General features: G+C 58.9%; 57 protein-coding genes and 1 pseudogene (1 of these 58 only partly in view). 30 read left to right on the forward strand and 28 right to left on the reverse strand.

The features are described 5' to 3' along the window. Together ACTG3T_RS09245 and ACTG3T_RS09250 are read left to right on the forward strand one after the other, a co-directional pair. Positions 1-472, forward strand: a pseudogene (locus ACTG3T_RS09245) (sodium-dependent transporter); the annotation flags it as partial. Positions 473-487: 15 nt separating this feature from the next. Beyond that, positions 488-1876: an alanine/glycine:cation symporter family protein gene (locus ACTG3T_RS09250; protein ID WP_439101979.1), complete on the forward strand. Its 1389-nt coding sequence runs from the start codon at positions 488-490 to the stop codon at positions 1874-1876. A 6-nt stretch (positions 1877-1882) separates the two neighbouring features. Here ACTG3T_RS09250 and cls read toward each other — a convergent pair whose 3' ends face one another. Next, positions 1883-3319 carry a cardiolipin synthase gene (gene cls, locus ACTG3T_RS09255; protein WP_439101980.1) on the reverse strand — a complete coding sequence of 479 codons (1437 nt, stop codon included), beginning with the start codon at positions 3317-3319 and terminating at the stop codon, positions 1883-1885. A gap of 476 nt (positions 3320-3795) precedes the next feature. Between cls and ACTG3T_RS09260 the strand changes: the two genes are divergently transcribed. Further along, positions 3796-4980, forward strand: a complete 1185-nt coding sequence (locus ACTG3T_RS09260; RefSeq protein ID WP_439101981.1) for a pyridoxal phosphate-dependent aminotransferase — start codon at positions 3796-3798, stop codon at positions 4978-4980. 33 nt (positions 4981-5013) lie between these two features. On the opposite strand, the gene ACTG3T_RS09265 is transcribed toward ACTG3T_RS09260, so the two are convergent. From ACTG3T_RS09265 to ACTG3T_RS09290, 6 genes are all read right to left on the reverse strand, one after another. Continuing rightward, positions 5014-6111, reverse strand: coding sequence for a S1C family serine protease (locus ACTG3T_RS09265; protein WP_439101982.1), 1098 nt, complete (start codon positions 6109-6111; stop codon positions 5014-5016). A 5-nt stretch (positions 6112-6116) separates the two neighbouring features. After that, complete coding sequence (locus tag ACTG3T_RS09270) at positions 6117-6863, reverse strand: DUF1499 domain-containing protein (protein ID WP_439101983.1); 747 nt, start codon at positions 6861-6863, stop codon at positions 6117-6119. A 35-nt stretch (positions 6864-6898) separates the two neighbouring features. Further along, entirely contained in the window at positions 6899-7783 is an 885-nt protein-coding gene (gene htpX, locus ACTG3T_RS09275) for a protease HtpX (protein ID WP_439101984.1), read from the reverse strand. Positions 7784-7947: 164 nt separating this feature from the next. Then, a complete protein-coding gene (locus ACTG3T_RS09280) occupies positions 7948-8352 on the reverse strand; it encodes a hypothetical protein (protein WP_439101985.1) in 405 nt (134 codons plus the stop codon). Between the two features lie 119 nt (positions 8353-8471). Beyond that, positions 8472-9179 carry a molecular chaperone DnaJ gene (locus ACTG3T_RS09285; RefSeq protein WP_439101986.1) on the reverse strand — a complete coding sequence of 236 codons (708 nt, stop codon included), beginning with the start codon at positions 9177-9179 and terminating at the stop codon, positions 8472-8474. A gap of 22 nt (positions 9180-9201) precedes the next feature. Further along, positions 9202-9888, reverse strand: a complete 687-nt coding sequence (locus ACTG3T_RS09290) for a hypothetical protein (protein ID WP_439101987.1) — start codon at positions 9886-9888, stop codon at positions 9202-9204. A gap of 125 nt (positions 9889-10013) precedes the next feature. On the opposite strand from ACTG3T_RS09290, the gene msrA reads away from it, so the two are divergent. Further along, positions 10014-10670, forward strand: a complete 657-nt coding sequence (gene msrA, locus ACTG3T_RS09295) for a peptide-methionine (S)-S-oxide reductase MsrA (protein ID WP_439101988.1) — start codon at positions 10014-10016, stop codon at positions 10668-10670. A 9-nt stretch (positions 10671-10679) separates the two neighbouring features. Here the strand turns inward: msrA and ACTG3T_RS09300 are convergent, their stop codons facing one another. From ACTG3T_RS09300 to rimO, 3 genes are all read right to left on the reverse strand, one after another. Continuing rightward, positions 10680-11123 carry a CBS domain-containing protein gene (locus ACTG3T_RS09300; protein ID WP_439101989.1) on the reverse strand — a complete coding sequence of 148 codons (444 nt, stop codon included), beginning with the start codon at positions 11121-11123 and terminating at the stop codon, positions 10680-10682. A 184-nt stretch (positions 11124-11307) separates the two neighbouring features. Next, on the reverse strand, positions 11308-12042 hold the full coding sequence (locus ACTG3T_RS09305) for a 16S rRNA (uracil(1498)-N(3))-methyltransferase (RefSeq protein WP_439101990.1): 735 nt from the start codon (positions 12040-12042) through the stop codon (positions 11308-11310). Between the two features lie 5 nt (positions 12043-12047). After that, complete coding sequence (gene rimO, locus ACTG3T_RS09310) at positions 12048-13439, reverse strand: 30S ribosomal protein S12 methylthiotransferase RimO (RefSeq protein WP_439101991.1); 1392 nt, start codon at positions 13437-13439, stop codon at positions 12048-12050. 92 nt (positions 13440-13531) lie between these two features. On the opposite strand from rimO, the gene ACTG3T_RS09315 reads away from it, so the two are divergent. Further along, the gene (locus ACTG3T_RS09315; RefSeq protein WP_439101992.1) at positions 13532-14305 is read left to right on the forward strand and encodes a crotonase/enoyl-CoA hydratase family protein; all 774 of its coding nucleotides are present in this window, start codon (positions 13532-13534) and stop codon (positions 14303-14305) included. Between the two features lie 65 nt (positions 14306-14370). Here ACTG3T_RS09315 and ACTG3T_RS09320 read toward each other — a convergent pair whose 3' ends face one another. Then, positions 14371-14874 (reverse strand): DUF2244 domain-containing protein, encoded by a 504-nt coding sequence (locus ACTG3T_RS09320; protein WP_439101993.1) that lies wholly within the window; start codon positions 14872-14874, stop codon positions 14371-14373. Between the two features lie 129 nt (positions 14875-15003). On the opposite strand from ACTG3T_RS09320, the gene ACTG3T_RS09325 reads away from it, so the two are divergent. After that, positions 15004-15801 (forward strand): sulfurtransferase, encoded by a 798-nt coding sequence (locus ACTG3T_RS09325; RefSeq protein WP_439101994.1) that lies wholly within the window; start codon positions 15004-15006, stop codon positions 15799-15801. A 30-nt stretch (positions 15802-15831) separates the two neighbouring features. On the opposite strand, the gene ACTG3T_RS09330 is transcribed toward ACTG3T_RS09325, so the two are convergent. The 6 genes from ACTG3T_RS09330 to ACTG3T_RS09355 are packed head-to-tail and all read right to left on the reverse strand — an operon-like array spanning position 15832 to position 19661. Then, a complete protein-coding gene (locus tag ACTG3T_RS09330; RefSeq protein ID WP_439101995.1) occupies positions 15832-16530 on the reverse strand; it encodes an RluA family pseudouridine synthase in 699 nt (232 codons plus the stop codon). A gap of 12 nt (positions 16531-16542) precedes the next feature. Then, on the reverse strand, positions 16543-17307 hold the full coding sequence (locus tag ACTG3T_RS09335) for a pyridoxine 5'-phosphate synthase (RefSeq protein ID WP_439101996.1): 765 nt from the start codon (positions 17305-17307) through the stop codon (positions 16543-16545). Continuing rightward, positions 17304-17906, reverse strand: coding sequence for a peptidylprolyl isomerase (locus ACTG3T_RS09340; protein ID WP_439101997.1), 603 nt, complete (start codon positions 17904-17906; stop codon positions 17304-17306). The genes ACTG3T_RS09335 and ACTG3T_RS09340 overlap by 4 nt, the downstream gene beginning before the upstream one ends. Positions 17907-17941: 35 nt before the next feature. After that, entirely contained in the window at positions 17942-18607 is a 666-nt protein-coding gene (locus tag ACTG3T_RS09345) for a TIGR04211 family SH3 domain-containing protein (RefSeq protein WP_439101998.1), read from the reverse strand. A gap of 40 nt (positions 18608-18647) precedes the next feature. Beyond that, positions 18648-18947 (reverse strand): YciI family protein, encoded by a 300-nt coding sequence (locus tag ACTG3T_RS09350; RefSeq protein ID WP_439101999.1) that lies wholly within the window; start codon positions 18945-18947, stop codon positions 18648-18650. 15 nt (positions 18948-18962) lie between these two features. After that, positions 18963-19661, reverse strand: coding sequence for an inner membrane-spanning protein YciB (locus tag ACTG3T_RS09355; RefSeq protein ID WP_439102000.1), 699 nt, complete (start codon positions 19659-19661; stop codon positions 18963-18965). Here ACTG3T_RS09355 and ACTG3T_RS09360 point away from each other — a divergent pair. From ACTG3T_RS09360 to rluB, 4 genes are read left to right on the forward strand one after another with little or no spacing between them, the layout of a single operon-like run. Continuing rightward, a complete protein-coding gene (locus tag ACTG3T_RS09360; protein WP_439102001.1) occupies positions 19660-20286 on the forward strand; it encodes an L-threonylcarbamoyladenylate synthase in 627 nt (208 codons plus the stop codon). The genes ACTG3T_RS09355 and ACTG3T_RS09360 overlap by 2 nt on opposite strands. Positions 20287-20329: 43 nt before the next feature. After that, positions 20330-21211 (forward strand): segregation and condensation protein A, encoded by an 882-nt coding sequence (locus ACTG3T_RS09365; RefSeq protein ID WP_439102002.1) that lies wholly within the window; start codon positions 20330-20332, stop codon positions 21209-21211. After that, positions 21208-22059, forward strand: a complete 852-nt coding sequence (gene scpB, locus ACTG3T_RS09370; protein ID WP_439102003.1) for an SMC-Scp complex subunit ScpB — start codon at positions 21208-21210, stop codon at positions 22057-22059. The genes ACTG3T_RS09365 and scpB overlap by 4 nt, the downstream gene beginning before the upstream one ends. Then, entirely contained in the window at positions 22046-23044 is a 999-nt protein-coding gene (gene rluB / locus ACTG3T_RS09375; protein ID WP_439102004.1) for a 23S rRNA pseudouridine(2605) synthase RluB, read from the forward strand. Before scpB ends, rluB begins: the two co-directional genes overlap by 14 nt. 12 nt (positions 23045-23056) lie before the next feature. On the opposite strand, the gene ACTG3T_RS09380 is transcribed toward rluB, so the two are convergent. Genes ACTG3T_RS09380 through ACTG3T_RS09395 form a run of 4 tightly spaced genes read right to left on the reverse strand, consistent with a single transcriptional unit; the run spans position 23057 to position 26603 of the window. Beyond that, positions 23057-23860, reverse strand: coding sequence for a YciK family oxidoreductase (locus ACTG3T_RS09380; RefSeq protein WP_439102005.1), 804 nt, complete (start codon positions 23858-23860; stop codon positions 23057-23059). Next, on the reverse strand, positions 23853-24539 hold the full coding sequence (locus ACTG3T_RS09385; RefSeq protein WP_439102006.1) for an HAD family hydrolase: 687 nt from the start codon (positions 24537-24539) through the stop codon (positions 23853-23855). The genes ACTG3T_RS09380 and ACTG3T_RS09385 overlap by 8 nt, the downstream gene beginning before the upstream one ends. Further along, positions 24536-25252 carry a bifunctional 2-polyprenyl-6-hydroxyphenol methylase/3-demethylubiquinol 3-O-methyltransferase UbiG gene (gene ubiG, locus ACTG3T_RS09390; protein ID WP_439102007.1) on the reverse strand — a complete coding sequence of 239 codons (717 nt, stop codon included), beginning with the start codon at positions 25250-25252 and terminating at the stop codon, positions 24536-24538. Before ubiG ends, ACTG3T_RS09385 begins: the two co-directional genes overlap by 4 nt. Positions 25253-25277: 25 nt before the next feature. After that, the gene (locus tag ACTG3T_RS09395; protein ID WP_439102008.1) at positions 25278-26603 is read right to left on the reverse strand and encodes a TRZ/ATZ family hydrolase; all 1326 of its coding nucleotides are present in this window, start codon (positions 26601-26603) and stop codon (positions 25278-25280) included. 250 nt (positions 26604-26853) lie between these two features. Between ACTG3T_RS09395 and gyrA the strand changes: the two genes are divergently transcribed. From gyrA to ACTG3T_RS09485, 18 genes are all read left to right on the forward strand, one after another. Beyond that, a complete protein-coding gene (gene gyrA, locus ACTG3T_RS09400) occupies positions 26854-29442 on the forward strand; it encodes a DNA gyrase subunit A (RefSeq protein WP_439102009.1) in 2589 nt (862 codons plus the stop codon). Next, positions 29442-30521: a 3-phosphoserine/phosphohydroxythreonine transaminase gene (gene serC, locus ACTG3T_RS09405; protein WP_439102010.1), complete on the forward strand. Its 1080-nt coding sequence runs from the start codon at positions 29442-29444 to the stop codon at positions 30519-30521. The genes gyrA and serC overlap by 1 nt, the downstream gene beginning before the upstream one ends. Positions 30522-30598: 77 nt before the next feature. Then, on the forward strand, positions 30599-31756 hold the full coding sequence (gene pheA / locus ACTG3T_RS09410; RefSeq protein WP_439102011.1) for a prephenate dehydratase: 1158 nt from the start codon (positions 30599-30601) through the stop codon (positions 31754-31756). Positions 31757-31765: 9 nt separating this feature from the next. Continuing rightward, complete coding sequence (locus tag ACTG3T_RS09415; protein ID WP_439102012.1) at positions 31766-32662, forward strand: prephenate dehydrogenase; 897 nt, start codon at positions 31766-31768, stop codon at positions 32660-32662. Positions 32663-32713: 51 nt separating this feature from the next. After that, positions 32714-34024: a 3-phosphoshikimate 1-carboxyvinyltransferase gene (gene aroA / locus ACTG3T_RS09420; protein WP_439102013.1), complete on the forward strand. Its 1311-nt coding sequence runs from the start codon at positions 32714-32716 to the stop codon at positions 34022-34024. Beyond that, complete coding sequence (cmk, locus tag ACTG3T_RS09425; RefSeq protein ID WP_439102014.1) at positions 34021-34701, forward strand: (d)CMP kinase; 681 nt, start codon at positions 34021-34023, stop codon at positions 34699-34701. The genes aroA and cmk overlap by 4 nt, the downstream gene beginning before the upstream one ends. 195 nt (positions 34702-34896) lie before the next feature. Next, positions 34897-36570, forward strand: coding sequence for a 30S ribosomal protein S1 (gene rpsA / locus ACTG3T_RS09430; RefSeq protein ID WP_439102015.1), 1674 nt, complete (start codon positions 34897-34899; stop codon positions 36568-36570). A 281-nt stretch (positions 36571-36851) separates the two neighbouring features. Continuing rightward, the gene (gene ihfB, locus ACTG3T_RS09435) at positions 36852-37148 is read left to right on the forward strand and encodes an integration host factor subunit beta (RefSeq protein WP_439102016.1); all 297 of its coding nucleotides are present in this window, start codon (positions 36852-36854) and stop codon (positions 37146-37148) included. An 11-nt stretch (positions 37149-37159) separates the two neighbouring features. Then, the gene (locus ACTG3T_RS09440) at positions 37160-37465 is read left to right on the forward strand and encodes a lipopolysaccharide assembly protein LapA domain-containing protein (RefSeq protein ID WP_439102054.1); all 306 of its coding nucleotides are present in this window, start codon (positions 37160-37162) and stop codon (positions 37463-37465) included. After that, positions 37458-38666 carry a lipopolysaccharide assembly protein LapB gene (gene lapB / locus ACTG3T_RS09445; protein ID WP_439102017.1) on the forward strand — a complete coding sequence of 403 codons (1209 nt, stop codon included), beginning with the start codon at positions 37458-37460 and terminating at the stop codon, positions 38664-38666. The genes ACTG3T_RS09440 and lapB overlap by 8 nt, the downstream gene beginning before the upstream one ends. 4 nt (positions 38667-38670) lie before the next feature. Then, positions 38671-39366, forward strand: coding sequence for an orotidine-5'-phosphate decarboxylase (pyrF, locus tag ACTG3T_RS09450; RefSeq protein ID WP_439102018.1), 696 nt, complete (start codon positions 38671-38673; stop codon positions 39364-39366). 289 nt (positions 39367-39655) lie between these two features. Continuing rightward, the gene (locus tag ACTG3T_RS09455; RefSeq protein ID WP_439102019.1) at positions 39656-40123 is read left to right on the forward strand and encodes a ComEA family DNA-binding protein; all 468 of its coding nucleotides are present in this window, start codon (positions 39656-39658) and stop codon (positions 40121-40123) included. A gap of 97 nt (positions 40124-40220) precedes the next feature. Next, positions 40221-41159: an NAD-dependent epimerase/dehydratase family protein gene (locus ACTG3T_RS09460; RefSeq protein ID WP_439102020.1), complete on the forward strand. Its 939-nt coding sequence runs from the start codon at positions 40221-40223 to the stop codon at positions 41157-41159. Beyond that, positions 41149-42129, forward strand: a complete 981-nt coding sequence (locus tag ACTG3T_RS09465) for an MraY family glycosyltransferase (RefSeq protein ID WP_439102021.1) — start codon at positions 41149-41151, stop codon at positions 42127-42129. Before ACTG3T_RS09460 ends, ACTG3T_RS09465 begins: the two co-directional genes overlap by 11 nt. A 100-nt stretch (positions 42130-42229) precedes the next feature. Continuing rightward, positions 42230-44266 (forward strand): polysaccharide biosynthesis protein, encoded by a 2037-nt coding sequence (locus tag ACTG3T_RS09470; RefSeq protein ID WP_439102022.1) that lies wholly within the window; start codon positions 42230-42232, stop codon positions 44264-44266. 102 nt (positions 44267-44368) lie between these two features. After that, positions 44369-45328: a DHH family phosphoesterase gene (locus tag ACTG3T_RS09475; protein ID WP_439102023.1), complete on the forward strand. Its 960-nt coding sequence runs from the start codon at positions 44369-44371 to the stop codon at positions 45326-45328. Beyond that, positions 45300-46253 carry a LysR family transcriptional regulator gene (locus tag ACTG3T_RS09480; protein ID WP_439102024.1) on the forward strand — a complete coding sequence of 318 codons (954 nt, stop codon included), beginning with the start codon at positions 45300-45302 and terminating at the stop codon, positions 46251-46253. The genes ACTG3T_RS09475 and ACTG3T_RS09480 overlap by 29 nt, the downstream gene beginning before the upstream one ends. A 72-nt stretch (positions 46254-46325) precedes the next feature. Continuing rightward, positions 46326-46652: a hypothetical protein gene (locus ACTG3T_RS09485; protein ID WP_439102025.1), complete on the forward strand. Its 327-nt coding sequence runs from the start codon at positions 46326-46328 to the stop codon at positions 46650-46652. A 121-nt stretch (positions 46653-46773) separates the two neighbouring features. On the opposite strand, the gene ACTG3T_RS09490 is transcribed toward ACTG3T_RS09485, so the two are convergent. The 3 genes from ACTG3T_RS09490 to ACTG3T_RS09500 all read right to left on the reverse strand — a co-directional run bounded on the left by ACTG3T_RS09490 (position 46774) and on the right by ACTG3T_RS09500 (position 49373). Then, the gene (locus ACTG3T_RS09490) at positions 46774-47190 is read right to left on the reverse strand and encodes a DUF6524 family protein (RefSeq protein ID WP_439102026.1); all 417 of its coding nucleotides are present in this window, start codon (positions 47188-47190) and stop codon (positions 46774-46776) included. Between the two features lie 160 nt (positions 47191-47350). Continuing rightward, positions 47351-48394, reverse strand: coding sequence for an NADP(H)-dependent aldo-keto reductase (locus tag ACTG3T_RS09495; protein WP_439102027.1), 1044 nt, complete (start codon positions 48392-48394; stop codon positions 47351-47353). Between the two features lie 61 nt (positions 48395-48455). After that, positions 48456-49373 carry a cation diffusion facilitator family transporter gene (locus ACTG3T_RS09500; RefSeq protein WP_439102028.1) on the reverse strand — a complete coding sequence of 306 codons (918 nt, stop codon included), beginning with the start codon at positions 49371-49373 and terminating at the stop codon, positions 48456-48458. An 89-nt stretch (positions 49374-49462) separates the two neighbouring features. Here ACTG3T_RS09500 and ACTG3T_RS09505 point away from each other — a divergent pair, with 89 nt between their 5' ends. After that, complete coding sequence (locus tag ACTG3T_RS09505) at positions 49463-51373, forward strand: TonB-dependent receptor plug domain-containing protein (protein ID WP_439102029.1); 1911 nt, start codon at positions 49463-49465, stop codon at positions 51371-51373. Between the two features lie 17 nt (positions 51374-51390). Here the strand turns inward: ACTG3T_RS09505 and ACTG3T_RS09510 are convergent, their stop codons facing one another. From ACTG3T_RS09510 to ACTG3T_RS09520, 3 genes are read right to left on the reverse strand one after another with little or no spacing between them, the layout of a single operon-like run. Then, entirely contained in the window at positions 51391-52041 is a 651-nt protein-coding gene (locus tag ACTG3T_RS09510; protein ID WP_439102030.1) for a glutathione S-transferase, read from the reverse strand. Positions 52042-52072: 31 nt separating this feature from the next. Further along, the gene (locus ACTG3T_RS09515) at positions 52073-52837 is read right to left on the reverse strand and encodes an SDR family NAD(P)-dependent oxidoreductase (RefSeq protein WP_439102031.1); all 765 of its coding nucleotides are present in this window, start codon (positions 52835-52837) and stop codon (positions 52073-52075) included. Positions 52838-52866: 29 nt separating this feature from the next. After that, positions 52867-53943, reverse strand: coding sequence for a dipeptidase (locus tag ACTG3T_RS09520; protein ID WP_439102032.1), 1077 nt, complete (start codon positions 53941-53943; stop codon positions 52867-52869). Positions 53944-54089: 146 nt separating this feature from the next. Between ACTG3T_RS09520 and ltaE the strand changes: the two genes are divergently transcribed. Beyond that, on the forward strand, positions 54090-55079 hold the full coding sequence (gene ltaE, locus ACTG3T_RS09525; RefSeq protein ID WP_439102033.1) for a low-specificity L-threonine aldolase: 990 nt from the start codon (positions 54090-54092) through the stop codon (positions 55077-55079). A gap of 3 nt (positions 55080-55082) precedes the next feature. Here ltaE and recQ read toward each other — a convergent pair whose 3' ends face one another. Next, positions 55083-55746, reverse strand: partial view of a DNA helicase RecQ gene (recQ, locus tag ACTG3T_RS09530; protein ID WP_439102055.1) — the final stretch only. It continues 1145 nt past the right edge of the window; the window shows 664 of its 1809 coding nt (coding positions 1146-1809); its start codon lies beyond the right edge, outside the window — the gene reads right to left on this strand; the stop codon is at positions 55083-55085.

Genomic DNA, 55746 nt, shown 5'->3' on the forward strand with positions numbered 1-55746 from the left:
CCAGACGCTGCCCGTGGCTTTTGCCCAGATGCCCGGTGGCTACGTCTTCGCGGTGCTGTTCTTTTTGATGCTCTCCGTGGCGGGTATTACGTCCATGGTGGGGCTGGTGGAATCGGTAAACTCCTGGATTGAAGAGCACTATGGCATTTCCCGGCACAAGAGCGCCATGATCGTTGTGGGCTCTGTAGCGGTGCTGAGCATCCTCAGCATTCTGTCCTATAACGTCATGGATGAGCTCCGTTTAGGTGATCGAAACTTCAATGACGTGATGGATTATTTCTCCAACCAGATTCTGCTGCCCCTTGGCGGCCTGTTCATCGCAATTTTTTCGGGCTGGTTTATGCATCGGGAATATTCGAGAGATGAGTTCACATCCCTGGGCTCGACGGGTTACGCAATCTGGTATTTCCTGATTCGCTACATCGTTCCGCCGGCGCTGCTGATTATCTTTGTTTTAGGCGTTGCTGAGTAGACGCGGGGAACCACTATGTTAGCAATGCTGAGTGATCTTCTCTGGAGCAAGGTGCTGGTTGTGATGCTGGTGGGCATCGGTCTGTACTTCACCATTGCTTCCCGCTTTGTGCAGTTCCGTTACTTTGGCCGGATGTTCGCGGTGCTCGGCTCAGCCCTGCACCATGAAAAGGGCCATGTCAGCTCCTTTCAGGCGTTGGTAGTCAGCGTGGCCGGTCGCGTTGGCGGCGGCAATATCGCCGGCGTCGCGGTAGCCATTACCCTGGGGGGACCCGGTGCCGTTTTCTGGATGTGGGTTATCGGCCTCATGGGTATGGCCACCAGTTTCTTTGAATGCTCTCTGGCACAGTTGTACAAGCGTTATGAACCCGACGGCACTTTTCGGGGTGGGCCCGCTTATTACCTCACCCGGGGCATCAATCAGCGGGGACTGGCGGTCATCTACTCGCTATTGCTGTTGATAACCTTCGGCTTCGGCTTCAACGCCGTGCAGTCCTATGTGGTAGCCACGTCCCTGGATGTGTCCTTTGGCGTACCCACCTGGGCCAGCGGGCTGGCCCTCGTGGTGTTTCTTGGCTTTGTGATTTTTGGGGGAATACAGCGTATTGCCGCCGTATCCGAGATTGTCGTACCGGTGATGGCCGTGAGCTACTTTGCCTGTGCCCTGCTTGTTATCGGTATCAATATTCAGGAGGTTCCGGCGGCTTTTGCCACGATTGTCAGCAGCGCTTTTGGCCTTGATTCTGCACTGGGCGGCGGTATCGGCGTGGCTATCATGCAGGGGGTAAAGCGCGGTCTGTTCAGCAATGAAGCGGGTTTGGGCAGTGCGCCCAACGTGGCGGCGGTTGCCTTTGTCCCCCACCCTGCGAATCAGGGCATTGTCCAGGCTTTCAGCGTGTTCATCGACACCATCATCATGTGTAGCTGTACGGCGCTGATCATTCTCCTGTCGGATGTCTACCAACCGGGTGACGCCGGCGTATCGGGAGTGGCACTTACGCAAAGTGCCCTGGCGGAGCACCTTGGTGCCTGGGGGGGAAGCTTTGTGAGTATCGCGCTGGTGATGTTTGCCTTCAGTTCCATCATGTACAACTACTATCTCGGCGAGAATGCCCTGAACTATTTCAGTGAATCCAATCGCAAGGTGTTTGCCGTGTTCCGGGTTACAGTGCTCGGGTTGGTGTTCTGGGGGGCCGCTCAGGATCTGGGGACGGTGTTTGGCTTTGCTGACCTGACCATGGGCCTTCTCGGGGTGGTAAACCTTATCGGTCTGCTCTGGATGTCCAAATTAGCCCTGCGACTCTTAAAGGATTACGACGATCAACTTGCCGATGGTAAGACTCCCCGACTCAATGCCGATGATTTTGCGGATCTGGATATTGATCGGCGGGCCTGGCCCGACTGAGTGCTGCTACAAAACCGGGGACATAAGTCGCGCGGCGGCTATAGCCAGGGGAAACCAAAACGGTTTACCCGCCAGTTCTTCCGCAGTCACGTGCCGTGATTGATCGAAGTCATTCAAGAGCATGGCCTCCACCTCATCGCAAAAGGTCGAGTCGTGCACCAGTGCGGTGATTTCAAAGTTCAGGCGAAAGGACCGGTTGTCAAAGTTAGCGGTGCCGACGCCCGCGAGTTCTCTGTCCAGTAACAAGACTTTTTGGTGCATAAATGCAGGCTCGTAGCGATAAACCGCGACGCCTGCCGGCAATAGTTCCCGGGTGAAGGACCAGTTTGCCAGGCCAACCACAGGACCGTCAGCTTTATCGGGGATCATCACCCGAACGTCGACGCCCCGCAGTGCCGCCAGCTGTAGCGCAGCAATAATGCCGCGGTCCGGAACAAAGTAAGGACTGGCGATCCAGATGCGATCCTGGGCCTGGGTAATGACCTGATGAAACATCAGGCCGGCTTCATCAAACTCGCTGGCCGGATCTGAGGGAAACAGCAGCACCGAGCATTTACCGCCTGCGTCCCGCGGCATCTCCCAATTGAGGTCCAGCTGTTCCCGCCGTGCCCACAACCAGTCCGTTGCGAAGGTAAGCTCTGCACCAATCACTGCAGGCCCCCGGAGTTTTATGTGGGTGTCGCGCCAGGGGCCGCGCTTTTGGTCTTCCCCCAGATACTCCACGCCCACGTTGTGTCCGCCTATCCATGCGGCGACGCCATCGACCACGACGACTTTACGGTGGTTGCGGAAGTTGAGCTGGAAGCGGTTTCGTCGTCCGCGAGTGGTGTTGAAAGCGGCGAGCTCGACGCCGGCTTCTTCGAGCTGCCGGTGAAGCGTGGTTTTATCAAAGCCGCGGGACCCCACCTCGTCATAGAGGAGGTGAATATGGACGCCGGCCTGCGCCTTGGCAGCCAGTAGCTCGCCCAGGCGCCTTCCCAGGGCGTCATCACGCAAAATGTAAAACTGAAAGAGCACGTAACGCTCCGCATCGCGAATGCCGGCCTCTATGCTGTCAAAAGTGTTAATGCCATCAACGAGGAGTTCAACGGTGTTTCCCCGCACCGTAGGGAGTCTCGCAAGACGATGGAGGCTGCGGTAAAAGGCTGCGGATGCGTCCCTCGCCTGAAAATCGAAGAGTTCGCTCCGGGGGATCCGTAGTCGCGATTCAGCCTGGGCTTCTATCTGTTCCCGCTCCTGAATATAGCCCTCGAATTTGTTGCGTCCGAAGACCAGGTACAGCGGCACGCTGACGTAAGGCAATGTCAGCAATGAAACCACCCAGGCGATGGAACCCTGGGCAGTGCGTGCCTGGAGGATGGCATCGATGGCACTGGCAATAGCGCCCAGGTAGACCACCGTCAAAACGACGCCGATAATCTCGGGGCTGTAGTTGATTTCCATTATGGGAGTCTAGCAGCGCCCGGGAACCCGGTCGCTCATAGAAGTTTGCAAAAAAAAGGGTTTTTTGAAGGGCTGAATTTGAAAGGCTGAGCAAGACGACTGGAAGCTAAGGCTTTGAGTCGGCGTTTTTGCCGTCCGATTGCGATGCCGAAGGCGTAGTTCCCGATTTAGACTCTCCCGATTTAGACTCTCCCGATACAGCCTCTCTCGATACAGCCTCTCTCGATACAGCCTCTCCCGGTACAGTCTCCCCGGGGATAAACTGGATAATTGCCATTGTCAGCAAAAACAGGCTCAGCAGCAGCCACCTCATCGTCCGTTTTCTGTCTTTCACACCACCCATCCTTCCCTGAGCTTTTTCCTGTCATTGTCTCGCCGACTGTCACAGTCGCTGAAGAAGATTAGCATGCAGGGGGCACAAGTTCAGAACCTTGCTGCGGTATAATTCGCGGCCAAATTTTTCAGGTTGTATAGGTATGTTTACCCCCAGCTACGCTCGCATCACTGAGCGACTTTCCGCCGACGGCAGCGACGTCTGGGCTGTTCATGACAGAGCGCTTGAGATGCAGCGCAATGGCGATGACGTCATCCTCCTGTCCGTGGGCGACCCGGATTTTAGAACCCCGGAGCCGATCATCGATAATGCGGTGAGCCACCTCCGGGTAGGTCGCACCCACTACTCGCCATCCCTCGGAGAGATCAAACTTCGCCGTGCGGTGGCCGACCTGGAGACAAGAACCTCTCCCTATCCCTGTAGCGCGGACGAGGTTGCTATCTTCCCCGGGGCAACCTCGGCTATTTATGCTGTCATGTCCTGCCTGCTCGATCCCGGTGACGAGATCGTGGTGCCGGAGCCCATGTACGTGGGATATGTGCCAATTTTTCAGGGACTGGATCTTGATGTTCGCACGGTTCCCCTGGAGGTGCAGGATGATTTTGCCCTCGATGTCGGCGCCCTGAAAGCGTCGATCAGTGACAAAACGCGAGTGCTGTTTATCAATACGCCGGGGAATCCGACGGGGGCAATTATCCCCGCCGCTGATATACGGGAACTTGCCAACTATTGTCGCGAACGGGATATCTGGTTCGTCTGTGACGAGGTTTACTCCATGTTCTGCTACGAGGGTAAACACGTGTCCGCCCGGGCCAGCGCGGAGTCTCTCGAAAACATTGTGATGATTGACGGCCTGTCCAAGTCCCACGCCATGAGCGGTTGGCGGATCGGCTGGGTAGTGGCTCCGCCCACGCTGATTCAGCGACTTGGGGATTATGCGGGTGCCACGCTGTTTGGGAGCCCCCAGTTTATCCAGGACGCCAGCGCCTTTGCCCTGGAGAACGACCAGCAATATGTCCGGGAGATGCGGGACGAGTATCGCAAGCGTCGGGACTACGTGCTGCATAAACTCGCAAAAGTAGAGAACATCCGATGCAGTCGTCCTCATGCCGGTATGTTTGTTATGTGTGACGTTAGCGCCACGGGACTTGATGGCAGGACCTTTGCGGAGCAGTTGCTGACGGAGCAGGCGGTGTCAGTGATTCCCGGTGATGCTTTCGGTCCTTCCGCTGGGAACTTTGTTCGCCTGGGGCTGGCGCAAAATCATGCGGTTCTCAAACGTGCCTGCAAGCGTATCAGGGAATTCTGCGCGGCGATCCAGAGATGATGGAATGGGGCGTGCTCGGGGGCACCTGCCTGCTTACTGCGACTCGGTGAGCACCACTTCGAAATCAAACTCCCGGTCGCCGCGGCGGGCCCGAACAGAGACTGCATCGCCGGCTTTGTGGCGCTCCATTAGGGAGAGGTAGTCATCGTGGCTATTGATGGTCTCCCCATCGATGGCAACGATGATGTCACCCAGCAGTAAATCACCGCGGCTGCCGCGGGAAATCCCCCGAATACCGGCCTCCGCTGCAGGAAGCCCGGGAAACACCCTGACCACGGGGATGCCCTTGATACCGTAGCGGCGGCGCCAGCGGTCGCTGGCAAGCTCAATGCCCATGATGGGACGGAGAATGCGACCGTAGCTGATGAGCTGTGGCACCACCTCCCGCACCGTGTTGACCGGAATGGCGAAACCAATACCTGCACTGGCACCACTGGGACTGAAAATCGCGGTGTTTACACCGATAAGCTGCCCCAGGGAGTTGAGCAGGGGGCCGCCGGAGTTCCCGGGATTGATCGCGGCGTCTGTCTGTACCACGCCCCGTATTTGCCGTCCGCTGGGGGCGCGAATTTCTCTCCCCAGGGCACTGACAACGCCGGTGGTAAGCGTTGTATCCAGCCCAAAGGGGTTGCCGATGGCCAGGACTTTTCTGCCCACGGACAGCTCCGTGGAGTCACCCAGGGGGAGGGTGGTGAGATCCGGTGGCGGATCCAGCAGACGGAGCACCGCGAGATCTTTTTCCGGGGCGCTGCCTATGAGTTCCGCCGCGTAGCTGTTGCCGTTCTGCAAGGTCACCTGCATCCGACTGGCGTCAGCCACCACATGATAATTGGTCACTATGAGACCGCTGTCGTGCCAGACAAAGCCCGACCCCGAGCCTTTGGGTATTTCCATCACATCCATGGAGAAACGGCTGCGACGGCGGAGCGTCGTGGTTGTGACATACACCACCGCAGGACTCGCTTTGCTGAATATTTCTGTGCTGTTCGCCTCGTCTTCCGTGGCAAAGCTCAGGTAGTCGACGGCTTCGTCAGCCTGGACGGGGCCCGTTGCCTGGACGAAGATAGCCAGCAGACCGCCGAGGAGCGCAGGGTGCAGCACTGATGACATTTGCTGGAGACGGCGAAGCATGGCGATCAACTGCCGGCTGCGGCCTGAAAGGCGGATACAAAATCCCGGATGCGCTGGGCATTCGCTCCGAGATCACTCACGCCCACTCTCGACACGGAGCGGAGGTCGATGAGGCTTCCTTCCGCATTGGTCCGCACGCGAATCACCACATCATCCTTGAATTGCATGATGGGGGTGGTGTCCACAGCTTCCACAAAGCCCCCGTTGGGGTCTTCATGCACGATCTCCCATCCCAGCTCCCGAGCAGTGGTCAGCGCCAGGTTGTAGCTACTTGCATAGGAACGGGGGCTCTCGATGGTGCCAAGATCAGGATAAGCCTGCCGCTGCTGCTCAATAACCTCCTCCGTTAACGCCAGCGGGTTACTGCTGTCGCCGCGGAGTTCGACGATTCTTGTAAAGGCGGGAGGGTCCTGAAGATCCGTGCTGATATTGTGGATCGGCGGAGCTGCTCCGCCCTGCATGGCCAGAAGGAGAAACGCGGCGCCCGGGAGCGCCGGAAGTGCCCCTTTGAATATGCGTCTGCGCTCGTCCCGCCAGCGCGGCAAAAGGCTTTGTACCGCCATGAACGCCAGCACAAGCGCACTGAGCAATCCTGCGATGGCGCACATGAGTAGTCCCTGCTGCCAGTTTCCGCTGCGCACAATAAGAACCGACAGCGCCAGCATCAGCAGAAAAAACCAGGCAAAGTAGCCGGGCCAATGAATCCAGGCGCTGGGACCGGGGCTGGAACCGGGGCTCGAAGTGTCTCTCATGGTCGTCTGCCTCTATGGGTGTAAAAACGCTTCTGTCAGACGCCGCTGCGCAGTGCGGCGATGCGTTGCTCCAGGGGGGGGTGGGAGCTGAACAGAGCTTTGAACCCCTGCTTCGCTGATTCACTGATACCAAACGCCGTGAGTTCACCGGGGAGGTCCTGGGAGACCTCCTGATTGCCCCGCAGTCGTTCCAGGGCAGCGATCATGTCGCCCCGCCCGGCGAGGGTAGCGCCGGCCTTGTCAGCGCGGAACTCACGCCACCGGGAAAACTTGAAAACGATGATGCTCGCGAAAATGCCCAGGACAATCTCGGCGACAATGGATACCACAAAATAGCCGATGCCATATCCCCGCTCTGTTTTGAAGACTACCCGGTCAACGGTGTGCCCGATGATTCGAGCCAGGAACATCACGAAAGTATTCACCACGCCCTGAATGAGCGTGAGGGTCACCATGTCTCCATTTGCTACGTGGCCGATCTCGTGGCCAATGACCGCCCGGATTTCGTTTGCCGGAAATCGTTTAAGCATGCCGGCACTGATCGCCACGAGGGCCGCGTTTCGGTTCCAGCCGGTGGCAAAGGCGTTGGGCGACTCTGAGGGAAAAACACCGACCTCGGGCATGCCGATACCTGCCTCGCTCGCCAGCTCTCCCACGGTATCCACGAGCCACTGTTCGTCGCGATTGCGCGGCTTTTCGATGATGTAGGTGCCGGTGCCGCGCTTGGCCATCCATTTGGACAGAAACAGGGAGATCAGCGAGCCGCCCATGCCGAAAAGACCGCAAAACACCAGAAGCGCCTTGAGGTTCAGGTCGACGCCGTTCTCCGCGAGGATGCCCTCGAAACCCAGGAGCGTAAAAATCGTCCCGACAAGAATCAGAACGGCAAAGTTTGTGGCGAGGAACAGCAGTATGCGCATCTCTTTATACCTGTGATATCCGTTCGCTTTTCTTAGATGGGGGATGAGTCCCCGATTTCAAGCTGGAAGTGCAATCTACCTTGCACGCCCCGCGTGCCGTGAACCAGATCCTTGCGCTCTTGATGGGACTGAGAAACACGCAGCCGAGGTTAAGGTCATAAACGTCAGACCGCTGCACTCAGGGGAGGTTCCTCATCGCGGTCCTCGGATTCTGAAGATGGCGCTTCGGATGCTTCCTCCGGCACAGCTTCCTGCTGTCCCTGTGCCGCTTTATCTGCAGCCTTTGCTGCCGCTTTCTCCGCTGCCTTTTCCGCTGCTTTGTCGGCCAGGGTCGGCGTCTGGTGTGGGCTTGCTTCGATGACAGGCTCCTGGCGTTCATCCAGCTCGCAGAGTAGAACTTCGCCCCGCAGGTCGATGTCCTTGGCGCTCAACTCCACCAGTTGATTCACAGCCTCATCGCGGTGCTTGGTCTTCAAAACGCGTTGGGGCTCCCGGCCATCAACCCATTCCCCGGCGCGGGTCCAGAACTGGCCTAACTGATTTTGGATGATAAATACTTCATCGCTCATGCTGCTGAGGTTCCTCTTTTTAATGTTACTGACTGTTGTAAACACCTCTGCCCGAGCGAAGGCAAAACCGCCCGACAGTGATTCTTTGCCCAGGTACTGGAGGCGGCCTCCAGTGTCTTCTAATTGTGTACCAGAAAATCCTTGGCCTGATTAATTTTTGCGGCGAGATAGTCTGAGCCACCACGGTCAGGATGGAGTTTTTGCATCAGTTTCCGATGGGCGTCGACGATGGCATCTTCGCCGGCATCATCATCAAGTCCGAGGATCTCCAGCGCCTCTTTACGGTTCATGGCACCGCTGGTGGGGGGGGGGCGGGGCGTGTCCTCCCGGGCTTCATCCTGAAAGCGTTGCTCCAAATAGCCATCAAGCAGCTGCAAGGATTCCGCATCCTCATTTTCGCAATACTGGCGCAGGGAATCGAGCTGCTGCCGATCCATTTCTTCAAGGCGCCAATTCTTGTGGGGACCCTCAAGGACTTCGCCGGACAAAGCGCCAGTCTCGTGATCGAGGTGCATGCGCAGTATGCGCGTGGAGACTGTTGATTGCTGGTTTGCGCTGGAGCCCTGCGACTTCAGCGACGACAGTATGGGGAACAGGCGAAGGAGTAGCGGCAGGGATTGGCGTGCAAACACCAGAAAGCCAGTGATGGCAGCACCAACCCAGTGCATCTTGCCGGCGAGGGTCAGCAGTATGACCACCACCACCGCTGCGCCCAAGCCCAGCTTGAAATATTCGCCGCGCCGGAGATGGGGCGGCATGGAAGCAACCCGTCGCAGCAGAATGTATGCAACGGCGCCTACGGCGAGCAGTAAAATCAATCTGGGCATGACACTCTCATTGTTTGGGTTACTAGCTTTTTAGCTGCTCGAGGAGGCGCCGTGCCTCCGCGCTTGGATTGTTCTCAAGAGCCTTTCGACCCCCGGCCGCATAGCGGGCCACGGCGCCCAGCAGCTCGCGCAATCGCCTGGCACTGCTATGATCGAAGTGCTCATAGGCGCCGCCGCTTAGACGCGCCATGGTCTCAAAGCAGCGCTTCACCGCCGCATCGTAGCCCTCCTGAAAGATAAACAGGGGCAGGGACTGGAGACGACAGCGGCCTGCCAGATCCTGCAGGGTCGTGACATTCTCTTCCACCGCGTCGCCTATGAATACCAGCGCCTTCGCATTGCCTGCAGCCTGCTGTTTCAAGGCTGCGCGCAAAAGCGGTCCTATCTGGGTACGCCCCGCGGCGCATTGTACGCGGCTCATGCGCTGCGCCAAGGCGGCGGCATCACTCTGCCAGGGTTCCATCTGCAGTTCGCCGATGCCGCGATAATAGGCCAGTTGGATAGACAGCGATGCGTGGTCGTTGGCCACCGCAAACATGTCCGCCTGTAAATCACAGGCCAGATCCCAGGTGGCCTGACGGCTTGCGGTGGCATCGATGGCGAATATGAGCCTCGATTGCCCCGCGCTGAACTGCTGGACGGTTCGCGCCCGCGCAAGAAACGCCTTTACGTCGCCGGTCTTAGCCGGTTTAGCGGGGGTGCGGGGCATCGTGGAAGTGAACCGACATGATGCGAGAATGGTATACCCTTGGGGACAGGGCTCCAAGCGACGTGAACGCCACTTTCGAGCCTTTTGAGAGACGGGCCTTTTGAGAACAAGCAGGGAGACGAGTCGTGAAGTTGTTTGAATTGCGTAAGAAGCATGCCCTTCCCACAGCAGACAAGGCGCTGCCGGGACGGGATACACCCATGCCCGTGGCGGAGCGGCATCACGTGCTGGACGCGCCCCTCCGCGGTCCCTTTCCCGAGCACCTGCATCAGGTAGTGTTTGGCATGGGCTGTTTTTGGGGGGTAGAGCGGATTTTCTGGCAGTTGGACGGCGTCTACACCACGGCCGCAGGGTATGCCGGTGGTCACACAGCCAACCCCAGCTATGAGGAGGTGTGCTCCGGCCGAACGGGGCATACCGAGGCCGTGTTAGTGGTGTTTGACCCCGCGCTAGTGAGCCTTGATGAGCTGCTGCGACATTTTTGGGAAGGACATGATCCGACCCAGGGTATGCGGCAGGGTAACGATCTGGGTACGCAGTACCGGTCCGCTATTTATGCGTCGGATAAAGAGCAACTTCAGGCTGCGCAAGAAAGCATGATAACTTTTCAGCAGGAGCTGGAGGCGGCGGGTTACGGGAGTATCACCACGGAAGTGGATATGGCCGGGGCTTTCTATTATGCCGAGGACTACCACCAGCAGTATCTGAGCAAAAACCCCGGTGGCTACTGTGGTCTGGGTGGTACCGGAGTGAGTTGTCCCAGTGGCTTGGATGTTGCCTGACTTCCCGCGTTAAAAATCATCCTCGGGTTCCGCCATCTCCAGTTGCTCCATGAGCGCGATGGCGACTTCGAGGAAGTCTGAATCGCTAATGATGCCCACCAGCTCGCCGTCGCGGGTTACGGGCAGGCAGCCCAGGCGTTGCTTGCGTAGATATCCCGCGACCGCCCGGAGTTCTGCGTCTTCTGTGACGCTCTGCACCGGCGATGTCATGACCGCTGACAGGGCAACGTAATTCTCTTTGCCCCCGCTTTGTAGATCTTCGTGTACCAGTCGGGAGTCGCTTGCGGCGAGCACATCCCGATGGGAAACGACACCAATGACGTTGCCATCGTTGGCCACGATGGGCACATGCCTGATGTGATGCTCGCGCATAAGCGATGCCGCATCCTGGAGACTGTCATCGGGACCCAGCGTGTAGGGCTGAGCGGTCATTATTTCAGCAACACTTAACATATCCCATCCTCGCTTGCTCAAAGCTACAGTCACTCCATGAATACATCACCAGCGGTAATCCGCGCATGGACGACTAACGCACCGCACCGTGAACAGGCGCGGACTCCTGACACTCAATGTAGGGAATACCGCCGTATGAGACATTGATCCCCGTCAAGAATCGGCGGGATGTTTGCTCCACGGTTTATTCGGCAGACGGGGCGCCGTGTCCTGCGAGGTGCCGTCCCACGGCACAGTGAAGCGCGGTCTCTACGCGCAGCATGCGGGGACCCAGAGATACGGGGCGCGCCCCGGCTTTTACGATCAGTTCCCGTTCAAAAGGTATGAACCCTCCTTCGGGGCCGAGGGTGAGCAGGCTGGGTGATGATGGCGAGACCGGGTACTGTTCCGCCGCGCCGATGTCTCCCAGCAGCGCATCGCAGCCGTCACAAAGCGAAGGAAGGCTATCTTCGGCAAAGGGGCGAAACCGTCGGTGCAGGTGAACCTGCGGCATGCGGGTATCCATGGCCTGCTCCAGCCCTGAAAGGAGCGCCTCTTGCAGCGCCGGCTGCAGCAGCAGGGGGCTTTGCCAGTAGCTTTTCTCCACCCGAAAGCTGTTGATGAGGTGAATGTGTTTGATACCGGTTTCCGCCATCCCACGGAGAATACGTCGGAGCATCTTGGGACGGGGGAGGGCCATAACCACGGTGAGGGGCAGCGGTCGCGGGGGCGGCTGATCCAGCGAAACCTCGATGACGGCAAGATCATCATCGATGGAACGCACAGTGCCTTTGCCTACTTTCCCGTTGAGCTGACCTACACGAACATTGTCGCCCGGTTGGAGCTTGAGCACCCTATTGAGGTGCCGCAGGCGACGCCCGCAGAGCTTCAACTCATTGTTGGCGCCCAGCTCCTCTGCTTCAAAAATCAGCAGGTTCACGGTGGCTAGTCAATCCAGAGGTCATATTCGTCGGCGCGGGATACCGTGCCTCGCACCCAGTCGCCGGGTGTCAGGTCCGAGGCGCCGGGGATATGCACACGTCCATCAATTTCCGGTGCATCAGCACTGGAGCGGCCCATGGCCCCCTCTGAGTCTACGCTGTCGATGAGGACTTCGATTTCCCGGCCGACCTTCTCCTGGAGGCGTCGCGCACTGATGGCCTGCTGGCGGAGCATAAAGCGCTCGTAACGCTCCTGCTTGATCTTTTCGGGGACATGGTCAGCGAGCTCGTTCGCAGCCGCGCCGGTGACCGGGGAGTATTGAAAACATCCGACACGATCGAGTTGCGCTTCGTCGAGAAAATCGAGCAACTCCTCAAATTCTGCGTCCGTCTCCCCGGGAAAGCCCACGATAAACGTGCTGCGCAACGTGATGTCGGGACATTGGGTACGCCAGTTGTGAATACGGTTCAACACCTTTTCCGTGGCTGCCGGACGACGCATGCGCTTGAGCACCGCGTGGCTGGCGTGCTGAAAGGGAATGTCCAGGTAGGGCAGGATCTTGCCTTCTGCCATGAGGGGAATGATTTTGTCGACGTGGGGGTAGGGGTACACATAGTGCAGTCGCACCCAGACACCCAGTTCACCCAGTGCGCTGCACAGGCTCTCCATGCGGGTCGACAGCGGACGGCCCTGCCAGAATCCCGTGCGGTATTTCAGATCCACGCCATAGGCGCTGGTGTCCTGGGAAATAACCAGCAGTTCGCGGACACCAGAGCGCACCAGAGCTTCTGCCTCATCCATCACATCACCAATGGGACGGCTAACGAGGTCGCCGCGCATGGAGGGAATAATGCAAAAGCTGCAGCGATGGTTGCAGCCCTCGGAAATTTTGAGGTAAGCGTAGTGGCGGGGTGTAAGCCGCACGGTAGATGCGGGAATCAGGTCCGTAAAAACATCTTTGGGCGGTGGCGCCGGGACATACTCGTGCACCGCTGACACCACCTCTTCATAGGCAGCGGGTCCCGTGACTGAGAGGACCTTGGGATGCTCGGCGCGAATGCGTTCGGCGTCTGCGCCTTTGCCCATGCAGCCAGTCACAATAACCCGCCCATTTTCGGCGATGGCTTCGCCGATGGCCGCCAGGGACTCTTCCTTCGCGCTGTCGATAAAGCCGCAGGTATTGACGACCACCAGCTCGGCATCGGTGTAGCTGCCGACAATGTTGTAGCCATCCAGCTTGAGTTGCGACAGGATCCGCTCTGAATCCACCAGCGCCTTCGGGCAGCCGAGGCTCACAAAGCCGACATTGCTGTCCTTCAGGTCTTTATGGTCTTGCACATGAGGGTTAGCGGTGCCCGCGGGGGACCCCGGGATGTTGCCAGATTCAGAAGACATAGATTGGGTCGATTGGTAAAAGCGCGAAGGGTAGCATGGTCCACCCTGCGCAAAAGAGTATCAACGGCGCGCCCTCAACAGGAGAAAAAACGATGACCGTATTGGTGGAGCGCCGGGGGCGAGTTCTGAAGGTCGCTATCAACCGCCCGGATAGCCGAAATGCCGTTGATCGACCGACGGCGGCACTGCTGGCGCGGGCTTTCAAAGATTTTGATGGCGATGACTCGCTGGACGTTGCGGTGCTCTGCGGTGAGGGCGGTACTTTTTGCGCGGGTGCGGACCTCAAGGCGGTGGCCAGCGGCGAAAATATGAACCGTATGGAGGCCGCGGGTGATGGTCCCATGGGGCCGTCACGGCTGCAGCTGAGTAAGCCGGTGATTGCCGCGGTGGACGGACACGCTGTGGCCGGTGGTCTGGAGCTTGCGCTGTGGTGCGATTTGCGGGTGGCTGACCCCGATGCGGTGCTGGGGGTCTTCTGCCGTCGCTGGGGCGTCCCCCTCATTGATGGCGGCACGGTGCGTCTGCCGCGGCTTATCGGTGAGTCCCGGGCCATGGATATGATCCTTACGGGCCGGCCGGTTGGCGCTCAGGAGGCGTTGGATATGGGCTTGGTTAATCGCCTGTCCGCACCGGGCGAGGCCCTGGCATCGGCTCTGGCCCTCGCGGAGGAGCTCACCGCGTTTCCTCAGGCCTGCATGCGCGCTGACCGTGCCAGCGCAGTGACTCAGTGGTCGCTCAGCGAGGAGGCCGCGCTGTCCCGGGAGTTTGCCGGGGGTGAAGCGGTGGTCAACAGCGGTGAAACCCTAAAGGGCGCGGCGCGTTTCAGCGGTGGCCTTGGACGCCACGGTGATTTTGATGCGATCTGAACAAGGGGTTGGCCGCGCGTTAGCAGCTGCTGGTTTTCCGGCGCTCGTTTTCGGGCAATGGTCTGCTAGAGCTTGATGCGGCTCACGGGACTATGGGTCCTCACAAGAAGCTCCTTGCGCAGCAGGGCCATGAGCGACAGGCAGTCATCGCGGTTTAGAAACTCACCTACTCTCACCGTTTCCTCATTGCCATGCACCGATAGCCCGGGCCCCTCCCAGGGGTGCTTCTCCGGGGTAATCGCCAGCGCGACCTGATCCCGGCTGAAACGCCATCGTCGCTTCGGTGCGTAGTGGCCCTTGTCAATGGACACGACGCTGTCGTCCAGGGTGATGACGTGGCGGTATTCGAGCTTCCAGTTGACGTAGTAGAGCGCCGCTGCGAGGGCAAAAAGCTCTGCGCCGGCAAAGGGCAGAATCGGCCAGGCACCCAGGGCGGTAAATCCGATTGCCGCGCCGAGAGACGGCACGGAGACAGCCAGGAGCGCGAACTTATTGTTGCGCCAGCTCGAGGAGTGATTGGGTTTCGCGATGATTACCAGCGAAGCATCGCTGCGGCTGCTGCTGACCACTGATGGCTATCCTTCTATGATGCGGCCTAACTGTAATGGCCAGAGTATAGTGCACCTTGAATGGCGCACACAGCGACCGCGTCCGTGACGGGCGCTCTGCGCAACAGCTGTTTGGGAGGACCAAAACCAATGACAGGATTTCTTAAGGCTGCCGAGATCGAAGGTTTTAAGGGCGTGGTTCTGGACTGCCGGTTTGCGCTTAACGATCCTGCCGCCGGTCGCGGGAGTTACGAGTCCGGGCATATCCCCGGCGCCCGGTATCTTGATCTCGCAAAGGACATGTCTGCACCGGTACAGGAGCATGGCGGCCGGCATCCGCTGCCAGATCCCCGGGTGTTTGCCCAGACCCTGGCAGCGCTGGGGATTGATCACAGCACCGATGTGTTGCTTTACGACGATTCGCGCTTTGTTTTTGCGGCGCGCTGCTGGTGGATGATGCGGGCTCTCGGATATCGTGAACCGCTAGTCCTCAGCGGTGGCTATAGCGCCTGGCTGGCCCGGGGAGAAGAGCCGTCCACGGCCGCTGCCCCAGGAAAAACAGCAGTCGCCCCACCGGTGCCCGCAGCCTGGCCCGGCTGCTGCGACAAAGAACAGTTAGCTGAGCTGCAGGCGCGTTCGGCGGTGCTCGTGGATGCCCGCGAGGGGCAGCGCTACCGCGGCGAGCATGAGCCCATTGATCCCGTTGCCGGGCATATTCCCGGGGCCATCAATCTGCCGTGGCAGAGTTTTAGCAACGAGCAAGGTGATTTTCTGGATGCCGAGGCTTTGCGGGCGCTCTGGGGTGAGACCCTGGGTGCCTCACCCCTGGTGGTGTATTGCGGCTCCGGGGTGTCAGCCTGTGTCAACGTGCTTTCCCTGGCGCTTCTGGGTCGTGATGATGTGTGGCTGTATGGCGGTAGCTGGAGTGACTGGTGTAGCTATCTGTAGCGTTGCGGTAAAACCTTGGCCGTACAGCGCTTAAAACGGCGCGGGGCAGTGCCCCACCAATTTTTGCCCGCTGACGGGGTGAGGGAAGGCGATGCGAGTGGCGTGGAGCATGAGTCGGGGGGCGGCTCCCAGAATAGCGGGAGGTGCGTACATGTCGCACCCTAAAATGGGGTGGCCCATTTCCCGGCAGTGAATGCGCAGCTGATGGGTGCGCCCGGTGGCCGGCTGTAGCTCCAGAAGGCTGTTGCCGTTTTCCCGGGCAAGCACCTTGAAGTAGGTCAGGGACTTCTTGCCGGTCTCGGCACAGATTTTCTGCAGAGGCCTGTTTTCCCAATCCCTCGCGATGGGCAGCTCAATTTTTCCTGCATCATCGGCGACGGTGCCGGCAACCCAGGCCCGGTAGTGTTTATCGACCCTGCGTTCCTGAAACAGCCGTGATAGCGCCCCCTGTGCGGCTTTGCCCCGGGCGACCATCATGATGCCCGAGGTATCCAGATCCAGCCGATGAACCACCAGGGCGTCCGGATAGCGATCCTGAAGCCGCGTAATCATGCAATCGTGATTCAGTGGGTGTCGACCGGGCACCGATAGGAGCAGGTCCGGCTTGTGGATCAGAAGCAGGGACTCGTCAACGTAGATGACTTTGACGGGCTCGGGGCTGTGGGGAACCAGGTAGGGAGGCAGTTCCTGTGAATCCTCGGTGGTCTGCGAGGCTGCGGGCGCTTTCACTAAGCTGCCTCGTCACGAACCCGCGAGGGCTGCCCGGTAAGCTTTCACGGCGGCGGGCATGCCCATGCGCAGCGCGTCCACGGTGAGTGCGTGACCGATGGATACTTCCAACAGGCCCGGCAGATCCCTGAACAGAGGCAGGTTCTGCAGGTTGAGATCATGCCCTGCATTGATGCCTAGACCCGCTTCCAGAGCCGCTTCCGCCGTCTGTTGAAAGCGCTCATAGCATTCTCGAACACCCTGTCCACGGCTCACGGCCTCCGCAAAGGACTCGGTGTAAAGCTCTATACGGTCTGCGCCTATGGCGGCGGCAACCGCCATTTGCTCGGGCTCCGGGTCCATAAACAGGCTGCTGCGGACACCCAGGGAGCGCAGCTCAGCGAGCACCGGCTCCAGCTCCTCCGCCTTTGCTCGCAGGTCAAAACCGTGGTCCGAGGTCAGCTGTGCATCGCCGTCCGGTACCAGGGTGCACTGGGCGGGACGTAACTCCCGGATCAGGTCCATAAACCCTGGGTAGTCGCTGACACCTTGCCGATCACTGCTTCGTGGTCCCGCAAAGGGGTTGCCCTCAATGTTGAATTCCACCGTCAACATAGCGGCAAGATCCCGGCAGTCGTCGGCGCGGATATGGCGTTGATCGGGGCGCGGGTGCACGGTGATGCCATGGGCGCCGGCGTCGATGCACAGCGCGGCGTGCTCAGGGACGCTGGGTATAGTGGTGTCCCGGGAGTTCCTGATGAGCGCGATCTTGTTGAGGTTAACCGATAGGGCGATCACAGCAGGCTCCTGCGCTCGATCTTGGTGATGATCACGGGGTCGATGGGGACATTGCCATGGGGGCCAATGGCCTGCACGGGCGACGTGCTGATGTAATCCACGGTACTCATGCCATCGACGACCTCGCCGAACACCGTGTATCCGGGAGCACCCGGCTGCCAGTCCAGGCGGAGGTTGGTGCGCTGGTTGATAAAAAACTGGGCGGTGGCGGAGTCTGGATCGGAGGTGCGCGCCATAGCCAGCGTGCCCCGAACATTGTGCAGACGATTCTTGGATTCATTAACCACGGGTTCCCCTACAGGCTTTTCTGCCATATCCGGCGTTAGCCCACCGCCCTGAATCATGAAGTTGGGGATGACGCGATGGAAAATCGTGCCATCGTAGAATCCGTCCTCAACATAGCTGAGAAAGTTCTCTACCGTCAGGGGAGCTTTGTCACGAAACAGGCGCACGGTAATCGCGCCAACATTGGTAGTGATGACCACCTGGGGATTGGGCAAGGGCGTCTCCGAGGACGATTGCGCGAGGGTGGCAGGTGCGGTCATGCCCAGCAGCAGTGCCGCACAAGCAAGCTTGATAAAACGGGAAAATGCGATCATGGGTTCTCCTTGGTGAACGGTGGGCAAAGACAGTACTACGCCCAGCTGGAGCTGCTTTTGCGTTTGGGCCAGAGACGGGGCACAACGAGAGTGATGATGACTCCCAGGAGCACGGCAAAAGCACCATCCATAAATGCACTGCTGCGCACGCGATCCTGAAGACGCTGGTTATCGGCCTGCAGCGTGTCCAGCGTCGTGCGCATGGTCGCTGATTCTTCCACGAGACGGCGATTGTTTTCTGCGGTTTCCACGGCGCTACCGGAAATCTGCCGAAGCTGCGCCAGCTCCTCACTGACCTGCTGCAGATTGGCATTACTTTTTGCCAGCTGGACGCTCACTTCCTTTTGTTCTGACTGGAGCTCGGCAAGACTGCTGCGAAGCTCTGCGGATTCCTGCTGCGCTTCTTCAAGCTGTCGCACCACGGAGGGCAGGCGGACCTGCGCGGGGGGCTCGGCAGACAGGTACTCAGCCTGTACCCAGCCTTCGGTGCCCCGGGTAGTGGCGACCTCGGCCCAGTTGCCATCGGTGGATCGGCGTTTCTCGATAAGCTCTGTGCCCGGTATGAGCTTGCCCAGCCAGCGGTAATTGGAGCCCGGTCCTGCATGCAGGACCACGAAAACTTCATCACTGATGTAGCGGGATTCCTGAGCCTGGACGAATGCGCTTGCGCTCAGCAGCAAGATCAGAATAGCGCGGATCACAGTTACTCCTTGTTTGTGGTGTAGGTGCATATTGCTGTGCCTAGGGGATTACGATTTTGAAAGGTTTCACGTCAACGCTGGCGAATACGCCGGAGGTGCTGTAAGGGTCTTCGCTGGCCCAGCGCTGCGCGTCCTCGAGGGACGGAAACTCGGCAATGATGAGGCTGCCGGTAAAGCCGGCTTCGCCGGGGTCCTCGCTGTCGATGGCGGGGTGAGGCCCGCCCACAAGGACCCGGCCCTGATCCGCCAGTGCCTGAACGCGTGCCAGATGCTCCTCGCGAACCTGCATGCGCAAGGGTAGACTGTTCGGGACGTCGGTACCGAAAATGGCGTAGTACATTATTTTTAGCTCCAGTCAGTCGCCGTCGGTGTTTGCCGCCGACTCTTCAGCCTGCAGGTGGGGACTCACCAGCACGGCGGTCAACACCGTCAGCAGCAGCGTAAACCCGATAGCGGAGTACAGTTTATAGCTGACCCAGGTCGCCTCGCTGTAACCGTAGGCCACATAGAGGTTGAGGGCGCCAACGATGAGAAAGTTACTCACCCATAACACATTGAGTTTTGCCCACACGGCTTTGGGAAGTTCCAGCTGGGCACCAAGGGTGCGCTCGAGCAGGTTGCGATCTCCGATAAAATGAAAAACCCCAAAGGCAATGGCCAGGGCCCAATTGAAGATCGTGGGTTTCCACTGGATAAATGTCTGGTCACGCAGTATCAATGTGGCGCCACCGAATACGCTCACCGCCACGAAGGTCCACAGGCTGCGCTTGTCCCAGAATCCGCTGGCAACGCGTGCTATGAGTATCTGCAACGCGGTGGCACCGATAAGTACTGCGGTCGCGCTGAAAATGCCGTCAAACTCGTGCTGCCATCCGCCCAGCACAAGGATTTCTCCATCGAGCTGGTAGACGATAAAGAACAGAGCTATAGGGATAAATTCGAGGAGTTGTTTCATGCCAATCGCCAGACCGGTCTGCAGTGCTAGAATGCCGCGCAGTCCCAAAGGGGGCGCATTGTAAAACAAATCCCGAGGTCGCGCGGAGCAGACTTCCATGAGTCAGTTCTTCCAGATACATCCCGATAACCCCCAGGCCCGCCTTGTTCGTCAGGCGGCGGACATTGTCCGTGGTGGAGGGGTCATCGTGTATCCCACCGATTCGGCCTATGCCCTGGGCTGTCACATCGGGGACAAGGCGGCCCTGGATCGTATCCGCCGCATTCGAAAGCTAGATGACCGGCATAATTTCACCCTGGTCTGCCGGGATCTCTCAGAAATCGCGACCTACGCCCGGGTGGACAACTCTGTATATCGCCTGTTGAAGCAACACACGCCGGGCCCCTATACCTTTATTCTCCGCGCAACGACCGAGGTGCCTCGTCGCCTCATGCAGGCAAAGCGCAAAACTGTCGGTCTCCGCGTTCCCGAAAATGCCATTACCCAGGCGCTGCTGGGAGATCTCGGGGAGCCGCTGATGAGCGTGTCGCTGATTATGCCGGGGGATGAGCTGCCGCTGATCGATCCCTATGAGATCCGCGAGTTACTGGAGCATGAGGTGGATCTGGTCATCGACGGCGGTTACTGCGGTATGGAAGCGACCACGGTTGTGGATCTAGCTGATGAGGAGCCCATGGTGCTCCGCGCCGGCAAGGGTGACCCAACGCCGTTTGAGGCTCTTTGAGGCCCGCTGAGGTATACTGGCGTGATCTTTTGAAGGTATTTCTGTGACTAACGAGACTCAAGAATTAGCGCCTCTTAACCCCCCTGTAAGCCCTTCCGGAAGTCCCTCTGGAAGCGCCGCCGCAGTGGGGCCGGAATTACCGACCCAGTCCGAAATGCCCTTTGCCGTGGTCATGGGGAAGGCGGTCACCGAGCTGCCCAAGGATCTTTACATTCCGCCCCAGGCTCTGGAAGTGTTTTTGGAGGCCTTTGAGGGTCCTTTGGATCTTCTGCTCTATCTCATCCGGCGCCAGAATCTCGACATTCTCGAGATCGATGTCTCGCGCATCACCGAGCAATACATGCATTACGTTGACCTGATGGATGCCATGCAGTTTGAGCTGGCGGCGGAATACCTGCTCATGGCGGCGATGCTGGCGGAGATCAAGTCGCGCATGTTGTTGCCCCGCGCGACCACTGACGAAGAGGATGAGGAAGACCCTCGGGCGCAGCTGATTCGCCGGCTGCAGGAATACGAACGCTTTAAAAAAGCCGCGGAAGAAATCGAAGAGCTGCCCCGCATGGAGCGCGACACCTGGGTGGCAAGCGCTGCGCCACCCCCGGTGGAGCAGGAACGCCCCGCGCCGGATGTGGATATGCGCGAGCTGCTGCTGGTGCTTTCGGATGTGCTCAAGCGGGCGCAGATGTACGAAAGTCATCAGGTGCAGCGCGAGGCGCTGTCTACCCGGGAGCGCATGTCCCAGGTGCTCGACAAACTTCAGGGCAGGCAGTTTGTTCCTTTTGTTTCCCTGTTTTCTGCAGAGGAGGGCAAGCTGGGTGTTGTCGTGACCTTCCTGGCAATTATGGAGCTGATAAAAGAATCCTTGGTTGAGATTGTTCAGACAGACAGTTTTGGCCCGATACATGTGAAGGGGCGCGCCGAATGAGTGAAAGCACGACACTGGTGCAGATAATTGAGGCAGCACTGCTGGCGGCGGGCAAACCCCTGACCGTTGCTCAGCTCGGGGCTCTGTTTGAGGAGCACGAGCGGCCGGCAAACGACGATATTCGCGGGGCATTGGAAGAGGTGCGCGAGCGCTGCGAAGGTCGGGGTTTCGAATTGGTAGATGTCGCCAGCGGCTTTCGCCTTCAGGTGCGGGAGCAAATGAGTCCCTGGGTGAGCCGGCTGTGGCAGGAGCGCCCCCAGAAATATTCCCGGGCGCTGCTGGAAACGCTGGCCCTTGTGGCCTATCGCCAGCCCATCACCCGGGGCGAGATCGAGGAAATCCGCGGGGTGGCGGTAAGTACCAATATTATCCGCACCCTCCACGAGCGCGACTGGATCCGCGTGGTGGGGCACCGCGATGTGCCCGGGCGTCCCGCCATGTACGCCACGACCCGGGACTTTCTCGATTACTTTAATTTGAAAAGTCTAGACCAGTTGCCTGCACTGGCGGACATTCGCGACCTGGAAACCCTGAACGCGGAGCTGGGATTCAGTGAACCTCTGCCCGAGGCTGCAAATGCCGAATCCTCACAGGAAGAAGAATTATCATCAGATGAAGACTCTGCCACCGAGACCTCGTCGGAGCCCGGAGAAAGCGGCGGCGCTGCGGGAGCTATAGAGAGTGCAGAGAGCATAGAAAATACAGATAGCGAAGAGCACGCAGACATCATTGCCGCTCCAGCTGATAGCGAGAGGGTGTCCTCCGACGAGAAGCTTGTAGGGTCACAAGAGTCTAAAGCGCTGTCCGGGTCCGATGAGCAAGTGCAGGCGAAGCATGGCCAAGGCTGATAAGAACGAGGAACAAACCGGGGACAGCGTGCCAAAGGACGGCGAAAAGCTGCAAAAAGTCCTGGCCCGCTCGGGGCTGGGTTCCCGCCGGGAGATGGAGCGCTGGATCGAGCAGGATCGCGTCACTATTGACGGCAAAGCAGCGCGCCTGGGCGATCGTGTGGTCGCCGCGCAGCGCATCGAAGTCGATGGTCGGCCCCTCGTTGCCAGTGACGGAGAAAAGACCCGCTGCCTGCTCTATCACAAGCCCACCGGCGAAGTGTGTTCGCGAAAGGACCCCGAAGGCCGGCGCACGGTGTTCGAGCGGCTTCCAAAGGTTAAGTCGGGACGTTGGATTTCCATCGGGCGTCTGGATTACAACACCTCGGGCTTGCTCCTGTTTACCACCGACGGTGAGCTTGCCAACGCGCTCATGCATCCCAGCGCAAACATCGAGCGGGAGTACATGGTCCGCGTCATGGGTGACGTCACGGAAGACCACATCAAGGCAATGCTCGAGGGCGTGATGCTGGAAGACGGTGTTGCGCGCTTTACGGATATTCAGTCCGGAGGCGGCGACGGCATCAATAGCTGGTACTACGTTGTGCTGATGGAAGGCCGCAATCGCGAGGTGCGCCGCCTTTGGGAGTCTCAGGGCCTCACCGTGTCGCGTCTCAAGCGGGTGCGCTACGGCGATCTTTTTGTACCCTCTAAAGTGAAGAAAGGGCAGTGGCAGGAGCTGGCTCCCAACGAAATCAATGGTCTCTATCGCATGGCAGGGATGCAGGCCAAGGACGTGGAGCCCCCTTCGAGGGAAGATCGCAGCAAGCACAAGCGTATGGAAGGAAAGCGCGGACGTGTCCGCGGCCAGAAGCATTCAAAACCCGCAAGAAGTGCTGGGGATGGTCGCGACAAGCGTAGCGACAAATCGTCAAAGGTCCGCAAACCTCGCGCAACGAAAGGGGATGGCTCGCCCGCAAAAAACAAGCGTCGCACCCGCGACTAGCTAACGCTCTAACTACTGGGCGTTAAAACTGCAGCCGCTGCGCCCGGCACTGACGTCATCCATCAGGTACAGGTAGCTGCGCATGATCTCCTCAGGCGAAGGATTGCTGCCCGGCTCTTCTGCGGGGTAGGCAGCACGGCGCATGGCCGTGTTGGTGGCCCCCGGGTTAATGCAGTTCACCCGAATATCGCTGGTGTTTTCCATTTCACTGGCCAGTACCTGCATCATGCCCTCGGTGGCAAACTTGGAGACGGCGTAAGCTCCCCAGTAGGCCCTGCCCGTGCGTCCCACCCCCGACGAGGTAAACACCACTGACGCCTTCGGTGCCTCGCGCAGCAGGGGCATGAGGCTTTTCACCAACAGGAACTGACTGTGGACATTCAGATGAATGACGTCCCGCCAGTCATTCCAGGCGGACTGTTCCAGGGGGCGGCGCTGACCGAGCACGCCGGCGTTCAAGAGCAGGCCATCGAGCCGCCCCAGCTGCTCTTCAATAACGCCTGCCAGAGCGATAAAGGCTTCTTCTGTGTCCTGAGCCAGATCAAAGGGAATGGCAGCAGGTTGAGGGCCGCCGGCCGCTTCAATGGCATCATAAACAGATTCCAGTCTCTCGACGTTCCTCGCCAGTAACACCACCGTTGCCCCGTGCGCGGCATAGCTCACAGCGGCGCTACGGCCAATCCCGTCGCTGGCTCCGGTGACCAGGATGGTCTTGCCCGCCAGGGCCGCAGGATCGGCCTGGTAACCGCCGGGAACCGCTATCCCCACGGTCTGTTGATCCGGCGACTGGTGCTCAGGCGTCTGTTGCTCAGGCATAAGCGCGCTCCGCTTCAGGAAAAAGAAGTTCCTGGAGATCTTCGCTGCGTGGGGCAACCACATCCGCCCCCCAGCGCGCGGCGCTGTCTCCCGGTTCGATATAACCGTAGGCGGCAGCGATGGTATACATCCCCGCCCGCTGTCCAGCCTGGATGTCGCGCAGATGATCGCCCAGGTAAACGGTTTCATCGGCAGCGCAGTTAAGCTCTCTGCATCCCCGCTCAAGGCTTTCCGGGTGGGGCTTGGGATGGATGACATCATCCGGGCAAACCACACTGCCGGGATTAAGGCCCAGTCTGGCCAGCAATGGCTCCGTGTACTCTCGTGGCTTATTGGTGGCGATGCCCCAGGCGATGGTCTGAGTGTCGAGTTGCGTGAGCAGCGCTTCAATCCCGGGGTACAGGCGGGCGTGGCTGCCGAGGATTCCCGCATAGAGCGTCAGCAGTCGCTGGCGCCAGGGCTCAAAGTCCCCATCGCCTTCGCTCAGATCCAGTGCCAGTGCGACCAATGCCCGGGATCCGTTGGAGACACTGGAGCGGATCCGCTCGGCGTCCATGGGGGAGCGCCCGAACTCCTCGCGCAGCTGTTGCACCACAGGAATAAAGTCATCTGCGGTATCGACCAGAGTGCCGTCTAGATCAAAGATCACTGCACGTAAGCGCGCGCCCGGGTGCTTCATGCCGCCTTGCTCGCATGGACCATGAAGTTCACCGAGACGTCATTGGCGTTGAGTCGATAACGCTTGTTCACTGGGTTGTAGGTCAGTCCGGTCATGCTCTCCAGCTGCAAACCCGCGTCCCGCAGCCACTGGGCCAGCTCCGACGGGCGGATAAACTTCTCGTATTCATGAGTGCCCGCCGGCAGCATCCGCAGGATATGCTCAGCCCCTACGATGGCAAACAGAAAGGCCTTGGGGTTACGGTTGATGGTGGAGAAATACAGGTTGCCCCCGGGGCGGGTGAGATTGGCACAGGCCTGGATTACAGCGCCGGGGTCGGGTACATGCTCGAGCATCTCCAGGCAGCAGACCACATCAAAGTGCTCCGGGTTTTCGCTGGCGAAGGCTTCCGCGGTGCTGCGCTCGTAGTGAACGTCTACACCGGATTCCAATTGATGCAGCCGCGCAACCGACAGGGGGCCCTCGCCCATATCGATACCGGTAACGTTTGCACCTCGCTGGGCCATGGATTCCGCCAGGATGCCTCCGCCGCAACCCACGTCCAGCAGACGCTGGCCGGCGACCGGTGAACGTCCATCGATCCAGTTGGCGCGCAGCGGGTTGATTTCGTGGAGCGGACGGAATTCACCATCCATATCCCACCAGCGTGCGGCCAGGGCCTCAAATTTGGCAATTTCCGCGTCATCTACATTCAGGCTTTGGGTGATGGTCATGGTCTATGGGAGTCCGGTTTCTGATTCATTGAGAGCTGATTTTCTGTCGCCAGTATTTCGCCCGCGCCAGCGTGTCATCCATATCGATGGTAAGAAGTCTGCGGTCCCGCAGGAGCGCCTCGCCCGCCACCCAGCTATGGGTGATTTCTCCGCCCGTACAGGCGTAAACAATCTGAGAGAGGGGATTATAAAGCGGCTGCGTTGACGGTGCAGACAGATCGATGGCAATGAGGTCAGCCTGCTTGCCTGGCTTGATACTGCCTATCTCCTGATCGAGACCAAGGGCCTTGGCGCCGCCCAGGGTGGCCATGTGCAGCGCGTCCTGCGCCGGCATCACCGTGGGGTCCCCCGCCGTGAGTTTTGCCAGCAATGAGGCCGTATGCATTTCATTGAACATATTGAGGTCGTTATTGCTGGCGGCGCCATCGGTGCCGAGACCTATATTTATCCCTGCCATCTGGAGTTTGCCTACGGGGCAGGTGCCGGAACCCAGCTTCATGTTGGACTGCGGACAGTGGATAACCTGCGCGCCGGTTTCCGCCAGGTTGGCAATATCCTGCTTGCCGATGGATGTCATATGTACGCACTGGGTCCTCGGGCCGAGAAGTCCCAGGCGCCTGAGCGTATCTACGGGGCGTTCTCCCGTGGCTTCCACGGCGCTGAGTACCTCGCCGGCGGTTTCATGCAAATGGATATGCACGCCCATATCGAGCTCTGCCGCGTACAGGGCCACTTTTTCCAGTGAAGACTCTGCCACTGTATAGGGGGAATGGGGGCCGAAGGCGATGCTCAGGCGATCGAGGTTTTTACATTCGTCCCGAAGCGCCAGGGACTTACTGATGTAGTCATCAGCACCCTCACCCCAGGCCGTCGGGAACTCGAACACCGGCGTGGTGAGCTGGGCACGCATCCCGTTCTTCATGCACAGGGCAGCCACGACTTCGGGGAAAAAATACATGTCACTGAAGGTGGTGGTACCTGAGAGCAGCATCTCCGCCATAGCCAGGGATGTGCCGTCGCGTACGAATTCCTCGCCCACATGGGCAGTCTCTGCCGGCCAGATGTGGTTTTCCAGCCATGGCATCAGCGGAAGGTCGTCGGCAAAACCCCGCAGCAGTGTCATGGCGGCGTGGCCATGGGCGTTCACAAGCCCGGGGAGCACTGCGTGGTCGGGGAGGTCGATGCGCTCGATGGAAGAGCTTTCCGGGAGAGCTTCCAGGGGAAGTAGTGCTTTTATTCTGCCGTCTTCCACCACGATTGCCTGGCCACTCGTGACCTCTCCCCGCGGTTCCATGGAGATTATCCAGCCGGGCACGATAATCAGGTCGGCCGAAAATGATGACGGATTCATAGGCGTAATCTCGGAGGTGCACAGGGCGTAGCAGGTGGGCGTGGAGCCGGATTATAACCTGCCCGACCGATGCTGCTGAGTCCCTCCAAGCCGGACCAGGCATGGTCTTTGCGACGCAGCGGGGCATAGCTTTGCAGCGCCGCAAAAAGGTATACTCGGCGGCTGTTTATGAGGGCTGGCCGTTCACGCGCGAGGACCCACCGAACACTAGCGACCGCACCACCGACCGAATACCACTTCAAGGCGATTTATGGGTGAATTAGCGAGAGAAATCTCTCCCGTCACAATCGAGGACGAGCTCAAGCAGTCGTATCTCGATTATGCGATGAGCGTCATTGTCGGGCGTGCGCTGCCCGATGTCCGGGATGGCCTGAAGCCCGTGCACCGCCGCGTTCTGTTTGCGATGAACGAGCTGAACAATGACTGGAACAAGCCGTACAAAAAGTCCGCGCGGGTCGTGGGTGATGTTATTGGTAAATATCACCCCCACGGTGACTCTGCGGTATACGACACCATCGTGCGCATGGCACAGCCTTTTTCCATGCGCTACACCCTGGTGGACGGGCAGGGTAACTTCGGCTCGGTAGATGGCGACTCTGCGGCTGCCATGCGTTACACCGAAATCCGCATGTCAAAGATTGCCCACATGCTGCTGTCGGATCTCGACAAGGACACTGTCGATTACGTCGATAACTACGACGGTACGGAGCAAATTCCCGCGGTACTGCCCACCCGGGTGCCCAACCTGCTGGTTAACGGGTCCGCCGGTATCGCCGTGGGTATGGCGACCAACATCCCGCCCCACAACCTCCGGGAAGTGGTGAATGCCTGTCTGGCGCTGATCAGTGACCCGGATATCACCATCGATGATCTCATGCGTTACCTGCCCGGGCCGGACTTCCCCACGGGCGCCATCATCAATGGCCGCGCGGGCATCGTGCAGGCCTACCGCACCGGTCGTGGGCGTATCTACGTGCGTGCCCGGGCCGAGGTGATCACCGACGAAAAGACCGGCCGGGACACGATTATCGTTCATGAGATTCCCTACCAGCTGAACAAGGCGCGGCTTATCGAGCGCATTGCCGAGCTGGTAAAAGAGAAGAAGCTCGAGGGCATCAGCGAGCTTCGGGACGAGTCCGATAAAGATGGTCTGCGCGTAGTGATTGAGCTGCGCAAGGGCGAAATCGGCGATGTCGTGCTCAATAACCTCTATGCGCAGACGTCGCTGCAAAACGTTTTTGGAATCAACATGGTGGCCCTGGTCGATGGCCAGCCGCGGGTGCTCAATCTCAAGGAGATTCTTGAGGCGTTTTTGCGGCACCGCCGCGAAGTTGTTACCCGGCGCACCCTGTTTCTTTTGCGCAAGGCGCGGGAACGGGGCCACGTGCTCGAAGGCCTTGCGATTGCCCTGGCGAATATTGACAAGGTTATCGAGCTGGTAAAGGCATCCCCAAGTCCGGCGGAAGCGCGGGAGAGCCTGCTCGCAGAGCGCTGGATGCCCGGTGAGGTGACGACCATGCTCGAGCGCGCTGGCGCAGAGGCCTGCCGTCCCGACGAGCTCGAGCCGTTCTACGGACTCCATGACGGTGAATACCGGTTATCGCCGACCCAGGCCCAGGCGATTTTGGATCTGCGTCTCCATCGTCTCACGGGCCTTGAGCACGAAAAGCTGCTCAAGGAGTATCAGGACAAGCTGGTTGAGATTGCTGATCTTCTGGACATCCTTGAGGATCGGGAGCGTCTGCTGGCCGTCATCCGTGAGGAACTGGAAGAGATCGCCACGGAGTTTGGCGATGAACGGCGCACGGAAATCCGTGACTCCCAGGAGGACCTTACCGCCGAGGACCTGATCACACCGGAGGACCGGGTGGTGACTTTTTCCCACGGAGGCTACGCCAAGACACAGCCTCTGGCCGAGTACCAGGTGCAGCGTCGTGGCGGTATGGGTAAGGCCGCGCTGTCGGTGAAAGATGAAGACTTCGTCGAGCATCTGCTTATTGCGAACACCCACGACACGCTGCTGTGTTTTACCAACCTCGGCAAGGTCTACTGGATCAAGGTCTATCAGATTCCCGTTGCGGGACGCGCTTCCCGGGGACGCCCCATGGTGAATCTGCTGCAGCTGGACGAAGGAGAGCGGGTCACGTCCATCTTGCCTTTGGAAGAACACTCTGATGACCGCTTTATTTTCATGGCGACGGCGCAGGGTTATGTAAAGAAAACTGATCTGGCGAGCTTTGCGCCGCGCTCCGCAGGATTGCGGGCTATCGTGCTGGGTGAGGACGACGTGCTTGTGGGAACAGCGATCACCGACGGTAACCAGGACGTCATGCTGTTTTCCAGTGAAGGTAAGGCCACACGCTTTTCCGAGAGCGCAGTACGCGCCATGGGCCGCGCGAGTCGCGGCGTACGGGGAATCAATCTAGCCGATGGTCACCGCATGATTTCCCTGCTGGTGCCCGATGCCAGCGGCACGGTGTTGACGGTGAGCGAAAACGGCTACGGTAAACGCACGACGGTCGACGACTTCCCCACCAAGGGACGCGGCGGTAAGGGCGTCATCGCCATGGCGAGCTCCGAGCGCAACGGGCGTCTGGTGGGGGCTCTGCAGGTCTTCACTGGCGATGAGCTTATGTTGATCTCCAATCAGGGCACCCTGGTACGCACCCAGTGTGATCAGGTGTCACAGCTTGGGCGCAACACCCAGGGAGTCCGCATCATTCGCACCAAGGAAGGTGAGAATCTGGTGCAGGCGCAGCGTATCGTCGACAGCGCCGACACCGCTGAGACCGAGAATGAGGGCGCAGCCGAAAGCAACGCTGAGAGCGGTGACGATTAATGCATCGGCCCTATAACTTCTGCGCCGGCCCGGCTGCGCTGCCCGAGGCGGTTCTGGCTCGCGCCGCCGAAGAGATGCTCGACTGGCACGGCACTGGCATGTCTTTTATGGAGATGAGTCACCGCTCAAGTGAGGTGGTGTCTACGGTAGAAGCAGCGGAGGCCACCTTGCGTCGTCTGCTGGGGATTGGTGATGAGTTTGCGGTGCTTTTCGCCCAGGGTGGTGCGACATCGCAATTCGCCGCGGTGCCCCTGAATCTTGGGGGCGCCGGCAAACCCTTTTCCTACGTCAACACAGGTCAGTGGTCCGCAAAGGCCATGGCCGAAGCCGGACGCTACGGGGATGTGGTGGAAGTGGCGGCGACTTCAAAGGAGCTGCCCCGCGCAATTCCCGCACAGGAGTCCTGGGTCAGCGCTGATGACGCGGCTTATTTGCACTTCACTCCCAACGAAACCATCGACGGTATTGAGTTCCACTGGGTGCCCGAGAGTTCGGCGCCGGTGGTGGCGGATATGTCGTCGACGCTGCTCTCAAGACCCATCGCTGTCGATGACTTTGACGTTATCTACGCGGGCGCGCAAAAGAATATCGGCCCCGCAGGTCTGGTGATTCTCATCGTGCGTCGAGAGCTCTACGGACGCACCATGAGCAGCTGCCCGAGCATGATGAACTGGGAAGTGACGGATAAGGCGGGCTCCATGCTCAACACACCGCCGACCTACTCTATATACCTGGCGGGTCTGGTGTTCGAATGGCTTGAGGCCCAGGGCGGTTTGGCGTCCATGGCCGAACGCAACCGCAAAAAAGCTACTAGCCTTTATGCGGCTATCGATGAGAGTGAGTTCTACGGAAACCCCGTGGCAGTGGCAGACCGCTCCTGGATGAACGTACCTTTCACTCTGGCGGATGCTGAGCTGGATAACGTGTTTCTTAGCGAGGCTGATGCTGCCGGGCTGCTGAATCTCAAAGGGCATCGCTCTGTGGGCGGTATGCGGGCCAGTATCTACAATGCTATTCCTCAGGCTGCGGTGGACGCGCTCATTGAATTTATGCAGGATTTTGAGCGCAAGCACGCTTAAACGGCCTCCACGCTTATGTCCTGCTCATCCTTCATGTATGTCAATCGCAAGCCGAGATGCTTTGGAGCGCAGCAGTCATGAGCAAGGACGCAACCACAGCCAAGCCGGGCGGCGACACAGTCGATGATCGCAATCTGGAGCAGGTGCGGGCGGACATCGACGCCGTCGATGCAAAGATTCAGGCGCTGATTGCAGAGCGCGCCCGCTGTGCGCAGCGGGTCGCGGCAATCAAACTTGATGAAGTGCAGGCGGCGCGGGCCCGGGGCGAGCCCGACCAGGAGGTGGTGTATTACCGTCCGGAGCGGGAAGCACAGGTGCTGCGCCGGATTATGGATCGCGACAGCGGGCCCCTCGAAGGCCCCACCGTCGCCCATGTGTTCCGGGAAATCATGTCCGCCTGTCTGGCCCTGGAAAAGCCCCTGCAAATCGCCTATCTCGGACCCGAGGGGACCTTTACCCAGGCGGCGGCGCTCAAGCATTTTGGCCACGCGGCGATTTGCGTTCCCCAGGTCACCATCGACGCCGTGTTCTCCGAAGTTGAGTCGGGTCACTGTAACTACGGCATCGTGCCCGTGGAGAATTCCACGGAAGGTATGGTCAGTCACACCCTGGACAGCTTTATCGATTCATCTCTGAAGATTGCGGGGGAGGTGGAACTGCGGATTAGCCATCATCTCATGGCTGCCCCGGGTTCAAAGATGGAGGATGTCACGCGCATTTGTGCCCATCAGCAGGCCCTCGCCCAATGCCGCAACTGGCTGGATGCCCACTGGCCCAAGACGGAGCGGCTGGCGGTGAGCAGTAACGGCGAGGCGGCGCGCATGGCAGCGGAGTATCCCGGCACCGCGGCAATCGCCGGCGATATGGCTGCCGAGGTTTATGGCCTGGATACTCTGGCGGAACACATCGAAGACGCCGCAGACAACACCACGCGCTTTCTGGTGATAGGGCGCAGTGAGGTGCCCCCCAGCGGCATGGATAAAACCTCCATCGTTGTGTCCAGTCGCAACAAGCCCGGCGCTTTATTCACACTATTGGACCCCTTTCGTCGCCATGGTGTAAGCCTGACCCGGATTGATACCCGCCCCTCGCGCACAGAGAAATGGGCCTATGTATTTTTTATCGAATTCGAGGGTCATGTTCAGGATCCGGCGGTGCTGGAAATCATGCGCGAACTGGAGGAGCAGTCCATTCTGCTCAAGCCCCTGGGTTCCTATCCCATTGGCGTGCTCTGAGTCCCTGCCGTGACTGATGGTGCGCACAGCGTCGGATTTGTAGGCATGGGGCTTATCGGCGGCTCTTTGGCGCGAGCACTGAAAAAAACCGGTTTTGCATCATCCATCACTGCCTGGGACCACGATCCCGAGGCCCTTGAGCGAGCTCTAGAGCTGGCGGTAATAGACGACGCAGCGGAAAGCGTCCCGGCATTAATGGACGCGGTGGATATTGCGGTGCTCGCCACGCCTACGCTTGCCTGCGAAGCCCTGATTCTGGAAATGCTCAATAATCCGGGGAGGGCGCAGTGCGTCACCGATGTTGCCAGTGTTAAAGGTGATCTCTATCGCGCTGTGCTTGCCGCTGCCCCGGTGGGTGCAGCCCTTTATGTCCCCGGCCACCCCATTGCCGGTTCGGAGCGGTCCGGCGTGGCCGCCGCCGACGCCGCGCTGTTTGAGCGCCATCGCGTTATTCTCACTCCCGATGCAAACACCCACCCCCGGGCGCTGGAGCTGGTGCACGCGCTCTGGGCCGCCGCCGGCGCGACGGTGCAATGCATGGATGTGGAGGAGCACGACAGCGTGTTGGCGGCAACGAGTCATTTGCCGCACGTCCTCGCTTATGCCCTGGTGGACGCTTTGGCACAATCCCCCATTCGCGATGATATTTTTCGCTTTGCGGCGGGAGGTTTTCGGGATTTCACCCGTATCGCCTCCAGTGATCCGGTGATGTGGCGGGATATTTCCCTGGCCAATCAGGATGCCCTGCTTGCCGCCCTTGATGATTTTTGTGAGCACCTGAATACCCTGCGGGATTCCATTGCCACGGGGGATGGTGCCGCGTTGGAGAACACTTTTCGCTCGGCGAAGACGGCGCGGGATGAGTTTGCCAGAGACCTGGCTGCCCGTGACCGCGTCGCCAGTTAAGCCGTTATCGGCTCCTGTGAATCCGCTTGAGCCCAAAGGAGTAAGTACATCGTGGAATTTTTGGTAGCTCCCGGCGGCAGTATCCACGGCGAAGCACGGGTGCCCGGAGACAAGTCTATTTCGCACCGTTCGGTCATGCTGGGTGCGCTGGCGACTGGTGAAACCTCCGTCAAAGGGTTTCTCCAGGGGGAAGACGCCCTGGCCACGGTAGCGGCTTTTCGCGCTCTGGGTGTGGAGATTGAAGGCCCCAAAAAAGGCGCGATGCGTATTCAGGGTGTGGGTTTGCGGGGGCTCCGGGAGGCATCGACCACGCTGGATATGGGGAACTCGGGCACGAGCATGCGTCTCCTTTGCGGCATCCTGGCGGGTCAGGACTTCCCCAGCGAACTGGTGGGTGATGAATCGCTCATGGGCCGACCCATGCAACGGGTCATTACGCCGCTGACCCGCATGGGGGCGACAATAGTGGCAGGGGATGGTGGTCGGCCACCGCTCCAAATCAGTGGCGGATCCAGGCTCCAGGGTATTCACTACGATTTGCCCATGGCCAGTGCCCAGGTGAAATCCTGTGTTCTGCTAGCGGGGCTTTTTGCCGAGGGGGAAACCTCGGTGACAGAGCCGGCGCCTACCCGGGACCATACGGAACGCATGCTCCGCGGTTTTGGTTATGAGATTCAGTTGCAGGACGGTGTGACGAGTCTGCGCGGCGGCGGGAGGCTGCAGGGCTGTGAGATCGATGTCCCCTCGGATATTTCCTCTGCTGCCTTCCTTATGGTGGCTGCGAGTATTGCGCCGGGCTCGGAACTGCTCCTGACCCATGTCGGCGTTAATCCCACCCGTACCGGCGTGATCAGCATACTGAGGCTCATGGGTGCAGATATCACCCTGAGTAATGAGCGGGAGGTCGGGGGAGAGCCGGTGGCGGACATTTTTGTACGCTCGGCGCCGCTCCGGGGTATCGATATTCCGCGCGACCTGGTGCCCCTGGCTATCGATGAGTTTCCGATACTTTTTATTGCGGCAGCCTGTGCCGAGGGTCGGACGGTGCTCCGCGGGGCGGAGGAACTCCGTGTAAAAGAAAGTGATCGTATCGCCAGCATGGCCGAGGGGCTGACGACGCTCGGGGTGAGCAATGAGGTACTCGATGACGGCATTATTATTGATGGCGGACCTATGTCCGGTGGCGTCATCAACACCTTTCATGATCATCGCATTGCCATGTCCTTTTCCGTGGCGGCCCTGCGTGCGGAAAACGAAATCCGGATCCTGGATTGCGATCACGTCGCGACCTCCTTTCCGGATTTCGATGCGCTCACCCGGGGTTTAGGCCTGCAGATTGCGTCCAGGGATGCGGTGGAGTGAGGGTGCCGGTCATCACCGTCGACGGACCCGGAGGGGCGGGGAAGGGGACGCTTTGTTATAGCCTTGCGAGTCAGCTGGGCTGGCATATGCTCGATAGTGGAGCGCTGTATCGCGTTACCGCGCTGGCGGCCCTGGAAGGGGATATTTCCCTGAACGATGAGGAAGCGCTAGCAGAGCTTGCCCGACATCTGAAGCTCAGCTTTGTCCCAGCGGCAGAGGGACTTACCCAGGTGCTGCTTGACGGAAGAGACATCAGCCTGGCGATTCGCAGTGAAGCTTGCAGCGCCGCTGCCTCCAAAGTGGCCGCTATGGGGGAAGTGCGGGCGGCATTGCTTTCGCGACAGCGAGAGATGGCCATCGCGCCGGGGCTGGTAGCCGATGGCCGGGATATGGGTACCGTGGTGTTTCCCGCCGCGCCCCTGAAAATCTTCCTTACCGCAAGCGCGGAGGCCCGTGCTGAGCGACGCCACCGTCAGTTGATGGCCAAAGGTGAAAGTGTTACCCTCGCGCGCCTTCTCGAGACCATCGAGGAGCGGGATGCACGCGACCGGAATAGAGCGGAGTCTCCTCTGGTACCCGCTACCGATGCCTTAGTCGTTGATAGTACTGGTATTTCGGCAGACTCGGTGCTCGACACCGTCCTTCAGGAAGCACGTCTGAGGGAGCTTGTCAGTTAGGATTCCGCTGCTGTTTCGAGGGGGTGTTTTCGGCGGGCTCCAGGCCTTTGTGCTTGGACCTTCCGTGGTGTGTTTTTGGCTTTTGGTGAAATTTGATCCAGCACCGTTTCACCGGAGCTTTATTGAAACTGGAGTCGTTTCTGCTGGAGAAACGGCAGGCGCCTGGCGCCAACCCAACTAACAGGTACTTGTGTAATGAGCGAATCCTTCGCTGATCTTTTTGAAGAAAGTTTAAAAACCGTCGATATGCAGCCCGGCGCCATTGTCACCGGTGTTGTCATCGATATCGACAACGAGTGGGTTACCGTTCACGCGGGACTCAAGTCCGAGGGTGTTATACCCCGGGCGCAGTTTATTGATGCAGCGGGCGAATGCAGCCTGAGCGTCGGTGACGAAGTCCAGGTCGCGCTGGAGACGGTAGAGGATGGTTTCGGTGAAACCAAACTGTCCCGGGAAAAAGCCAAGCGCGCTGAGTCCTGGAAAGATCTCGAAGCCGCCTTTGCCGCTGAAGAAGTGGTTAAAGGTGTCATCAATGGCAAGGTCAAAGGTGGCTTTACCGTTGATGTGAATACGATTCGCGCATTTTTGCCCGGTTCCCTCGTGGATGTGCGTCCGGTTCGCGACACCGCGCATCTGGAAGGCAAAGAGCTCGACTTCAAAGTCATCAAGCTCGACCAGAAGCGCAACAACGTTGTTGTTTCCCGTCGTGCGGTTATGGAAGCGGCTAACAGTGTTGAGCGTGATGCTCTGCTGGCCGGACTCCAGGAAGGCCAGTCGATTAAAGGTGTGGTCAAGAACCTCACGGACTACGGTGCCTTTGTTGATCTGGGCGGCGTTGATGGCCTGCTGCACATCACGGACATGGCATGGAAGCGCATCAAGCATCCTTCCGAGATTGTGGAAGTTGGCCAGGAACTGGACGTCAAGGTTCTCAAGTTTGATCGCGAGCGTAATCGCGTGTCTCTGGGGCTCAAGCAGCTGGGCGAAGATCCCTGGGTTGAGATCACTGGTCGCTACCCTGAAGGTAGCCGTGTCATGGCCAAAGTCACCAACCTTACGGATTACGGCTGCTTTGCCGAGATCGAAGAGGGTGTCGAAGGCCTGGTACACGTTTCCGAAATGGACTGGACCAACAAGAACGTACATCCCTCCAAGATTGTTCAGTTGGGTGACGAAGTTGAAGTTATGGTGCTGGATATCGACGAAGAACGTCGTCGTATTTCGCTGGGTATCAAGCAGTGCCAGCAGAATCCCTGGGACGCTTTCGCTTCTGGCGCAAGCAAGGGGGACCGTATCTCTGGCGTGATCAAGTCCATCACCGACTTCGGTATCTTTATTGGCCTCGAGGGCAATATTGACGGCCTGGTGCACCTGTCTGATATCAGCTGGAACGAAACGGGCGAAGAAGCGGTTCGCAACTACAAGAAAGGCGATGAGATTGAGACCGTCATTCTTTCTGTGGATCCTGAGCGTGAGCGTATCTCCCTGGGCGTTAAGCAGCTGGAAGACGATCCCTTCAGCAACTACATCGCTGTTAATGATCGCGGGAGCATCGTCACGGGTGAAGTGATCGAAGTGGATCCCAAGTTTGTGACCGTGAAGCTGGCGGAAGAGGTTGAAGGTATTCTCAAGGTCGCTGATATCAGCCGTGAACGCGTTGAAGATGCACGCAGTGAGTTCAAGGTGGGTGACACGGTTGAAGCCAAAATCATCTCTGCCGATCGCAAAAATCGCGGCGTAGCGCTGTCGATCAAGGCGAAGGACTTCGACGATGAGAAAGAAGCCGTCAAGTCGCTGAAAGATGAAGCTGAGGCATCGTCGCCCGGTACCATCGGTGACCTGATCAAGGCCCAGATGGGCGGTCAGTAAGACCACGGTAGTCGCCTGCCTAAGCAGGCTGGTGATGATCAAAGGGCCCTTCGGGGCCCTTTTTTGTGCCTGGGTGGTGACAAGGCGGGTGTAAAGGCTCAGAGGGGCTGCCTGCCCAGTGTGAATTTTCCATAAAAAATAAGAACTTGCGTGATTTTGTGGAGGCGTACACAATGTCACGATACGGGTCCTGAGGGAGGGCTGCGGTGAACAGGGTTTCGTCGCGCCAGGCCACCAGGGTGACCGATAGTTGATTGACCATAGTTTGGGATCGCCCCGGAATGACAAAAAGTGAACTCATAGAAGCCATCGCCCTGAAGCAAACCCAGCTATCCACCAAAGATGTGGAGCTGGCGGTGAAAACGGTCATTGAACAAATGTCGAATTCACTGAGCGCCGGGGGGCGAATCGAAATCCGCGGCTTTGGCAGTTTTTCACTCCATTACCGGGAGCCTCGCCGGGGACGGAATCCCAAGACCGGCGATGCGGTGGAGCTCACGGGTAAATACGTTCCTCACTTCAAGCCCGGCAAGGAACTCAGGGACCGGGTGAACCTCGGCCTTCAGGCAGGTCTCTGAGTCTGTTTTTGATGGGTTTCCTGCGAAAACTGTTAGCTTTGATTCTTGCCGCTGCCATGGCCGCGGTGGGTGTGCTGTTTGCGCTGCAAAATGCACAACCCGTGCCCCTGGATGTGCTCTTCATGATCCTCCCTCCCCGTAGCCTGGCACTGTGGGTGCTGGGTGCGCTTGCCCTCGGGGGTGTTCTGGGACTGTTACTCTCGTCCTTTGCGGTGCTGAGACTCCGGGCCCGACTCATGGCAGCGCGGCGGCAGATAGCAAATTCCCAGGCGGAACTTGACCAGTTACGCGCGAAGGGCCTGGTCTCGCGTGAATGACGCGCTGGTCTTCTTTTTGCTGTTCTCCGCGGTGGCCTGCGGCTGGTGGTTAGGTCGCCGCAGTCTTGGCGGCAATCGTGGCACTATGCCCGGGCCACCCAGTCAATACTATCGAGGCCTTAACTACCTCCTCGACGGGCGTCCCGATGGCGCTGTTGATCAATTTATCAGTGCTTTGGAAGTCAACAGTGAAACCCTGGAGACGCATATTGCCCTTGGAAATGTGCTCCGGCGCCGCGGTGAAGTTGACCGGGCCATCCGCATTCATCAAAACCTCCTTGCCCGGCCTAAGCTGCCCAGGTCACAGATGCACATTGCCCACCTGGAGCTTGCCAGAGACTACATATCAGCCGGTCTTCTGGACCGGGCTGAAACCCTGCTTCAGGATCTGGTCGAGGAGTCCGACGAGCAGCGCGACATCAGTCGTCTTTATCTCGTGGAGATTTATCGCTCTGAGAGTGAATGGCAGCGTGCCATAGATGAAGCCAAAGGCCTCTTGCCCCGGCGTAGCCTCCTGGGTGGAGAGACCCAGGCAACGCAACTTTCCGGTCAGCCCATTCCCGTGCAACTGGCGCATTTTTATTGCGAACTGGCCCTTGAGGTGGCAGAAGAAGGACGGCGCGATGATGCCCGGGAGTTGCTCCAGGCGGCGTTGCGTAGTGATCCGGCCTGCGCCCGCGCCTCCCTGGAGCTTGGAAGTATTGAGGCAGCCTCCGGCAATCACCGGCAGGCCATCGAGGCCCTGACCCGGGTTGTAGAGCAGCACGCAGAGTTTCTGCCGGAAGCCATACCCGCCCTGCGGGAGTGCTACGCGGCGCTGGGTGAGGAAAACGCTCTCTCGACTTATCTTCGTCGCTGCCTTGATGAACATCCGTCTACACCCTTGATGATCGCCGTCGCGGATGACATCCGACGGGACGAGGGTAACGCCGCGGCCCATGGGTTTCTGGCGCATCGCCTCGCGGAGGCGCCTTCTCTCAGGGGGTTGCTGCGTTTGATTCGTATCCAGCAGGAGGACAAACCCGGTACCCCGGGCGATTCCCTGTCGATGCTGGGCGTGTTGCTGGATCGCCTCATTGAAGTTCGCCCGGCCTATCGTTGCGGTCATTGTGGTTTCTCCGCCAGACATCTCCTGTGGTTCTGTCCTGGCTGCAAATATTGGGGCACCTTCAGAACCATACGCACAGCAGAAACGGAGTAGTTCCATGAGTAACGTCGATTCCCCGGTGATCGTAGCCCTGGACTATCCCGAGATGGCGCCAGCGCTGGAACTGGCGAATGCGTTGGATCCCACGGCTTGTCGACTCAAAGTGGGGAAGGAGTTGTTTACCGCAGAAGGGCCTGCTCTTGTGGAGCGGCTGCAGTCTTTGGGCTTTGACGTGTTCTTGGATCTCAAGTTTCACGATATACCCAATACCGTCGCCGGGGCCCTGCGCAGCGCCGCCGATCTGGGTGTGTGGATGGCCAACGTCCACGTCAGTGGCGGGCGCCGCATGCTAGAGGCATCCGTGGATGCCATTGCCGGCCTGCCAAAGCCGCCGCTGCTCATCGGCGTTACCGTGCTGACAAGCATGGATGCCGGTGACTTTGCTGAACTGGCGTACCGGGGCTCTCTGGAAGAGCAGGTGCTACGACTGGCCGGGCTGGCCAGGGACTGCGGACTTCAGGGGGTTGTGTGTTCCGCACAGGAGGCCGCCTCGTTGCGAGAAAGTCTCGGTGCTTCCTTTGCACTGGTTACGCCGGGCATTCGTCCGGCGGGTTCTGTCGCGGACGATCAGCGACGGGTACTCACGCCAGCGGAAGCGGTGGCTGCCGGTGCAAGTTATCTGGTGGTTGGGAGGCCTATAACGCGGGCCGAAGACCCTGCCGCTGCTTTGCAGGCAATCAACGCCTCTCTGTAGTCCTTCTTTGATTCTCGTCCGACGCTGACATACAGCGTCTATGTACCCACGCGTGTTTTTTTCGTGATCCTATGCGTGTTGATGGCCTAGTGCTCCCGAGCAGCTTCGGGTGCTGAAATGGTTCAGCGCGATCCCCTTCAGCCCGATGCGACCAGTCGGGTCGTGATTCTCTGAATCGCTGTTACTCTTCCTCTCGTGGCCCATGGAGCCGGTTCAGCGCAGACGCTGGCGCAGCCGCCGAGTGAGGTCACGTTCCCCATAAATCACGCGATGACAAGGAGGTCACACCGTGAAAGAACTAAATACTCGTCGTTTAACGTTTTCCGCTGTCGCTCATCAGATGGCTCGACAGGTTGATCAAAGCGCTGGTGCCGCCTGGGCTGGCAACGGGCAGGGACCCTTTAAGCGTTGTCCGGCGCGCAACCGGAGTCTGCCCCTGCTGGCGGTGGCCGCCTTTGCTGCACAGTTGTGTGTGCCGGCAGCCCCCGCGCTGGCTCAGGGTGAGGCCGTGAATGTTGCCCAGACAACGGCTGTAGAGCAAAAACTCGAGCAGGAGGGGGCAGGCGTTAATATCAACAATGCCTCGGCTGTGGAGCTGGCGGAGGGGCTCAATGGTGTAGGCGGCAGCAAAGCGGAAGCCATCGTGCGCTACCGTGAGCAGTTTGGTCCCTTTGAATCTATTGAAGAGCTTTCGGAGGTGACGGGCATCGGCGCGGCCACGGTGGAGCGTAATCGGCTGCTTCTCCGTATCCGCTGAGCGGAACGTCTGTCATCTTTGGGGGCTTGGCCCCCTTTATTTCTTTGCGCCATACGCGCACCATTCTGCCGCAGCGTTTGGGTGGAGTCGGTGGAGAATGCAGGGCGCGCATTGCCTCGTAACAGGAGCGAACGGATACATCGGGCGGGCATTAGTGCCGGCGCTCGCCGAACGCGGGTATTCGCTGACTATGCAATTCCGTCCGGGAAGCCGTCCGCAATCTGTGACCCCCGGCAGACATTGCCAATGGGACCTCAACATCCGGGATTGGGATGTGACCCTGGAGGGGGTGGATGTTCTCTTTCATCTTGCGGGTATTGCGCATCAGCGGGGCGACCTGAGTGCCTATGAGGTTGTTAATGTGGATGCCAGCGTGGCTCTGGCGACCAAGGCTATAGCCGCAGGTGTGCGCCGCCTGGTTTTTGTAAGCAGTGTGAAAGCAGGCAGGGCTGAGTACGACGATTCCACCGGTGAACTCCTGCCCCTGGCAGAATCCTCCAACCCCTACGCACAATCCAAGGCCCTGGCCGAAGCGGGTCTCGAAGCCTGCTGTCAGGATGCCGACATCGAACTGGTTATTGTGCGCCCCGCCCTGGTGTACAGCGAGAATGCCCTGGGGCACCTGCGCTGGCTGCGGCGCTGGACTCGGCTTCATCTGCCCAGGCCGCCGCCCGGCGGCGAGCGGAGCATGATTGCTCTGGCAGATCTGGTGGCGCTATTGACGCAGTTGGGGAGCGCGCCGCTAGATGGGCAGACGCGGCTCACCGTGACCGATGGCGAGCGCTATAGCACCCGCCGGTTGCACAGCGCCCTGTGCGCGGCCGGAGCGGGGCAGCCCTGGTTGCCGTCGCCGCCGGCCTTCGCCTGGAAAGCTGCCTGTGCACTTCTCGATGGCCTACGCAGGGAGCCTCGCGGACAGAGCTGGGCACGTCTCACCGGGGACGAATGCTATGCGTCGTCGGGCTTCGATGCCCTGGGCTTTCGCCCCTCTCTGAATTTTGAATCCAGTTTGGGAGTCTCTTTCGATGCCTCCTAGCTTTGGATTATTGGCTCTGCTCCTGAGTTTGCTGGGGACCGCGGTCTACCTTCCCCTGGCACGCCGCTGGCGACTGCTCGATGCGCCTAATCATCGCAGTGCCCACGCAATGGTAACCCCGAGCTCCGGTGGTCTTGTGATTGTTGCCGCTATCGTTACAAGCCTCCTGGCAGCGCAGCTTTCGGGCAACTACGCAGGCAATCGCGCCTCGGCGGTTATGGCTGGCTCGCTGATCGCTATTTGCTTTCTGGGTGCCTGGGATGATCGCCGGCCCTTGCCCGTCGCTTTGCGTTTGCCGGTATTTCTGATGCTATCTGTCATAGCCGTGATGGTTTCCATCGACAGGCTGTCAGTGCCGATGTGGGCCTGGCCGCTGTTGGTTCTGAGCTTTGCCTGGTTACTGAATCTCACTAATTTTATGGATGGTATTGACGGTCTGGCGGCATTACAGACATCACTGGTGACCAGCGGAATGGCTGTGCTTGGCGCCGTGAGCGGCGCGGAGCGGGATTTTCTCATTCTTTGCGTGATAGGGACCGGAGCCTATGGAGGATTCCTGGTCTTCAACTGGCCGCCCGCAAAGCTGTTCATGGGTGATGCGGGAAGCCTGAGTGCTGGGTTTCTTATGGGCTGGCTGGGGCTTTGGGCCTGGCAGGGTGGCGTTCTATCGCCGATCGCCTGGCTTCTTCTAATGAGCCCCTTTCTTTTGGATACCGGTATCACGCTGGTGGCCAGGGCTCTTCGCGGAGAACATCTGACCCAGGCTCACAACAGCCATTGTTATCAGCGTCTGGCGCGCCACTGGGGTTCCCATGCCCGGGTGGATGGCGCGCTGCTGCTCCTCCACGGGTTTTGGTTGTTGCCCCTGGCGCTCATGACCGTGTTCAGTGCGGTTCCCCAATGGACGTTACTGGTCCTGGGATTATTCCCGCAACTCTTTCTCATAGCGAAATTGCGGCGTATACAGTAAGCTTCATTTCATAAGTCGGCACCCAACACAGCGTTTATTATCAAAAGCGCGCTTAAACAAAAGCCGATGTGCGCACAACCAGCGCGGAGTGAAAAAACGATTGAATAAACCGGCCCAAAACCTGGTGGAGAGACTGCGCGCAGCGGTGGACGTTCCCGTCCAGTTTATTCTCCGCATTGTCGAAGTGCCTCGCAACGTCAAGCAGGCCATGGTTCTTGGCGTGGACATGGGTTTTGTAGCCCTGTCACTCATCGTTGCCTTCGGTTATCCCTTTGCATCCTTTTCCCAGCCGCCGGGCAGCGTGGAGCTTTTCTGCGCTGCACTGACGATGTTGGCAAGCGCCGTGGTGTTTCTGCGCATGGGGCTCTACCGCGCCATTATCCGTTTTATGGGGCAGCAGGCGATCTGGACCATCATTCAGGCGGTCAGCTACTCCACTCTCGCTCTGGGCGCGGCAATATTCTTTACCCAGGCAGACGTGCCACGATCCATGCCCTTTGTTTACTGGGCCCTGGCGATGTTCACCATCGGCGGCTCCCGTCTGATTGTGCGGGCGGGTTACCAGGCGCGATTGCGATCCAGTGGTAAAAATGTACTGATCTACGGAGCGGGTGAATCGGGACGTCAGTTGCTCACTGCTTTGCACCATGGCGACCAGTACCGCGTGGTGGCGTTTGTAGACGACGATATCCGAGCGCAGCATGCCGTGATTAACGGCCTGCAGGTTGCCTGGCCCAAGGATCTCGAGCGTCTCATCGAGCAGCACGCGATCACCCAGGTGCTTCTGGCTATACCGTCTGCTTCTGCGGAGCGGCGACGGGAAATTATCAACTCATTGGTGGGTTTGCCGGTGCATGTGCGCACGGTGCCCAAGATCAACGAGCTGGTAGGCGGCGCCGCCATGGTCAGTCAGATACAGGATATCGACCTCGATGACCTTCTGGGTCGCGATCCAGTACCTCCGCATCCGGAACTCATTGATCGCTGCATCACCGGTAAGGTCGTCATGGTGACCGGTGCAGGTGGGTCCATCGGTGCCGAGCTTTGTCGCCAGATACTCGAGGCCGGTCCCAGGCAGATTGTGCTTTTAGATAACTCAGAGTATGCGCTCTATCGCATTGAACGTGAGCTCAAGGATCTGTTGCTGCGTCAGCAGCGTCCCGTTGACGTCTTCTGCCTGCTGGGTTCCGTCCGTGACCAGCGACGCATGGAAACTATTTTTACAACTTTCTCCGTGCAGACCGTATACCACGCGGCGGCCTACAAGCATGTGCCCATGGTTGAGCATAATGTGGCTGAGGGTGTAGCTAATAACGTGTTTGGTACCTGGCATGCCGCGGAGGCTGCGCGTCTGGCAAAGGTCGAGACCTTCGTATTGATTTCCACGGACAAGGCAGTGCGACCCACCAATATCATGGGAGCATCCAAGCGCTTTGCGGAATTGATTCTCCAGGGACTCGCGGGCGAAGAGAGTGCCACGCGATTTTGCATGGTGCGCTTCGGTAACGTACTGGGCTCTTCAGGGTCCGTGGTACCGCTTTTCCGCGAGCAGATCGAGGCAGGGGGGCCGGTGACGGTGACCCATCCCGAGGTCTCCCGCTACTTCATGAGTATCCAGGAAGCGGCGCACCTGGTACTTCAGGCAAGTGCTATGGGCACGGGTGGTGATGTCTTTGTGTTGGATATGGGCGAACCTGTGCGGATCGTTGATCTTGCGAAGCGCATGATTCGCTTGAGCGGACATGAAGTGGGTACTGGTAGGGATAAATACGACGCCGTTGATATCGATTTCATCGGTCTGCGGCCGGGAGAAAAACTCCACGAAGAGCTTCTCTTGGGCACCTCCGTGAGCGGAACCGGACATCCCATGATCATGCGTGCGGAAGAAGAATGCCTCTCCCATGGCCAGGTGGGTGTTGCACTCAAGGAACTGATGCTGCGCTGTGACGCCATGGACTGTCAGGGCATTACCGAAGTGCTCCGAGAGGCGGTGAGCGGTTTCGCCAATCACGAAATTCGCCACGATCATATCTGGGTGAAACAGGGCCGCGCCGGGAAGCGTCGTGCGCTGCCCACGGAGACCGAAGTCGCCAACGTCGAAAAGCTGTTCCCCAAAGCGGCGGCGATCGACGTCTAGGGCGGGGGCGGCTTACACTCCGGCGGTTTTCCGGCTCCGGCTGTCATCGGGCAGTAGCAATCCCATCTCGACCCTCTGCGTCACTCACGGCATACTGACGCCATGAAAAATTTTGATGTGTTTAATGGTGATGCCGATGGTATCTGTGCGCTGTTGCAGCTGCGTCAGGCCATGCCCCTCGACGCTGAGCTTCTCACGGGCGTGAAACGCGACATTCAACTGCTGGAGGCACTGGATCCCGCGACGGTGGACAGGGCGACGGTGCTGGATGTGTCTCTGGACAAAAACCGCAAACCCCTGGAAGTGCTGTTGGCGGCGGGGGCGCAAGTTTTTTACTGTGATCACCATTTTGCGGGGGCTATTCCCGAGCACCCCAATCTTGAAGCGCTGATTAACCCGGCGTCGGACGTGTGCACCAGTCTTCTCGTGAACGGACACCTCCGCGGCGCCTATGCCCACTGGGCCGTGGTGGGCGCCTTTGGAGACAATCTTGATGACAGCGCAAGGGCGGTAGCCCGCACCCTGGATCTGGATGAAGACACCGTAGAACTTTACAAGCGCCTGGGTACCTACGTGAACTACAACGGCTACGGTGCGGTGCTGGGTGATCTGCATTTTCATCCCGCAGAGCTTTATCAGTTGATGCATGGCTATGCGGAACCCCGACAGTTTGCCCGGGATGCGATTTCCAGTTTTGAAAAACTGGAGCAGGGCTATGAGGGCGACATGAGCAATGCGGCAGCGATTTCGCCGGAATGGGAGAGTGAATCCGCAGCGATCTTTGTCTTGCCCGATGCGCCCTGGGCACGGCGGGTGAGCGGCGTTTTTGGCAACTCTCTGGCGAATGCCACGCCTCGGCGCGCCCATGCCGTGTTGACCTGTAAACCGGAGGGTGGCTTTTTGGTGAGTGTCCGCGCACCCCTCAAGGACAAGCGAGACGCAGATACGCTCTGTCGTCAGTTTGATACCGGTGGTGGTCGTGCGGCGGCGGCGGGCATCAACGCATTGCCGGACGATCAGATGCAGCCGTTTATTGACGCGTTCTCAGCGATCTATTCCTGACCCCATGGACTGGGATGACCTGAAAATTCTTCTGGCGCTGTCACGGAAACGCTCAGCCCGCGGCGCCGCGCAGCAGTTGGGTGTAAGCAATTCGACAGTGACTCGCCGCCTCGATGAGTTCGAGCGCGATCTGGGATCGCGACTGTTTGATAGAACCCCCGAGGGTTACCGCATGACCCAGACGGCAGAGAACCTTCTGCCCACCGCAGAGCATGTGGAGGAGCTGATGCTTGCTGCGGAACGTCAGGTCACCGGCACCGATCAGGAGTTACAGGGGACTATCCGCCTGACGCTCCCTCCCGCCAGCGGTTTTAACGTGCTGATGCCACGGCTTGCCCAATTCGCCAGCGACTATCCCGGTATTGATCTGGAGGTGATCAGCAGTCCGGATGCCCTGGATCTTGGGCGCCGGGAGGCGGACATCGCAATCCGAATCTTTCTTACCGGGTCATCCCCTCCGGAGAACCTTATTGGTCGAAAGATTTCCGCGATGACCGCTTCCGCTTATGTGCATCGGGATTTGCTGAACCCGGACAACCCGGAGGATGTCAGTCATCTCACCTGGATCGGTCTCCATGGTAATAATTACGACGACTCCTGGAAAAAGGTCTGTAAAAACGGTCACTTACCGGTGAGGCATGCGGTCTCTGCCATTACCCTCCAGGTAGAGGCTGTACGTGCCAAGATGGGTATGATGTTTGCCGCCTGTGCCATGTTCAGAGACCACCCGGAGGTGGTGCGAGTGCCGGGAGAAGGTGTACATCACTATTTCGATCTCTGGGTTCTGACGCACAAGGATCTGCGTCTGTCAGCACGTATGCGCATCTTGCGGGAGATTCTCGCCGAGGAACTGTCCCTGCTCCGCCCTCGCTTTGACAGCTGCTGTGACGACGAGAAGGGTGTTGCAAAAACGCAGCAAGCCTAGTCAATAGCGGATATTCCGCTTCATATTTGCAGCAACTATAGTGGCCTCCATCATCTACAAAGGAGAACCACCATGAAGAAGATCCTTGTTTCCAGTATCGGTATTATTCTTGCCACGAGCGCTGTATCAGCGTTTGCCGCCAAGCAGGACCGTGAAAATCTCGCGCAGTGCAAGGCGGATATCAACGCCTATTACGGCGACAACACGCGCACACGTCTGCGCAGCATAAAGCGCCGCGCAGGCGAGACGGACCTCCGCCTCATGGTTAACCCCAAAAACGGTGAGAACACTGTGATTGTGTGCTCCGTGAGCGGCGATGGGGCCAGCAGCCTCGCGACGGACGACGGTGTTGCCCTGACGTCTACAGAGGGCGAGCAGAAAGTGAGCTACGCGCAGTAAATGTCTCTGAGCGCTGGCCAGCCAGGGCTGGTATTTCGACCCCAGCGGACATAGGAAAGGTATGGCCGCTTTGTCCCGGAACCACAGGTTCCGGGTTTTTTTTGCCTGGTCTTATATCTTCTCAATCTTCTACGTCGTCGACGTCAAGCTGGCCACTCAGTTGCCGTCTGATATGAGACCAGGACATACCGGCTGCCAGCAGCAGCGACACCAGTAACAGGGCGAACCAGGTCAGCGCGCCCGTGGATTGAGTGCTCATCAAGCCCAGGTCAATAAACAGCCAGATTATGCACCCAAACAAGGCTGTACCGAGGGCAATGCCAAGCCACCCCAGAGAGTTAAAGGTAGCTCGGAGATAAACCAGCCAGGCGATGATGAGGGCTACGCCCACCAGCGCCGGCAGGGGGCCGAAAACAAAGTTATCGGAACGCAACCAGCCAATGTAAGAAAAGGCCGTTGGATTGTAGGTGCCAAACACCAGCGCGACGGCAAATAGCCATCGGACCAGGAAACTGTCGAGCCCAAAGGACTTTGCCATGCTTGATTCTCCGTTGTTTCCGCTCAGTTTTTAGGGCCTGCTGTTGCGAGTACTGAGGCTGTCAGTCTCGCTGCTAATGCTGCTGCCTTCCCTGACCTGCAGCCGAATTGCAGTGTCAAAGCTAGAGCAAAGTTCCCTGCCAGGCAATCGCAAACAGACCCTAGGGAGCCGGAATAGGGTAAGCCTGATGTATGGCCTCGAGTTCCCGAAGGAGTTCCTTGTCAAGCTTCACGTCTACGCTCGCAATGTTTGTACGTAGCTGCTCCATGGTGGTCGCGCCGATAATGTTGCTGCTGGTGAACTCTCGACTGTTTACAAAGGCCAGCGCCATCTGGGCGGGATCAAGGCCGGCTTTTTCAGCAAGGGAAACATAGGCCTCGGTTGCGGCCTCAGCTTGCGCATTGGTGTAACGACTGAAACGCTCAAAGCGTGTGAGGCGGGCGCCGGCGGGCCGGGCGCCTCCACGATATTTGCCGCTCAGCATGCCAAAGGCGAGGGGCGAGTAAGCTAACAGCCCCACCTGTTCGCGAATGGCCATCTCAGCCAGACCCACTTCAAAACTCCGGTTGAGCAGGCTGTAGGGGTTTTGGATGGACTGCACCCGTGGCAGATTTTTCTCCCGGGCGACGCGCAGATACTCCATGACCCCCCACGGCGTCTCGTTGGAGATGCCGATAGCACGCGCCTTGCCGGCGGTCACCAGTTCGCCCAAGGCGGAGAGTGTTTCTTCTATGGCAACACCATCATCACCCCGATGGCGGTAGCCTAACTGGCCAAAGAAGTTGGTGATGCGCTCGGGCCAGTGCACCTGGTAAAGATCCACGTAGTCTGTTTTCAGCCGTTGCAGCGAGCTGTCCATGGCCTGGTGAATATGTTCCCGGGACAAGCGCGGACCGGCGCGTAGATGGTCGAAGTCTCCACCGGGCAGGCTCCTCCCCGCGACTTTGGTGGCGAGCACGATATCGTCGCGCTTACCCCGGTTCTCCAGCCACCGGCCAATGATGCTCTCGGTCTCTCCCTGAGTCTCTGGGCGGGGGGGTACGGGGTACATTTCGGCCGCATCAAAGAAGTTTACGCCCTGACTCACGGCGTAATCCATTTGCTCAGCTGCTTCTTCATAGCTGTTTTGCTCGCCAAAAGTCATGGTCCCCAGGCAGATGAGACTGACATCAATGTCGCTGTTACCTAGCTTTTTATAATCCATGGTGTGAGAGTCTCCTGCTGTGGTGATGGGTTGGGGGCGGCGTGGTTGCGCTGGAACCGGGTTAATCGTCAGGCTGCCAGCGTTGCACCTCTGTGACACCCAGAGGGTCCTGATGAATCACAATGTCTGCCCCGGGATAATGCTCAATTATCGCTGTCTCGACGTCCTCTGCAATACGGTGGGCTTTTACCAGAGAGATGTCGTTATCCATCTCCAGATGTAGCTGGATGATGGATGTTCGCCCCGACTGGCGTGTTCGCAGGTCGTGCATACCTCTCACTGCCGGGTGCGATAGGGCGATTTTTGTGATGCGCTGCTGCTCTGCTTTGGGTAGCTCCCGGTCTAACAACTCATTCAGGGCCTGTCTGAGTATCTCTCGTGTAGACACCAGCAGGTAGGCGGCGATAAACAGCGCAAACACCGGGTCTGCCTGAACGATGCCCTGACTGGTCAGTAGCAGCGCCAGCAGCGTAGCCCCATTGCTGAGCAAATCAGCCCGGTAGTGAACGGAGTCGGCATGAATCGCGGTGGATCCGGTTTGGCGAACGACATAGCTTTGAAAAACAACCAGAAAAGTGGTTATCACCATCGACAACAGCATCACAACAATGCCCGGCTTTATCGCAAGTATGGGGACCGGAGTCAGCAATCGATGGAGCGCTTCATGAATCAGGAAGGCGCTGGTGGACAGGATGAGCACCGCCTGAATCAATGCCGCCAGGGATTCGGCCTTGCCGTGCCCGAAGCGATGGTTTTTATCCGCAGGGGTGAGCGCGTAGCGCACGGCGATGAGATTGATCAGTGATGCCCCTGCGTCCATCAGGGAGTCCATCAACGATGCCAGAAGACTTACGGCTCCGGTTTGAAGATAGGCGAAGAGTTTGATGCCTATGAGCAAGCAGGCCGTGGCCACGGAGGCCAGGGTGGCAAGCCGTAAAAGTCTAGCAGGGTCCTTATCGTTGCCCTGAGCGTTAGCCATTAGCTGTGGTCATTAGCTGCACGAGGGTTTAAGTCCGGGGCCTGAGTGCGTACAGTCGCACCCTCAAATTGAGGGGTTATTCTACCATTATGTCTGCACTGCGCTCAGCAACCGCTGCACCTCTGTCTCTGTCGGCAATTGCTTGGCTTGCATTGTTTGCGGTTCCGGTTTCGGGGCTGCCTCAGGCCGGCACCCTGGAAGAGGTGCGCGTAGTCGGCCGCCGCGACGTGTTGCTCCCGGCGCTAGGGGCAAGCACAACGGACTTGATAGCCTTTGATGAGCAGGTTTCGATGAATCGCACGGTAGGTGACTGGCTTGAGCAGTTGCCCGGTGTCAGCCTGAACGGTCAGGGTGGGCTGTTTCAGGCCTACAGTATCCGCGGTTTCAGCCGTTGGCGGGTTCGCACGGAGCTCAATGGTGTACCCATCATCACGGATCGACGGGCAGGGAATTCTGCGTCCTTTGTTCCTCCCGATCTTATCGCCCAGGTCGCGGTGGATAAGTCCGCTTCGTCGACCCTTTACGGGTCCGGTGCCATGGGTGGTGTCGTCAGTCTTGACTCCCGTATCCCTGAGGGCCGGTCCCTCAGGGCGGAGGGTGCCAGCAATGGTGGACAATTTGCGCTTTCGGCGCTCGCCGGTAACCGGGACGGATTGTCCGGTGGTGTCAGCGTCCGCAAAGCACAGGGCAGCGATGGGCCTGACGGTCGCACACTAAATACCGCCTTTGAGCAGGTGGCAGGCACCTTCGCCGGTAATAGTGATCTTGGGGCTCTGAGCCTTAATTACAGTTGGCTCGGGAGTGTGAGTCGGGACATCGGCAAGAGTAATGCGCTGTTTCCCACGCGCAGAATCAGCCGTTATCCCAGCGATAACCACTCTGTCACCCAGCTGGAGCTTCGCGCCGGCGGTGACTGGTTTCTCCGCGCCTATCACCACCTGCAGGATTGGGAGGCAGACGTGGAGCGCGTAGGAGAGCGACGCAACCTGACGAGTTACAAAGCGCACACCGTGGGTGGTCTCTTTCAGGCCAACACCTCGATGCTGTCCGGTAACGGTAGTGTTGGCTTGGAATGGGTAGGCCGTCGTGGCGTATCCATTGACGATGAGGAGTTTGCGGTAGACGGTACGCTGTTAATACAACAAACCTTGGTCGAAGGGGAGGAAGATACCGTCGCGGTCTTCGCTGATCAGCAATGGACCCTCGGCCGGTTGGGCTTCAGCGGTGGTATGCGCTTCGACCACATGGATCAGTCATCCCGGGCGCAAAGCAGCTCTGACGGACAGTGGTCCGCGAGCGCTGCAGTGGACTATAGCCTGAGCGACAGTTGGACGATGCGCGGCGAGCTGGCCTCGGGCTTTCGTTTTCCAGGTATTAGCGAGCGGTATTTCAACGGCACGACTCCCCGGGGTGAGGTGCAGGGCAATCCGGACCTCAATGCCGAAACCCGGCGTAGCGGTGAGCTGGCGCTGCAGTACGCGCCCTTGGGGTCAACGCTGCAAACCGGTGCGGCGGTGTATTACAGCGATCTGGAGGACTACATAGAGCGCTACCCGGTGGGGCCCGAACTGGTGTCTTACCGCAATCTCGACGGGGCGAGCATTCAAGGCATAGAACTGGATTTGGGTTTTCAGACAGGCGTGGTGCACCACCGGCTGAGTTATCAGTGGCAGGGGGGTGAAGACGATGAGGGGAATACCCTGGCAGACCTGAACCCACCCTCGCTGCGATACTTTTTCAGCTGGGAGCAGGAGCAACGGGGTTTCTATAGCGACTTGAGTTACCGGGATTCCCGAGAAGAGTTCGGCGCCGATGAGTTACCTCTGGATTCCGCCGTGATATGGAATGCCCGTTTTACGCAGCGTGTAGCCAGGCGCTGGCAGGCCGAGCTTTTCCTCAGCAATATCCTGGATGAAGAATATCGCTCCACCGCAGATGACGTCGCGCCTCTCCAGCCGGGGAGAACTTTTGGTATCCGGCTGGAGTGGCGCGAAAGCTAATCCGAAGCCCGGATGCTTTACTGACTGCCGGGAAAAACGACGCGGGCCTGCCCCGGCTTCCACGGGGTATGCTTCGCCATAACCGCCTGAAAAAGCGGGTGGCCCAGGAGGTCGTTCAGCCAGTGACGAAGATGAGGGTAGGGTGATTGATCAAACCACGCCCTGTCGACGCCAGCGAACTGACGGATGAAGGGAAATACTGCGATATCCGCAAAGCCTTTCTCCTTTCCTGAGAGCCATGGAGAGTCTGCAAGCCTCGATTCAAGCTCCTGCAAAAACCTGCAGGCTTCCTCGCGGTAGTGATGTGCAGGATGCTCCGGATGCCGGTCGGCGTATTTGTAGCGGTCGAGGCAGGTTTTAAAGCTGCCGTCATTCTCAGTCACCAGTGCGTCGCGATCATGGCTGCTTTTTTCTGTCACCCAGTGCTCCGGATCGTTTTGATTCAGCGCCCAGTGCATGACATCGATGCTTTCATCAATCACGCTGCCGTCATTTAAGATCAGCACAGGAACAGTCCCTTTGGGAGATGCCTCCAGCATTGGCCTGGGCTTGTCCTTGAGAAGCACCTCGCGAAGCTCCACGGGGACGGACGCGTAGGCCAGTGCCATGCGCGCGCGAATGGCGTAGGGGCAGCGCCGGAAGCTATATAGGATTGGGTAGTCGTTCATCTCTTCTGCGGATGTTTGTGTTCGTTCCCGTCTATGCGGTCATGCCGCCATCGACCATGTAGGTGGCGCCGTTGAGAAAACGACTCTCCTCGCTGGCTAAAAACAGCATCAGGTTTACCACATCCTCGGGGTCCGCATAGCGCTCCAGGGGAATTGCGGCCTTGATAGCTTCGTATTGGGCCGTGGGATCTTCGGGCATAAGTCTGGATTCCAGAGAGCGCATCATCCGTCCCTCTACCGGAGAAGGATTCACGGTGTTCACCCGGATATTCTGGGGGCCTCCTTCTTTGGCGCAGGCGCGCATGAGCCCGATAACGGCGTGCTTGCTGGTTCCGTAGGCACAGATACCCGGCGTGGCGCTGACGCCCGCGACGGAGGAGGTGATCACGACGCTGCCACCGCCATTAGCGGCCATAACCGGAAAGACATGCTTGATTCCCAGGAAGACACCAGACACATTAACGTCAAGCACTCTCTGAAAGCTCTGTAAGTCGAATTCACTCACCGGGGCGGACGGACCCTCAACGCCGGCGTTGGCGAGAAGCACATCGACACCCCCAAAAGCTTCCACTGTGGCCGTGACATAGGCTGCCGTATCCGCCTCCGAGGTGACGTCGGCCACCGTGTAACGAACGGTGGCTTCATCATACTGGGAGGCGATTTCCCGCAAACTGTTCTCATCCAAATCGACGAGCATGACCCGGGCACCCCCGTCCACGAAACGCTGAACCGCGACCTTGGCGATGTCGCCGGCACCACCGGTGAGGATGACGGTTTTGTCAGTTACTCCCTGCATGCCTTATCTCCTGTTATTTTTACTGTGGTTTAGCCAATGGTATCGCCAAGAAGGCGCAGCCAGTTGAGGCCGAGGAGGCGCTCCATGTCCTTGGAGCTCCACCCTCGGCGGTCCAGCACCGCCATGAGATTGCGATAGCGGTCCGTCGAGTCGAGGGCAGGGATCCAGGGCGGCCAGCGCAGCTCGTAGCTCGGTTTAAAGTACCCCGTGCGCGGAACGAACCACTCTTCATAGGTGGCCCAGGGCGAAATGCCCTGGGGTGGGTAGTCCGTAGAGACGCCGATGTGCTCAATGCCTGCAACGTTCACCGCGTGCTCAATATGGTCCGCATAGTGCTCGATGGTGGTGTCGCCGCCGGGATCCGGTCCGACAAAATAGCCCAGGGCCACCATGCCAATGACGCCGCCTTTCTCTGCGCAATTCCGAATCTGCTCATCGGTTTTCGCCCGGGGATGACTGCGCAGGGCATCGCATATGGTGTGGGTGATTCCCACAGGGCGCCTGGAAAACGCGATGCCGTCCAGGGTCGTCTGATCGCCGCAGTGGGAAAGGTCGATGAGCACGCCGGTGTCATTCATGCGCTCCACCACCTCCAGTCCGAAGTCCGAGAGCCCCGCATTGGTTCTTTCCAGGCAGCCGTCTCCTACAAGATTGCGAAAGTTATAGGTGAGTTGAAAAGATCGCATACCCAGGGCGTAAAGCGCGTCGATGTTATCAACGTCACCATTGAGCATGGTGGAGTTCTGGAAGTTCATCATTACCGCGGTGCGCCCGGAGTCCTTTGCGCGTCGAAAGTCCTCTGCCTGCAACGCAAACATCAGTTGCTCGCTGTGGTTCTCTACGCGCTTTCGCCAGTCCAGCAGCGCATCAATCGCCGTTTGCAGATTCTTGCGCGGCAGACTTTCAATGATGCCTGAGTAGTTGGCGGCGCGAAGGGCCGCAAAAACCTCCTCCCCCCATTCCTTGCCAAAGCACAGGGCATCGATAACCAACATGTCCTCATAGCTATTATCTGAAGAGGTGTCAGCGCTGCCGGGGAGGGCCTGGCTCGCTACAACGGCGGCGGCCCCCTGAATGAATGCTCGTCGATTTGTGTCCCAATCCATTTGTTGTTCACCTCTATGCTCGGAGCCGCGACAAAAATTCTGGCCTCGTTGCCCCTGTACCCCCAGAGTAAAACCTGTTCCGTGCCCGCGGTCGATAGTTTTTCGTTTACTATTTTGTCCGAAACTGACAGAGAGCTCCTCCCTTCATGATTGATCTGCGTAGCGATACTGTAACCAAACCCACCCCGCCAATGCTCGAGGTCATGCGCGGCGCGGACACCGGGGACGATGTGTATGGCGAAGACCCCACAGTAAATGCCCTGGAGCACTATGCTGCGGCGCTTACGGGAAAGGACGCGGCGGTGTTTGCGCCCACGGGAACCCAGTCCAATCTTTTGGGCCTTCTAAGTCACTGCGGACGGGGGCATGAGTACATCGTCGGCCATAGCGCGCACACCTATATGTATGAGGGCGGCGGCGCGGCGGTGCTGGGCGGTATCCAGCCCTGTCCGCTGCCCTTTGCCGCCGACGGATCATTACCTCTGGATGCCGTGGAAAAAGCCATCAAGCCCGATGACGCGCATTTCGCCATCACGCGGCTTGTATGCCTGGAGAACACCCAGGCGGGGAAGGTGCTGCCCCTGGACTATCTTCAGCGCTATAGCGATTTGACCCGTCAATGGGGACTCAAACGGCATCTGGATGGTGCGCGGGTGTTTAATGCGGCAGTGGCGCTGGATGTGCCCGTTGCGCAGATCTGCCAGCACTTCGATACGGTCTCTATCTGCCTGTCCAAGGGGCTTGCCTGTCCCGTGGGCTCTCTTCTCGTCGGTGATACAGAGACTATTCGCAGTGCGAGACGCTGGCGCAAGATGCTTGGCGGCGGTATGCGCCAGGCGGGCATTCTGGCAGCGGCGGGGCTCTATGCGCTGGAAAACAACGTGCAGCGTTTGCGGGAAGATCACGAAAAGGCACGGCGCGTGGCGGATGCGTTATCAACTCTTCCTGCATTCAAGCTTCAGGAATCACCGCAGACCAATATGGTGATGCTGGACGCGGTGACGGATGTGGAGCCCCTGCAGGCGCACCTTGAGGAAGACGGCATTCGTATCTCGGGGACGCGTTGGGTGTTTCATCAGGATGTGTCTGACGACGACGTCGAGCAGCTCCTTGCAAGCTGTCGGCGGTTTAGCTGAAGGTCACTGGTTTCCTGCGTTCTCTTTAACCACCGCCAGAAAGGCTTCGGCGTACTTGTCGCGTTTGCGGTCACCCACGCCGGAGATGGCGGCAAATTCCGCGACGCTTGCGGGGCGCTGCTCACAGATGAGTTGTAGGGTGCGGTCGTGAAAGATGATGTAGGGAGGGATGCCCTGATCCTCTGCCAGCTGCCGCCTGCACTCCCGGAGGGCTTCCCAGAGGCCGACGTCGATGTGCTCGGGCAGTACATTTTTTGTGGTGCGACGGGCGGTGCTGCCTTTGGGATCCTGGCGCAGGAGCACTTCAGCTTCGCCGCGGAGTACGGCGCGCGCTGGCTCCTGCAAACACAGTGCACCGAAGCGCTCCATGTCCACGCTGAGAAGGCCCCTGGCGACGAGTTGTCGGAACACCGATTTCCACTGCCGCGCATCCAGCGCTTTGCCCACGCCAAAAGTGGGTAGGTGGTGATGATCGTTTTGAAAGATCTTGTCGTTCTCGGACCCTCGCAGCACATCGATGAGATGGTTCACCCCGAAGCGCTGGCCCGTACGATAGACCGCCGATAGGGCCATCTGCGCCGCCTCGGTCCCGTCCCAGGTGGCCACCGGGTTCAGACAGCTGTCACAGTTACCACAGGGTTTTGCTAATTCCTCATCAAAATAGGCA

Origin of the sequence: Congregibacter sp. (genome assembly GCF_965660375.1) — a bacterium.
GTDB lineage: Bacteria > Pseudomonadota > Gammaproteobacteria > Pseudomonadales > Halieaceae > Congregibacter.

Coding starts and splice junctions, on each gene's coding strand:
- ACTG3T_RS09250 (WP_439101979.1), top strand. CDS start 488: ATGTTAGCAATGCTGAGTGATCTTCTCTGGAGCAAGGTGCTGGTTGTG.
- cls (WP_439101980.1), bottom strand. CDS start 3,319: ATGGAAATCAACTACAGCCCCGAGATTATCGGCGTCGTTTTGACGGTG.
- ACTG3T_RS09260 (WP_439101981.1), top strand. CDS start 3,796: ATGTTTACCCCCAGCTACGCTCGCATCACTGAGCGACTTTCCGCCGAC.
- ACTG3T_RS09265 (WP_439101982.1), bottom strand. CDS start 6,111: ATGCTTCGCCGTCTCCAGCAAATGTCATCAGTGCTGCACCCTGCGCTC.
- ACTG3T_RS09270 (WP_439101983.1), bottom strand. CDS start 6,863: ATGAGAGACACTTCGAGCCCCGGTTCCAGCCCCGGTCCCAGCGCCTGG.
- htpX (WP_439101984.1), bottom strand. CDS start 7,783: ATGCGCATACTGCTGTTCCTCGCCACAAACTTTGCCGTTCTGATTCTT.
- ACTG3T_RS09280 (WP_439101985.1), bottom strand. CDS start 8,352: ATGAGCGATGAAGTATTTATCATCCAAAATCAGTTAGGCCAGTTCTGG.
- ACTG3T_RS09285 (WP_439101986.1), bottom strand. CDS start 9,179: ATGCCCAGATTGATTTTACTGCTCGCCGTAGGCGCCGTTGCATACATT.
- ACTG3T_RS09290 (WP_439101987.1), bottom strand. CDS start 9,888: ATGCCCCGCACCCCCGCTAAACCGGCTAAGACCGGCGACGTAAAGGCG.
- ACTG3T_RS09300 (WP_439101989.1), bottom strand. CDS start 11,123: ATGTTAAGTGTTGCTGAAATAATGACCGCTCAGCCCTACACGCTGGGT.
- rimO (WP_439101991.1), bottom strand. CDS start 13,439: ATGTCTTCTGAATCTGGCAACATCCCGGGGTCCCCCGCGGGCACCGCT.
- ACTG3T_RS09315 (WP_439101992.1), top strand. CDS start 13,532: ATGACCGTATTGGTGGAGCGCCGGGGGCGAGTTCTGAAGGTCGCTATC.
- ACTG3T_RS09325 (WP_439101994.1), top strand. CDS start 15,004: ATGACAGGATTTCTTAAGGCTGCCGAGATCGAAGGTTTTAAGGGCGTG.
- ACTG3T_RS09340 (WP_439101997.1), bottom strand. CDS start 17,906: ATGATCGCATTTTCCCGTTTTATCAAGCTTGCTTGTGCGGCACTGCTG.
- ACTG3T_RS09350 (WP_439101999.1), bottom strand. CDS start 18,947: ATGTACTACGCCATTTTCGGTACCGACGTCCCGAACAGTCTACCCTTG.
- ACTG3T_RS09360 (WP_439102001.1), top strand. CDS start 19,660: ATGAGTCAGTTCTTCCAGATACATCCCGATAACCCCCAGGCCCGCCTT.
- ACTG3T_RS09355 (WP_439102000.1), bottom strand. CDS start 19,661: ATGGAAGTCTGCTCCGCGCGACCTCGGGATTTGTTTTACAATGCGCCC.
- scpB (WP_439102003.1), top strand. CDS start 21,208: ATGAGTGAAAGCACGACACTGGTGCAGATAATTGAGGCAGCACTGCTG.
- rluB (WP_439102004.1), top strand. CDS start 22,046: ATGGCCAAGGCTGATAAGAACGAGGAACAAACCGGGGACAGCGTGCCA.
- ACTG3T_RS09380 (WP_439102005.1), bottom strand. CDS start 23,860: ATGCCTGAGCAACAGACGCCTGAGCACCAGTCGCCGGATCAACAGACC.
- ACTG3T_RS09385 (WP_439102006.1), bottom strand. CDS start 24,539: ATGAAGCACCCGGGCGCGCGCTTACGTGCAGTGATCTTTGATCTAGAC.
- ubiG (WP_439102007.1), bottom strand. CDS start 25,252: ATGACCATCACCCAAAGCCTGAATGTAGATGACGCGGAAATTGCCAAA.
- ACTG3T_RS09395 (WP_439102008.1), bottom strand. CDS start 26,603: ATGAATCCGTCATCATTTTCGGCCGACCTGATTATCGTGCCCGGCTGG.
- gyrA (WP_439102009.1), top strand. CDS start 26,854: ATGGGTGAATTAGCGAGAGAAATCTCTCCCGTCACAATCGAGGACGAG.
- serC (WP_439102010.1), top strand. CDS start 29,442: ATGCATCGGCCCTATAACTTCTGCGCCGGCCCGGCTGCGCTGCCCGAG.
- pheA (WP_439102011.1), top strand. CDS start 30,599: ATGAGCAAGGACGCAACCACAGCCAAGCCGGGCGGCGACACAGTCGAT.
- rpsA (WP_439102015.1), top strand. CDS start 34,897: ATGAGCGAATCCTTCGCTGATCTTTTTGAAGAAAGTTTAAAAACCGTC.
- ihfB (WP_439102016.1), top strand. CDS start 36,852: ATGACAAAAAGTGAACTCATAGAAGCCATCGCCCTGAAGCAAACCCAG.
- ACTG3T_RS09440 (WP_439102054.1), top strand. CDS start 37,160: ATGGGTTTCCTGCGAAAACTGTTAGCTTTGATTCTTGCCGCTGCCATG.
- pyrF (WP_439102018.1), top strand. CDS start 38,671: ATGAGTAACGTCGATTCCCCGGTGATCGTAGCCCTGGACTATCCCGAG.
- ACTG3T_RS09460 (WP_439102020.1), top strand. CDS start 40,221: ATGCAGGGCGCGCATTGCCTCGTAACAGGAGCGAACGGATACATCGGG.
- ACTG3T_RS09465 (WP_439102021.1), top strand. CDS start 41,149: ATGCCTCCTAGCTTTGGATTATTGGCTCTGCTCCTGAGTTTGCTGGGG.
- ACTG3T_RS09475 (WP_439102023.1), top strand. CDS start 44,369: ATGAAAAATTTTGATGTGTTTAATGGTGATGCCGATGGTATCTGTGCG.
- ACTG3T_RS09485 (WP_439102025.1), top strand. CDS start 46,326: ATGAAGAAGATCCTTGTTTCCAGTATCGGTATTATTCTTGCCACGAGC.
- ACTG3T_RS09490 (WP_439102026.1), bottom strand. CDS start 47,190: ATGGCAAAGTCCTTTGGGCTCGACAGTTTCCTGGTCCGATGGCTATTT.
- ACTG3T_RS09495 (WP_439102027.1), bottom strand. CDS start 48,394: ATGGATTATAAAAAGCTAGGTAACAGCGACATTGATGTCAGTCTCATC.
- ACTG3T_RS09500 (WP_439102028.1), bottom strand. CDS start 49,373: ATGGCTAACGCTCAGGGCAACGATAAGGACCCTGCTAGACTTTTACGG.
- ACTG3T_RS09505 (WP_439102029.1), top strand. CDS start 49,463: ATGTCTGCACTGCGCTCAGCAACCGCTGCACCTCTGTCTCTGTCGGCA.
- ACTG3T_RS09510 (WP_439102030.1), bottom strand. CDS start 52,041: ATGAACGACTACCCAATCCTATATAGCTTCCGGCGCTGCCCCTACGCC.
- ACTG3T_RS09515 (WP_439102031.1), bottom strand. CDS start 52,837: ATGCAGGGAGTAACTGACAAAACCGTCATCCTCACCGGTGGTGCCGGC.
- ACTG3T_RS09520 (WP_439102032.1), bottom strand. CDS start 53,943: ATGGATTGGGACACAAATCGACGAGCATTCATTCAGGGGGCCGCCGCC.
- ltaE (WP_439102033.1), top strand. CDS start 54,090: ATGATTGATCTGCGTAGCGATACTGTAACCAAACCCACCCCGCCAATG.